43 protein-coding genes and 1 riboswitch are annotated in these 55,052 nt (G+C 67.0%); of the genes, 25 read left to right on the top strand and 18 right to left on the bottom strand.

What is annotated here, in order from left to right:
* Window positions 1–136: 136 nt before the first annotated feature.
* A complete protein-coding gene (locus VX037_RS21675) occupies window positions 137–4,006 on the bottom strand; it encodes a Pls/PosA family non-ribosomal peptide synthetase (protein ID WP_328715848.1) in 3,870 nt (1,289 codons plus the stop codon).
* A 260-nt stretch (window positions 4,007–4,266) separates the two neighbouring features.
* Between VX037_RS21675 and VX037_RS21680 the strand changes: the two genes are divergently transcribed.
* From VX037_RS21680 to VX037_RS21695, 4 genes are all read left to right on the top strand, one after another.
* On the top strand, window positions 4,267–5,241 hold the full coding sequence (locus tag VX037_RS21680; protein ID WP_235721829.1) for an alpha/beta hydrolase: 975 nt from the start codon (window positions 4,267–4,269) through the stop codon (window positions 5,239–5,241).
* Between the two features lie 43 nt (window positions 5,242–5,284).
* Window positions 5,285–5,617 (top strand): YidH family protein, encoded by a 333-nt coding sequence (locus tag VX037_RS21685; RefSeq protein WP_235721830.1) that lies wholly within the window; start codon window positions 5,285–5,287, stop codon window positions 5,615–5,617.
* A 15-nt stretch (window positions 5,618–5,632) separates the two neighbouring features.
* Window positions 5,633–5,893 (top strand): hypothetical protein, encoded by a 261-nt coding sequence (locus tag VX037_RS21690; RefSeq protein WP_235721831.1) that lies wholly within the window; start codon window positions 5,633–5,635, stop codon window positions 5,891–5,893.
* An 85-nt stretch (window positions 5,894–5,978) separates the two neighbouring features.
* The gene (locus VX037_RS21695) at window positions 5,979–6,392 is read left to right on the top strand and encodes a TIGR03668 family PPOX class F420-dependent oxidoreductase (protein WP_235721832.1); all 414 of its coding nucleotides are present in this window, start codon (window positions 5,979–5,981) and stop codon (window positions 6,390–6,392) included.
* 54 nt (window positions 6,393–6,446) lie between these two features.
* On the opposite strand, the gene VX037_RS21700 is transcribed toward VX037_RS21695, so the two are convergent.
* Window positions 6,447–8,345, bottom strand: coding sequence for an ABC transporter ATP-binding protein (locus VX037_RS21700; RefSeq protein WP_328715850.1), 1,899 nt, complete (start codon window positions 8,343–8,345; stop codon window positions 6,447–6,449).
* Between the two features lie 216 nt (window positions 8,346–8,561).
* On the opposite strand from VX037_RS21700, the gene fgd reads away from it, so the two are divergent.
* The 5 genes from fgd (at window position 8,562) to VX037_RS21725 (ending at window position 15,313) form a co-directional block, all read left to right on the top strand.
* The gene (gene fgd, locus VX037_RS21705) at window positions 8,562–9,578 is read left to right on the top strand and encodes a glucose-6-phosphate dehydrogenase (coenzyme-F420) (protein ID WP_235721834.1); all 1,017 of its coding nucleotides are present in this window, start codon (window positions 8,562–8,564) and stop codon (window positions 9,576–9,578) included.
* A 94-nt stretch (window positions 9,579–9,672) separates the two neighbouring features.
* Complete coding sequence (locus VX037_RS21710; RefSeq protein WP_235721835.1) at window positions 9,673–10,221, top strand: TetR/AcrR family transcriptional regulator; 549 nt, start codon at window positions 9,673–9,675, stop codon at window positions 10,219–10,221.
* Between the two features lie 60 nt (window positions 10,222–10,281).
* Complete coding sequence (locus VX037_RS21715) at window positions 10,282–11,904, top strand: FAD-binding oxidoreductase (RefSeq protein WP_235721836.1); 1,623 nt, start codon at window positions 10,282–10,284, stop codon at window positions 11,902–11,904.
* A gap of 92 nt (window positions 11,905–11,996) precedes the next feature.
* Window positions 11,997–14,105 carry a phosphate acetyltransferase gene (pta, locus tag VX037_RS21720; RefSeq protein ID WP_235721837.1) on the top strand — a complete coding sequence of 703 codons (2,109 nt, stop codon included), beginning with the start codon at window positions 11,997–11,999 and terminating at the stop codon, window positions 14,103–14,105.
* On the top strand, window positions 14,102–15,313 hold the full coding sequence (locus VX037_RS21725; protein WP_235721838.1) for an acetate kinase: 1,212 nt from the start codon (window positions 14,102–14,104) through the stop codon (window positions 15,311–15,313). The genes pta and VX037_RS21725 overlap by 4 nt, the downstream gene beginning before the upstream one ends.
* Before the next feature lie 352 nt (window positions 15,314–15,665).
* Here the strand turns inward: VX037_RS21725 and VX037_RS21730 are convergent, their stop codons facing one another.
* From VX037_RS21730 to VX037_RS21740, 3 genes are all read right to left on the bottom strand, one after another.
* Complete coding sequence (locus VX037_RS21730; protein WP_235721839.1) at window positions 15,666–18,239, bottom strand: serine/threonine-protein kinase; 2,574 nt, start codon at window positions 18,237–18,239, stop codon at window positions 15,666–15,668.
* 86 nt (window positions 18,240–18,325) lie between these two features.
* A complete protein-coding gene (locus VX037_RS21735; protein ID WP_235721840.1) occupies window positions 18,326–19,333 on the bottom strand; it encodes a transporter substrate-binding domain-containing protein in 1,008 nt (335 codons plus the stop codon).
* Entirely contained in the window at window positions 19,330–20,775 is a 1,446-nt protein-coding gene (locus tag VX037_RS21740; RefSeq protein ID WP_235721841.1) for a hypothetical protein, read from the bottom strand. Before VX037_RS21740 ends, VX037_RS21735 begins: the two co-directional genes overlap by 4 nt.
* A 423-nt stretch (window positions 20,776–21,198) precedes the next feature.
* Here VX037_RS21740 and VX037_RS21745 point away from each other — a divergent pair, with 423 nt between their 5' ends.
* Window positions 21,199–21,681, top strand: coding sequence for an NUDIX hydrolase (locus tag VX037_RS21745; protein ID WP_235721842.1), 483 nt, complete (start codon window positions 21,199–21,201; stop codon window positions 21,679–21,681).
* Between the two features lie 54 nt (window positions 21,682–21,735).
* On the opposite strand, the gene VX037_RS21750 is transcribed toward VX037_RS21745, so the two are convergent.
* Together VX037_RS21750 and thiE are read right to left on the bottom strand one after the other, a co-directional pair.
* Complete coding sequence (locus VX037_RS21750; protein WP_308191641.1) at window positions 21,736–22,206, bottom strand: hypothetical protein; 471 nt, start codon at window positions 22,204–22,206, stop codon at window positions 21,736–21,738.
* Between the two features lie 184 nt (window positions 22,207–22,390).
* Complete coding sequence (thiE, locus tag VX037_RS21755; protein ID WP_235721843.1) at window positions 22,391–23,074, bottom strand: thiamine phosphate synthase; 684 nt, start codon at window positions 23,072–23,074, stop codon at window positions 22,391–22,393.
* An 81-nt stretch (window positions 23,075–23,155) separates the two neighbouring features.
* A riboswitch (TPP riboswitch) is annotated at window positions 23,156–23,270 on the top strand.
* Between thiE and thiO the strand changes: the two genes are divergently transcribed.
* The 3 genes from thiO (at window position 23,268) to VX037_RS21770 (ending at window position 25,397) form a co-directional block, all read left to right on the top strand.
* Window positions 23,268–24,377 carry a glycine oxidase ThiO gene (gene thiO, locus VX037_RS21760; protein WP_235722008.1) on the top strand — a complete coding sequence of 370 codons (1,110 nt, stop codon included), beginning with the start codon at window positions 23,268–23,270 and terminating at the stop codon, window positions 24,375–24,377. It overlaps the preceding riboswitch by 3 nt.
* Window positions 24,377–24,574, top strand: a complete 198-nt coding sequence (thiS, locus tag VX037_RS21765; protein ID WP_235722009.1) for a sulfur carrier protein ThiS — start codon at window positions 24,377–24,379, stop codon at window positions 24,572–24,574. The genes thiO and thiS overlap by 1 nt, the downstream gene beginning before the upstream one ends.
* 4 nt (window positions 24,575–24,578) lie before the next feature.
* On the top strand, window positions 24,579–25,397 hold the full coding sequence (locus tag VX037_RS21770) for a thiazole synthase (RefSeq protein ID WP_268899811.1): 819 nt from the start codon (window positions 24,579–24,581) through the stop codon (window positions 25,395–25,397).
* A 314-nt stretch (window positions 25,398–25,711) separates the two neighbouring features.
* Here the strand turns inward: VX037_RS21770 and VX037_RS21775 are convergent, their stop codons facing one another.
* Window positions 25,712–26,959 carry an HNH endonuclease gene (locus VX037_RS21775; RefSeq protein WP_328715851.1) on the bottom strand — a complete coding sequence of 416 codons (1,248 nt, stop codon included), beginning with the start codon at window positions 26,957–26,959 and terminating at the stop codon, window positions 25,712–25,714.
* A gap of 315 nt (window positions 26,960–27,274) precedes the next feature.
* Window positions 27,275–28,459, bottom strand: coding sequence for an oxygenase MpaB family protein (locus VX037_RS21780; RefSeq protein WP_235721845.1), 1,185 nt, complete (start codon window positions 28,457–28,459; stop codon window positions 27,275–27,277).
* Window positions 28,460–28,575: 116 nt separating this feature from the next.
* Between VX037_RS21780 and VX037_RS21785 the strand changes: the two genes are divergently transcribed.
* On the top strand, window positions 28,576–29,160 hold the full coding sequence (locus VX037_RS21785) for a TetR/AcrR family transcriptional regulator (RefSeq protein ID WP_235721846.1): 585 nt from the start codon (window positions 28,576–28,578) through the stop codon (window positions 29,158–29,160).
* Here VX037_RS21785 and VX037_RS21790 read toward each other — a convergent pair.
* On the bottom strand, window positions 29,150–29,437 hold the full coding sequence (locus VX037_RS21790; RefSeq protein WP_235721847.1) for a DUF1330 domain-containing protein: 288 nt from the start codon (window positions 29,435–29,437) through the stop codon (window positions 29,150–29,152). The genes VX037_RS21785 and VX037_RS21790 overlap by 11 nt on opposite strands.
* Window positions 29,438–29,486: 49 nt before the next feature.
* Between VX037_RS21790 and VX037_RS21795 the strand changes: the two genes are divergently transcribed.
* The 6 genes from VX037_RS21795 (at window position 29,487) to VX037_RS21820 (ending at window position 39,178) form a co-directional block, all read left to right on the top strand.
* Window positions 29,487–30,434: an ABC transporter ATP-binding protein gene (locus VX037_RS21795; protein ID WP_235721848.1), complete on the top strand. Its 948-nt coding sequence runs from the start codon at window positions 29,487–29,489 to the stop codon at window positions 30,432–30,434.
* On the top strand, window positions 30,431–31,183 hold the full coding sequence (locus VX037_RS21800) for an ABC transporter permease (RefSeq protein WP_235721849.1): 753 nt from the start codon (window positions 30,431–30,433) through the stop codon (window positions 31,181–31,183). Before VX037_RS21795 ends, VX037_RS21800 begins: the two co-directional genes overlap by 4 nt.
* Before the next feature lie 84 nt (window positions 31,184–31,267).
* Window positions 31,268–33,883, top strand: a complete 2,616-nt coding sequence (locus VX037_RS21805; RefSeq protein WP_235721850.1) for a helix-turn-helix transcriptional regulator — start codon at window positions 31,268–31,270, stop codon at window positions 33,881–33,883.
* Between the two features lie 119 nt (window positions 33,884–34,002).
* On the top strand, window positions 34,003–36,261 hold the full coding sequence (locus tag VX037_RS21810) for a glycerol-3-phosphate 1-O-acyltransferase (protein ID WP_235721851.1): 2,259 nt from the start codon (window positions 34,003–34,005) through the stop codon (window positions 36,259–36,261).
* On the top strand, window positions 36,258–37,742 hold the full coding sequence (locus VX037_RS21815) for an HAD-IB family hydrolase (protein WP_235721852.1): 1,485 nt from the start codon (window positions 36,258–36,260) through the stop codon (window positions 37,740–37,742). Before VX037_RS21810 ends, VX037_RS21815 begins: the two co-directional genes overlap by 4 nt.
* Window positions 37,739–39,178 carry a wax ester/triacylglycerol synthase domain-containing protein gene (locus tag VX037_RS21820; protein WP_235721853.1) on the top strand — a complete coding sequence of 480 codons (1,440 nt, stop codon included), beginning with the start codon at window positions 37,739–37,741 and terminating at the stop codon, window positions 39,176–39,178. Before VX037_RS21815 ends, VX037_RS21820 begins: the two co-directional genes overlap by 4 nt.
* A gap of 4 nt (window positions 39,179–39,182) precedes the next feature.
* Here the strand turns inward: VX037_RS21820 and VX037_RS21825 are convergent, their stop codons facing one another.
* Window positions 39,183–39,845: a phosphoribosyltransferase gene (locus tag VX037_RS21825; protein ID WP_235721854.1), complete on the bottom strand. Its 663-nt coding sequence runs from the start codon at window positions 39,843–39,845 to the stop codon at window positions 39,183–39,185.
* Window positions 39,846–39,849: 4 nt separating this feature from the next.
* Window positions 39,850–40,299 carry a nuclear transport factor 2 family protein gene (locus tag VX037_RS21830; protein ID WP_235721855.1) on the bottom strand — a complete coding sequence of 150 codons (450 nt, stop codon included), beginning with the start codon at window positions 40,297–40,299 and terminating at the stop codon, window positions 39,850–39,852.
* A 112-nt stretch (window positions 40,300–40,411) separates the two neighbouring features.
* On the opposite strand from VX037_RS21830, the gene VX037_RS21835 reads away from it, so the two are divergent.
* Complete coding sequence (locus VX037_RS21835; protein ID WP_235721856.1) at window positions 40,412–41,296, top strand: SCO6745 family protein; 885 nt, start codon at window positions 40,412–40,414, stop codon at window positions 41,294–41,296.
* 79 nt (window positions 41,297–41,375) lie between these two features.
* Here the strand turns inward: VX037_RS21835 and VX037_RS21840 are convergent, their stop codons facing one another.
* Window positions 41,376–42,377, bottom strand: a complete 1,002-nt coding sequence (locus VX037_RS21840) for an EamA/RhaT family transporter (RefSeq protein WP_235721857.1) — start codon at window positions 42,375–42,377, stop codon at window positions 41,376–41,378.
* 234 nt (window positions 42,378–42,611) lie between these two features.
* Here VX037_RS21840 and VX037_RS21845 point away from each other — a divergent pair, with 234 nt between their 5' ends.
* Window positions 42,612–43,709: an ATP-grasp domain-containing protein gene (locus VX037_RS21845; RefSeq protein WP_235722011.1), complete on the top strand. Its 1,098-nt coding sequence runs from the start codon at window positions 42,612–42,614 to the stop codon at window positions 43,707–43,709.
* 39 nt (window positions 43,710–43,748) lie between these two features.
* Here VX037_RS21845 and VX037_RS21850 read toward each other — a convergent pair whose 3' ends face one another.
* Window positions 43,749–45,158, bottom strand: coding sequence for an amidohydrolase family protein (locus tag VX037_RS21850; protein WP_235721858.1), 1,410 nt, complete (start codon window positions 45,156–45,158; stop codon window positions 43,749–43,751).
* 105 nt (window positions 45,159–45,263) lie between these two features.
* Complete coding sequence (locus VX037_RS21855) at window positions 45,264–45,449, bottom strand: hypothetical protein (protein ID WP_235721859.1); 186 nt, start codon at window positions 45,447–45,449, stop codon at window positions 45,264–45,266.
* A 30-nt stretch (window positions 45,450–45,479) separates the two neighbouring features.
* Between VX037_RS21855 and VX037_RS21860 the strand changes: the two genes are divergently transcribed.
* On the top strand, window positions 45,480–46,130 hold the full coding sequence (locus VX037_RS21860; RefSeq protein WP_235721860.1) for a GAP family protein: 651 nt from the start codon (window positions 45,480–45,482) through the stop codon (window positions 46,128–46,130).
* 104 nt (window positions 46,131–46,234) lie between these two features.
* On the opposite strand, the gene VX037_RS21865 is transcribed toward VX037_RS21860, so the two are convergent.
* From VX037_RS21865 to VX037_RS21875, 3 genes are all read right to left on the bottom strand, one after another.
* Window positions 46,235–48,154 (bottom strand): HNH endonuclease signature motif containing protein, encoded by a 1,920-nt coding sequence (locus VX037_RS21865; RefSeq protein WP_235721861.1) that lies wholly within the window; start codon window positions 48,152–48,154, stop codon window positions 46,235–46,237.
* Window positions 48,155–48,477: 323 nt separating this feature from the next.
* Entirely contained in the window at window positions 48,478–50,376 is a 1,899-nt protein-coding gene (locus VX037_RS21870) for an alkyl/aryl-sulfatase (protein ID WP_235721862.1), read from the bottom strand.
* 121 nt (window positions 50,377–50,497) lie between these two features.
* Window positions 50,498–51,496, bottom strand: coding sequence for a DUF389 domain-containing protein (locus VX037_RS21875; protein ID WP_235721863.1), 999 nt, complete (start codon window positions 51,494–51,496; stop codon window positions 50,498–50,500).
* Window positions 51,497–51,677: 181 nt separating this feature from the next.
* Between VX037_RS21875 and VX037_RS21880 the strand changes: the two genes are divergently transcribed.
* Both VX037_RS21880 and VX037_RS21885 read left to right on the top strand, forming a co-directional pair.
* On the top strand, window positions 51,678–53,267 hold the full coding sequence (locus VX037_RS21880) for an MFS transporter (RefSeq protein ID WP_235721864.1): 1,590 nt from the start codon (window positions 51,678–51,680) through the stop codon (window positions 53,265–53,267).
* Window positions 53,268–53,586: 319 nt separating this feature from the next.
* Window positions 53,587–54,849, top strand: a complete 1,263-nt coding sequence (locus VX037_RS21885; RefSeq protein ID WP_235721865.1) for an ABC transporter substrate-binding protein — start codon at window positions 53,587–53,589, stop codon at window positions 54,847–54,849.
* Window positions 54,850–55,052: the final 203 nt, after the last annotated feature.

Raw genomic sequence — 55,052 nt, forward strand, 5'->3', positions numbered from 1 at the left:
ACCAGTATCGCCCGTCCACCCGACTCAACCACGGCAAACCTTCGCATCTCCGCGTCACCGGCGAAGCCGGCCCCATAGCTCGATACGCTCGCTCGCCTGGCGGCTCGCGGGCTACTCGATCATCGGTGGGGCGCGGTCACTTCCGCCACGGGGCGATGGGGTTGCCCTGCCAGCGGGTGTGAGCGGGGACGACGTCGCCGCGCATCACCAACGACGCGGGCCCGACGGTCGCGCTCTCGCCCAGGCCTGACGCGGGCAGCGCCACACAGTGCGGACCCAGCGTGGAACCGGCCTCCAGGGTGACCCGATCGATTGCCATCACCCGGTCGTGGAACAGATGCGTCTGCACCACACACCCGCGCTGGACCGTGGCGCCGTCGCCGAGGGTCACCAGATCGGCCTCCGGCAGCCAATAGGTCTCGCACCACACACCGCGGCCGATCCGGGCACCCAGCATGCGTAGCCAGAGGTTCAGGATCGGTGTGCCGGTGGCCGCATTGGCGAACCACGGGGCCGCGACGGTCTCCACGAACGCGTCAGACAACTCGTTGCGCCACACGAACGAACTCCACAGCGGATGCTCCGACACCCGGATCCGACCCACCACCAACCATTTCGCCGCCGCCGCGATACAGCATGCGGCCGCGCCGGCCACCAACAGGAGCACACCGCTGAGCAGGGCCGCCGCCCACCAGGACACATGCTGACCGATGTACTGCAGCCCCAACAGCATGAACAGGCCGAGTCCGAACGACACCATCACCGGGATGATGCGCAGGGTCTCCACCACGGCGCGGGCCACCTTCAAACGCACCGGGGGATCGAACGTGCGTGACGTGTCGGTCTCGGCGGTGGTGCGCCGCAATCGGACGGGGGGACTGCCCAGCCAGCTCGACCCCGACTTGGCGCGATCCGGCGTCGCCGACAACACCGCGACCAAGCCGTTCTTCGGCACCTTACGTCCCGGTCCGGTCATCCCGGAGTTGCCCAGGAACGACCGCTTGCCGATCTTGGCCTCGTCGATGTGCAGCCATCCGCCGCCGAGTTCGTAGGACGCCACCATCGTGTCGTCGGCGAGAAACGCTCCGTCGCCGACCGTGGTGAACTTCGGCAACACCAGCGCGGTGGAGATCTCGGTGCCCGCACCCACCTTGACCCCGAGTAACCGGAACCACCACGGCGTCAACAGGCTCGCGTACAGCGGGAACAGGTAGGTGCGAGACGCGTCCATCAAGCGTTCGGTCATCCACACCTGCCAGCCGACGCGTGATCGCACCGGGTGATAGCCCTTGGTGAGCCCAATCGACAGCAGCCGCACCAAGATCGCGGTGATCAACGCGAACACGAGCAGGCTGGTCACGGTGGCGGCCGGCAGCAGGACCAGGCAGCGCAGGGCGACGCTGCGTAGCCGATCGGCATGGATGGCCCACGAGCCCATCACCGCGAGTCCGGCGGCCAGCGCGATCAGCGGGATCGCGGCCAGCACCATCGACGACAGTCCGAAGATCGGCACCCACATCGAACCGCGCGGTGGTCGGTGTTCGGGCCACGGGTGATCGGCCTTGCCGACCTTCACCGCCGGTGAGCCCGCCCAGTGCTGGCGTGCCTTGACCCGACCACGAACTGCCGACCCGGCAGCCACCTCGGCGTCGCGTCCGATCACTGCACCCGGAAGCAACGTCGATCGCGCCCCGATGGAGGCGCCGCGTTTGATGACGATCTCACCGATGTGGACGGTGTCGCCGTCGATCCACCATCCGGCGATGTCCACCTCGGGTTCCACCGACGCACCCTCGCCGATGGTGAGGAAGCCGGTCACCGGCGGAATGGTGTGCAGGTCGACGCCCCGGCCGACGGTGGCGCCGAGGGCGCGGGCCAGATAGATCATCCACGGTGCACCGGACAGGTTGGCCGCACCGCTCGCGTCGAGCAGGCGTTCGGCCACCCACAACCGCAGATGGGTGCTTCCGCCGCGCGGGTAGCTGCCGGGAGTCACCCCGGCCAGGAGCAGACGCGCGCCGGCCGCGGCGATCACCATCCGGCCGGGTGGGGTGATGAACAGCAGGAACGCCACGAGCAGTACCCACCAGTTCACCGGAACCAGCCACGGCACATCCCGGTCGGCGCGCGCCACCACCTCCACCGCGATGTTGTTGACCACGCCCAGCCAGGTCGCCCACTGCAGACCGGTGAGGGTGGTGAGCGGCACCGACAGCAGGATCTGTGCCCAGCCGGTGCTGCGCGGGGTCGGCGTGATGTCACGTTCCTGCACGACCGTCACCGGGGTGCGACCGTCGAGCAGTTCGGCCAGCGAACCCAGACGAGGATGGTCGTAGAGGTCGGCGACGGTGATATCGGGATAGCGTTCCCGCAGTGCGGTTACCAGCTGCGCGGCGGCCAGGGAGCCGCCACCTTCGGCGAAGAAGTCGGCCTTCGCGTCGTCGACGGTGACGCCGAGGACGTCGGTCCATCGTTGGGCCATCCAGGCCTCGGTGTCGGTGAGATCGTCACCGTCATGGTCTTTTTTTGCCGCACCAGAGCTCCCCGGGAGCGGCCAGGGCAGCGCATTGCGGTCCACCTTGCCCGACGTTCGTGTCGGGAGTTCATCCACCAGCGCCAGCCGAGGAACCATGGGCGCCGGCAGCTGTTCGGTGAGCAGTCGATGTGCGGCGGCGACGTCGAAGTTGGGGTGCGGCGACACCAGATAGCCCACCAACAGACTGTTGCCGGCGGCCGACTTGCGGACCGCCGCGGCCGCGCCACTGACGCCCGGAAGCTGTTGGAGCGCATTGTCGATCTCGCCGAGCTCGATGCGCCGCCCACCGACCTTCACCTGGTCGTCGGCGCGACCCTGGAACAGCAGACCGGCCGGATCGAGCCGCACGAGGTCGCCGCTGCGATAGGCCCGTTCCCAACCCAGGGTCGGCATCGGTGCGTACTTCTCGGCGTCCTTGGCCGGGTCCAGATAACGTGCCAGGCCGACGCCACCGATGACGAGTTCACCGACCTCGCCCTCGCCCACCGGCTGGCCATCGGCTCCCACCACGGCCAGATCCCAACCCGGCAGTGGCAATCCGATACGCACCGGGCCGCGGCCATCGAGCGGTGCCGCGCACGCCACCACGGTGGCCTCGGTGGGACCGTAGGTGTTCCACACCTCGCGGCCCTCGACGGCCAGCCGCTCGGCCAGTTCCGGCGGGCAGGCCTCGCCGCCGAAGATCAGCAGCCGCACGGCCTCGAGCGCTTCCGGCGGCCACAGCGATGCCAGTGTGGGCACCGTCGACACCACCGTGACGTCGCGCTGCACCAACCATGGTCCGAGATCCATGCCGCTGCGCACCAGCGATCGGGGTGCAGGCACCAGACAGGCCCCGTAACGCCAGGCCAGCCACATCTCCTCGCAGGAGGCGTCGAAGGCCACCGACAGTCCAGCCAGTACCCGGTCCTCGGGCCCCAGCGGGTCGTCGACGAGGAACGTGCGGGCCTCGGCGTCGACGAACGCGGCCGCATTGCGGTGGGTGACGGCCACACCCTTCGGGGTACCGGTGGAACCCGAGGTGAAGATGATCCACGCGTCGTCATCGACCGTCGGGCGCTGCGCCGGGACCGGCGTGCGTCCTTCGGTCGGGTGCACACCCTCGGCGTCGATGATGGCGTCCACGCCCGCCTCACCGAAGACGAGCTCCGCACGTTCGGCGGGGTCGTCGGCGTCGACGGGAACGTAGGCGGCCCCGGCGTAGAGCGTGGACAGGATCGCCACGTACAGATCGCGGCTGCCCGAGGGCATCCGGATGCCGACACGCCCGCCGCGGCCGACTCCCGCGTCACCGAGGTTCTCGGCGCCGCGGCGTACCAAAGCGAGCAACTCGGAGTAGGTGAGAGTCAGGTCACCATCGTCGATGGCCGGTGAATCCGGGTACGACCGAGCGGTGTCATCGAGGACGTCGCACAGGGTTCGCGGTGCGCTGGCCTGCGACGACAACAGGAACTGGGCCGGAATGACCACGTATCACCACCATCGATTCGGCATGGAACGGAGAATATAACCGAGAGCTCCCAGCAGTGTCTGTGACGCAGGTGAACGGGGCGTGGCGCACGCACCGCGACGTTTGCGCCCATCGATGGTGTGGTAAACGGTCTACGAAACCGAGATCGGAACGCCCGATCCGTGTAGTTTTCGCACTGACGCCATCTCAGCATGTGAGCAACGGACGTGCTGCGTCGGCAATGCGTACCGCCGATCGCCAGACGACGAGGATGTGAGCCATGCCGATCGTGCATCACCGCGCCCCGAGTCTGCTGTCCTATGCCATGTGGGTCGGCAGCCGCGGTCTGCTGCGCCCCACACTCTCGCTGTGGCCGCTGAACAGGCCGGGGATGGCGGGTCTGTTCCTGATAGACCGGGCGCTCGCGGTCGGGCCGCGCCCGGCCGGCGTGGTGCGTGAGCGGATGACGCTGGCGGGTCGTCCGGTCGAACTCATCCTGCCCGCGGGACCATCGCGGCGCGATGCGGAGACGGCCATCCTCTATCTGCACGGCGGCGCGTTCGTGGTCTGCGGACTGGGCTCGCACCGCTCGATCGCGAGTCGGCTGTCGCGATCCTGCGAGCTGCCGGTGTTCTCGGTGGAGTATCGCCAGCTGCCCGCGGCCGGGGTCGGTACCTCGGTGGCCGACGCCGCCGGCGCCTACCGAGAACTGGTGTCGGAACGGGGCTACCGGCGCGTCATCGTCGCGGGTGACTCCGCGGGCGGCTTCCTGGCCGGCAAGGTGATCGAGGCCGCCATCGACGAGGGACTGCCGATGCCCACCGCCTTCGTGGGGATTTCGCCGTTGCTCGACCTCGACGTCGGCACCCACCCGGATCGGTCCAGCCGCTCCGACGCCTACATCCCGCGCAGCAAGATGGCCGAGCTCGCACCGCTGTTCGCGCGTGGTCCGGTGGTCTTCAACGGGGTGCGCCGCATCACCGACCTCGCCGATGCGGCGTTCCCGCCGACGGTGATGGTCACCGCCGAGGGGGAGATGCTCGAAGCCGACGTCATCGAGCTCGTCGAGACGCTCGATGATGCGGGTGTCGACACCGTGGCCCACAGCTACGCTTGGCAGGTGCACGCGTTCCCGGTGCTTTCCACCCGGCACCCGGAGAGCATGCACGCCATCGACGTGATCGCGGCGTTTGCCGCCGACGCCATCCGAAAGGCCAAGGACACTGAGCACCGAGAGGGCCAACGGGCCGGCTGAGTCTCAGACCGCCCCGAAGACCACCGGCGCGAGCGCCCCGACGGTGCCCGGCGCCATCGATGCGCGTTTCACGCTGGCCGCCGAACGCACGGTGCTCGCCTGGGTGCGCACCGCGTTGGGGTTCATGGCGGCCGGGGTTGCCGTGGTCTATGTCGCCGCCGACATCGAACATCCCGTGCTGGAGACTGCGCTGGGGCTGGTGATGGTCGGATTGGGTTGTGCCATCGCCCTGCTCGGTGCGTGGCGGTGGCGACGCACGATGAACGCCCTGCGCGACGGTGGCGAGATGCCCGGCCCCTCGCATGTCACGTTCCTGATCGTTGGGATAGTGGTGGTGGCCGTCGCGATCGCGGTGGTGATCGTAGTCAACACCTGAGATGAGCATTTTTCGATGATCAACAACGACTTCGCACGCGGAGCGCAGACCTTTTCCCGCGGGATGACCATCGTCGGGTCGGCGATCTTGCTGGTCTGCGTGGCCTTGTTGACGGTCAATTGGTGGCAGGAAGGACGATGGGTCTGGGTGGGTCTGGGAATCGCCATCGTGGTGGTCAACATCGGGCTGATCGTGTTGCAGTTCCGGCGGCCGCGCCCGCCGAGCCGGCAGCCGCGCACCGACGACACCCGCCCCGGCGACACCCCGCCCGAATGACCCTCCCGTCGCCGACAGAACCCGAAATGTCACCGACAGAACCCGCGCTCGTGCCGCGAGCGTCGTCGGCGGGCAACTCCCGGTGATGTCCGCGCGAGACCGGTTCGCCTCGGCTCGAGTGGCGCGGCTGGCCACGGTGGGTGCCGATGCCCGCCCGCACCTCGTTCCGGTGGTCTTCGCGCTGTTCGACGACATCGTGGTGTCGTGCGTCGATCACAAACCCAAACGCACACAGCAGCTCCGGCGCCTTGCCAACATCGCGGCGAATCCGGCCGTATCACTACTCGCCGACCACTACACCGAGGAGTGGTCGGGCCTCTGGTGGGTTCGTGTGGACGGCCGCGCCGATGTGGCCGACGCCGAGAGTGAACTCGGCACACGTGCGATCGACCGCCTGGCCGCGAAGTACTCCCACTACCGCACCGACCGACCCGATGGTCCGGTGATCGTGGTGCGCGAACTCACTTTTCACGGTTGGGCGGCGACTCCGGAGCAGTGACCGGCGAGCGTGGGCCGGAGTCGCTCGGCGAGATGTGGGGCTCTCTCGGCAGGCTCAGGCGGTCAGTTCGTGCTCATCGCCGTCGGCGTCGTCGGCGAACTGGGTGCGGTACAGCTCGGCGTAGCGGCCGTTGCGGGCCAGCAGCGTCGCGTGATCGCCACGTTCGACGATCCGCCCACCCTCCAGAACCGCGATCTCGTCGGCGGCCCGGATCGTCGAGAGTCGGTGGGCGATCACGATCGACGTCCGACCGACCAGGGCCTCGGCCAGCGCCTCCTGCACCGCCGCCTCCGACGTCGAGTCCAGATGTGCGGTGGCCTCGTCGAGGATCACCAGCGACGGTTGGGCCAGCAGCAGCCGCGCGATGGTCAGCCGCTGGCGTTCGCCGCCGGACAGGCGGTAGCCGCGCTCGCCGACGACGGTGTCGAGGCCATCGGGCAGGGCCGACACGAGTGCATCGAGGCGCGCGCGACGCAACGCATCCCAGATCTGCGCCTCGGACACGGCCGGATTCGCCAGCGCCAGGTTGGCTCGAACCGTGTCGTGGAACAGGTGACCGTCCTGCGTCACCAAACCGACGGTGCGGTGGACCGAGGCGCTGCGCAGATCGCGCAGATCGACCCCGTTGAGAGTGATCGAACCGGAATCGACGTCGTAGAGCCTGGTCGCGAGATTGGCGATGGTCGACTTGCCGGCGCCTGAACTGCCCACGAGCGCGGTCATGGTGCCCTCCGGCACGTCGAGGTCGATGTTGTGCAGGACCGTCGAACCACCGCGGTTGTCCAGTTGGGCAACCTCTTCCAGCGACGCCAGCGACACCTTGTCGGCCGACGGGTAGGCGAAGGACACGTCGTCGAAGCGCACCGACACCGGGCCTGCCGGCACCGTGCGGGCGTCGGGTTTGTCGGCGATCAACGGCGTCAGGTCCAGCACCTCGAAGACACGCTCGAAGCTGACCAACGCGCTCATGATCTCCACCCGCGCATTCGCCAGCGCGGTCAGCGGCGCATACATCCGGGTCAGCAGCAGCGCCAGCGACACCACGGCGCCCGCGGACAGGTGCCCGCCGACCGCCAGCCAGCCGCCCAGCCCGTAGACCAGTGCCAAGGCGAGCGCGGACACCAGTGTCAGTGCCGTCATGAAGTAGTTCTGCAGCATCGCGCGCCGTACGCCGATGTCGCGCACCCGGTCGGCGCGATCGGCGAACTCCGCCGACTCCACCTCGGGACGTCCGAATAGCTTGACCAACGTCGCACCAGGAGCTGAGAACCGCTCGGTCATCTGCGTCGACATGCGCGCGTTGTGCTCGGCGGCCTCGCGGGACAGGGCCGCCATCCGTTTGCCCATGCGCCGCGCCGGCACCACGAAGATAGGCAACAGCACCAGTGCGAGCAGAGTGATCTGCCAGCTGATCGCGATCATCACGCCCAGCGTGAGCACCAGCGTCACCGCGTTGGACACCACCCCCGACAGCGTGTCGCTGAACGCACGTTGTGCGCCGATGACATCGTTGTTGAGTCGGCTGACCAACGCGCCGGTCCGCGTGCGGGTGAAAAAGGCGACCGGCATCTTCTGCACGTGGTCGAACACCGCACGGCGCAGATCCAGGATGAGTCCTTCACCGATATTGGACGACAACCACCGCAGCGCGATCCCCGATCCGGCCTCGACGAGCGCGATACCCGCGATCAGCACCGCCAGTCCGGCGATGGCACCGCCGCTGCCACCACCGGTGATCAGATTGACCACCCGCCCGGCCAGCAGCGGTGTCGCCACCGTCAACAAGGCGGTGAACACCGACAACCCGAGGAACAGGACGATGCGCCGACGATGCGGTTTTGCGAAGCCGCCGATCCGACGCATGGTGGCGCGCCGTTCACCGCGCAGCGTGCGTCCCTGCGGCGCGTTCATCGTTTTGTACATGGTGTCCCATGCGACCGACTGCATGCTCATCCCACTACGGTAGAACCTCAAGTCAACTTGAGGTCCACCGGCGCAAACGGTGCGTCCGCCGACACCTGTTCGTTGTCCTTCTGCCGTTGTCCTTCTGCCACCGCCGGAGGAAGCGGTACCCGGGGGACGAACCGCGTGCGCTGAGCCTGAGTAGGTTGGATACGGAGTGATCGATCGGGGACGAACGAACGTGATGGACGAAAACGAGGTAACAGCGTGGCAGCAGAACTCAAACTCGGTCTCAAGGCGTCGGCGGAGCAGTTCGATCCGCGGGAACTCGTGGAGATCGCCGTGTTGGCCGAGGAGCACGGGCTCGATTCGGTGACGGTAAGCGATCACTTTCAGCCGTGGCGGCACAACGGTGGTCATGCCCCGTTCTCGTTGGCGTGGATGGCGGCGGTCGGCGAGCGCACCGAGCGGGTGCAGATCGGGACGTCGGTCATGACGCCCACGTTCCGCTACAACCCGGCCGTGATCGCCCAGGCGTTCGCGTCGATGGGCTGCATGTATCCGGGTCGGATCATGCTCGGTGTGGGTACCGGTGAAGCGCTCAACGAGTACGCGACCGGATTTCAGGGTGAGTGGCCGGAGTTCAAGGAGCGTTTCGCCCGGCTGCGTGAGTCGATCAGGCTGATGCGTGAGTTGTGGACTGGCGAGGAGGTGAACTTCGACGGTGAGTACTACAAGACGCAGGGCGCCTACATGTACGACGTGCCCGAGCAGCCGATCCCGGTGTACGTGGCCGCGGGTGGCCCGGTGGTCGCCCGCTATGCCGGTCGGGCAGGTGACGGGTTCATCTGCACGTCGGGCAAGGGTGCCGAGCTGTATCAGGAGAAGCTGATCCCGGCGGTCAAGGAAGGCGCGGAGAAGGCCGAACGCGATTTCGAGCAGATCGACCGGATGATCGAGATCAAGATGTCCTACGATCCGGACCCGGAATTGGCGCTGGAGAACACCCGGTTCTGGGCGCCACTGTCGTTGACCGCCGAGCAGAAGCACAGCGTGAACAGCTCGACGGAGATGGAGCGGTTGGCCGACGAGTTGCCCATCGAGCAGGTCGCCAAGCGGTGGATCGTGGCGTCCGACCCGGACGAGGCGGTGGAAAAGGTCAAGTTCTACACCGACTCGGGGCTCAATCACCTCGTGTTCCACGCGCCCGGGCACGACCAGCGTCGTTTCCTGGAGAACTTCGAAAAGGACCTGGCACCCCGGCTGCGCAAGCTCTCGGTGTGACGGGCGCTCGAGCGTAATCGGCCTCGGGGGGCGCTTGACGGTGCCGGTCGCGGTGGCCGCGGACCGCGCGATTCGTCCGATACCGTGATTGCCCATGGAACGGGACCGCATGGTGGACGTCGGCGTGGCGCTGGTGTCGCGATTCGGGGCGAAGGCGCTGAGCCTGACCTCGGTCGCGCGGCAGGCCGGGGTTGCGCGGGCGACGGCGTACCGGATGTTCGGTGGCAAGGATGCGCTGATCGCCGCGATCGTCGAGCGTGAGGTCGTGACCTTGCGGGTCAAACTGCGCGAGTGGGCCGACGCCGAGCCCGATGCGGCCGGCAAGGTGCGTGCGCAGGTGCGCAACGTGCTGCCCTACATCCGTGAGCACGAGGCCCTGCAGTACGTGCTGCGCAACGAACCCGAAGAGGTGGTGCGGGCGCTCGTGGCCACCGAAGCTGCGGCGGGCCCGACACTGATCCACCAGATCGTGGAGCAGACCCTGCCCGATCTGCAGCCCGAGATCGCCGCGCAACTCCGGCCCGACCCGCGCGGGGCCGCCGAGTTCCTGGTCCGCACGATCTACTCGTTGATGCTCATCCCGGACAGTGCGCTCTCCGACGATGACGTCGCCGACCTGGTGGTGCGCGCCATCGTGAGGTGACCGACGCCGCCACCTGAGTGACAGTTACGCTGAATGTGTAACGCACGAGGAGGTGGGCCGATGTCCGACGAACCGAGCTTGTCGAACACATCCGACGACGAGACCGCGCTGCGGGCCGTGACGATGCACCGCCCCCGGTGGGGTGATCCGACCACCCCGGCCGACCTTCCGGCCGCGGCCGCTGCGCTCGCCGGTGCCGATGCGGTCGCCGATACCGGTGTCGACCCCGACGCGGTCGTGCTCGCCGAACCCGTGGTGCCCGAGGCGGTCCGCACCGCGCTGGTGAAACTGCTCGGAGCGTCGAATGTCAGCGCAGACCACCGTGATCGCATCGATCACACCCGTGGATACTCGACAACCGATCTGCTCACGCTGCGCGGCGGTGACGGCAGCGACGCCCCCGATCTGGTCGTCGCACCCGCAAACCACGACGACGTGGTGCGGCTGCTCGAGTTGTGCGCCCACCACCGGGTCGCGGTGGTGCCGTTCACCGGGGGCACCTCGGTGGTGGGCGGTCTCACGCCGCAGCGTGCCGGGTTCGCCGGGGTCGTGTCGGTGGACCTGCACCGGCTCGACCAGCTCGTGGAGGTCGACGAGATCTCCCGCACCGCGACACTGCAGGCCGGCCTGCGTGGCGTGCGCGCCGAAGAATTGCTGCGCGCCAACGGGTTCACCCTCGGGCATTTCCCGCAGTCCTACGCGGGCGCCGGCATCGGCGGGTACGCGGCCACCCGATCGGCCGGTCAGTCGTCGGCCGGCTACGGTCGCTTCGACGAGATGGTGGAGCATCTGGTGCTCGCCACCCCGCGTGGCACCGTCGAGTTCGGCACGGCACCCCGGTCGGCGGCCGGCCCGGACCTGCGCCACCTCGTCCTCGGATCGGAAGGGGCGTTCGGGATCATCACCGAGGTCACCGTCCGCATCCACCCGACACCCACCCGTCGGGTATTCGAGGGCTGGCGCTTCGCCGACTTCGACGCCGGCGCAGCCGCTCTGCGGCGCCTCGCCCAGGACGGGCCGATGCCCACCGTGCTGCGGCTGTCCGACGAGGTGGAGACCGCCATCAACCTCGCCGACCCCGACGACCTCGGCGGCGATACCGGCGGATGTCTGGCGGTCGTCGGCTATGAGGGTGCGGCGGCCGAGGTGGACCGGCGCCGTGACGCGACCACCGAGGTGTTGGGTCAGGCCGGTGGCACCTACGCCGGAACAGAGCCGGGGCAGGCGTGGCGGGCCGGTCGGTTCCGCGCACCGTATCTGCGTGACCCGCTGCTCGACGCCGGCGTGCTGGTGGAGACCCTGGAGACCGTCACCTACTGGTCCCGATTGGCGGAGGTCAAAGCCGCGGTCACCGATGCGGTGACCACCACCCTCGCCGACCTGGGAACCGAGCCGCTGGTGATGTGTCACATCAGCCATGTGTATGCGGCCGGCGCCTCGCTCTACTTCACCGTCGTCTGCCCACAGACAGCGAACCCGATCGAGCAATGGGCAGCGGCGAAAGCGGCTGCCAACACCGCGATCCGCGCTTCCGGTGCCAGCATCACCCATCATCACGGTGTCGGCCGCGACCACCGCGACACCTACCACGACGAGATCGGCACACTCGCGGTCGAGGCGCTGCGCGCGGTCAAACGCACCTTGGACCCCGACGGCGTCTGCAACCCCGGCATCCTGCTCTGACCTGCGAATGCCGACCTCGTGCGTGATCGATCCAACTCGAATTCACCAGCGAGCACTCCCTGTGGTCGCCGGATCGTCGATAGGCTGAGTCCATGGGTGCAGACACCGTCGAGTCGCGCAGCATCTACCTCGCCTCGGCCGAAGGGGACACCGGCAAGTCGACCATCGCGCTCGGGTTGCTGGCGCTGTTGTCGGCGCGTGGCGGGCGGGTCGGTGTGTTCCGTCCCATCTCCCGGGCCAGCGGCGGCGAACGAGACTACATCCTCGATCTGCTGATGGATCGGGACTCGGTGGATCTGCCCTACGAAGACCGTATCGGCGTCACCTACGAGCAGGTGCACGACGACCCGGAAGCGGCGATCGGGGAGATCGTGGCCCGCTTCCACGCCGTCGAGGCGTCCTGCGACACCGTCCTGATCGTCGGGTCCGACTACACCGACGTCGGCAACCCGTCGGAGCTGAGCTACAACGCGCGGATCGCGGCAAACCTCTCGGCGCCGATCATCCTGGCGGTCAAGGCGTCTGGGCGCAGTGCCGTGGAGATGCACGGTCTGGCCGAGCTGCTGCTCACCGAGATCTCCGCCGCGCATGCGACCACGGCGGCGATCGTGGTGAACCGTTGCGAACCGGAGCTGCTCGACGTCACCAATCGTGAGGTCGCCAAGACCGGGGTGCCGACCTGGTGTCTGCCGGAGAACCCGGTGTTGTTCGCCCCCACGATCGGTGAACTCAAAACCGCGCTCGGTGCGCACATGTACAGCGGCGACGAGGCCCTGCTCGACCGGGAGGCCCTCAACGTGATGGCCGGTGGCATGACCGTCGAACACATCCTGGAGCGGCTGACCGACGGGATGGTGGTGATCACGCCCGCCGACCGTTCCGACGTCCTGCTGGCGCTCGTCAACGCCAATACCGCGCAAAGCTTCCCGAGACTGTCGGGAATCATCCTCAACGGCGGTCTGCGGCCGCATCCGATGATCGAGGCGCTCGTGAAAGGCCTCAAACCGACGCTGCCGATCATCGCGTGCGGACATGGCACCTACGAGACGGCGCGCACCGCCGCGCACACCCGGGGGCGGCTCGGTCGAGATTCGGTGCGCAAGATAGATGCGGCCCTGGGGTTGATGGAACGCAACATCGACCCGGAGGCGTTGCTGAAGGTGCTCGACGTGCGGGCGCCATCGGTGGTCACCCCACAGATGTTCGAGTACGGCCTCATCGCCCGCGCGCGGGCGAACCCCAAGCACATCGTGTTGCCCGAGGGTGAAGAGGACCGGATTCTGCGCGCAGCCGGACACCTGTTGCGACGTAGCGTCGCCCGCCTCACCCTGCTCGGCCCACCGGACCGGATACAGACGCGCGCACAGGAACTCGGTGTCGACCTCGACGGTGTGGACGTGATCGATCCCGGATCGTCGGACCTGCTGGATGATTTCGCCGCCCAGTACACCGAGATTCGCAAGCACCGCGGGATGGACGTGGAGCGAGCAGCCGAGATGATGCACGACGTCTCGTATTTCGGCACGATGATGGTACACACCGGAATCGCCGACGGTATGGTGTCCGGGGCGGTGCACACCACCGCACACACGATCCGGCCGGCCTTTGAGATCATCAAGACCAAGCCCGGCGTCAACACGGTCTCCAGCGTGTTCTTCATGTGTCTGGCCGACAAGGTGCTCGCCTACGGCGACTGCGCGGTGGTGCCCGACCCGACGGATCAACAACTCGCCGACATCGCCATCTCGTCGGCGCAGACGGCCGCGCAGTTCGGGATCGAACCCAAGGTGGCGATGCTCTCGTATTCCACCGGTGAGTCCGGCTCCGGCGCCGACGTCGACAAGGTGCGGGTGGCGACCGATCTCGTACGAGAACGAGCGCCGGAGGTCCTGGTGGAAGGTCCCATCCAGTACGACGCCGCGGTGGAACCGAGCGTGGCGGCGACCAAGATGCCGCAGTCGCCGGTGGCCGGGCAGGCCACGGTCCTAGTCTTCCCGGATCTCAACACCGGCAACAACACCTATAAGGCGGTACAACGCAGTGCGGGTGCGGTCGCCATCGGCCCGGTGCTCCAGGGCCTCAACAAACCGATCAACGATCTGTCCCGCGGCGCGCTGGTCTCCGACATCGTGAACACGGTGGCGATCACCGCCATCCAGGCCCAGGGTGAACCCGGGACCGTGACGGAGGGGCCGGCATGAACGCGGGGGCCGCCGGTGCGGTGCTGGTTCTCAACGCCGGTTCGTCGTCGCTGAAATACCAACTGGTGCATCCCGATAGCCAGCAGGTGGTGGCTGACGGCATCGCCGAACGGATCGGTGATAGCGGGTCTTCGATCACCCATGAACAAAACGGTGACGTCGAGACCGTGTCGGCGGAGCTGCCCGACCACCATGCGGCCATCGAGCGGGCGATGCGGTTCTTCACCGATCACGGCACGGATCTACGCAGCGCCGGGTTGCAGGCGGTGGGCCATCGAGTGGTGCACGGGGGACGCACCTTCTTCCGCCCGACCCTGATCGACAACGAGGTGATCGGGGAGATATCGCGAATCTCCAGCCTTGCGCCGCTGCATAATCCAGCCAACCTGATCGGCATCGAGGCAGCTCGGACTTTGTTGCCGGAGGTGCCATCGGTGGCGGTTTTCGACACCGCTTTCTTCCACGACATGCCCGACGCTGCCGCGACCTACGCCATCGACCGCGGCGTTGCGAGCATGCACGCCATTCGTCGTTACGGATTTCACGGCACCAGCCACGAGTACGTCTCGGAGCAGGTGGCCGGGTTCCTCGAACGCCCACTCGAGTCGATCAATCAGATCGTCCTGCATCTGGGCAACGGGGCGTCGGCGTCGGCGATCGCCGGTGGTCGGCCGATGGACACATCGATGGGGATGACCCCGCTCGAGGGATTGGTGATGGGCACCCGCAGCGGTGACGTCGATCCGGGCATCGTGCTGCACCTGCACCGTGTCGCGAAGCTCCGGGTCGATCAGATCGACACGCTGCTCAACAAGCAGTCCGGGCTGAAGGGTTTGTGCGGCGAAAACGACTTCCGGACCATCACCGAGAAGATGGCGCAGGGCGACGAGGCGGCACGACGCGCCTACGATGTCTACATCCATCGCCTGCGCCGCTACATCGGCGCGTACATGATCGAGTTGGGGAAGGTGGACGCAATCACGTTCACGGCCGGTGTCGGTGAGAACGCGGCGAGTGTGCGCGCCGATGCGCTTGCGGGCCTGGAGAACTACGGGATCGTCGTCGACCGCGATCGTAATGCCCTGCGCAGCAAAGATGCCCGGCGGATTTCGCCGGACGATGCCGACGTGTCGGTGCTCGTGGTCCCCACCAACGAGGAACTGGCCATCGCGCGACAGTCCGCGGAAGTCGTCAGCACCCCGCGTTGAGTGGGCGCCCTTTCCCGTCGAGTGGGCACTCCTCCGCATCGAGTGGGCGCGGTATCTCATTCATTGGGCGCTGTATATCGTTGACTGGGCGTTGTTTTGGGTCGAGTGGGTGCGTTGTCTGATCTCGATACGCCCTCGGCTAGCGCCTCGGGCTCCTCGATCAGCGAGGCGGGGGCTTCACGCTACTCGATGAGCGGGGCGGGGGCTTCACGCTACTCGATGAGCGGGGCGGGGGCTTCGGGCTACTCGAGGAGCGGGGCGGGGGCTTCGGGCTACTCGAGGAGCGGCGGCTTCGGGCTGCTGGATCAGCGGGGCGGGCTTTGGGTTGTTCTATCAGCGAGGGGTGGCGTGTTCAGAAGAGCGTGTCCGGCCGCACGTAGTTCGCGAGGTCGACGAGCATGAACCGGTGATCTCGGTTGGACCGGGTCTGTCGGGCCAGTGCTCGCAGACTGCGTTCGGTGCCGGCCCGCAGGCCCTGCTCGGTGAACGGATATCCCAGCAGCGTGGTCGGTTGAAGGGTGGGATCGGTGTCGGGATTCTCGTGCACCCAGCCCAGGGCGGTGCCGAGCACGATGAGCAGCAGACGCTGCTTGCGGGGTTCGCCCTCGGGCATCACGCCCACTCGTCGCGCGGCTTCGACGACCTGCTGGCGGGTGATCTCGCCGGTGGGTCTGCCGTGCACCAGTGCGATCACCGCCGTCGCGCGTGCGGTGTTGAAATGTCTGCTGGTGGGCGGCACTTCGTCCAGCGGTGCGATGGCCGACGCGACGTCACCGGCGGCCACCGCCAGCCGTGCCAGCCCGAAGGCCGCGGTCACGATCCCGTGGTCGGTGAGCCACAGATCGTGATAGTGGTGGGCGGCGACATCGAATAGTTCGGCTATGCGTGCGTCGTGACTCTCCGACGGCAAACCCTCATCCGACAGCCACCGGCCGATGAGTTCGGCCGTACCGGCCACCGCCAACTTCGGTGCCACCTCGCCGGGCATCGCCTGCAGCACATCGCTGAACCGCTCATAGGCCAGCTCTGGCTCGTCGTTCATCAGCGCGCAGATGGCCAGATACCATTGCACGCGCCACGAATCACCGTGGTGCACCGAGACATCCCGCAACAGAGCGAGGGCGGTGTCGACGTCGTCGAGTTCCAGATGCGCGCGCACCTCGGCGAGATCGATCTCCAGGGACGGGTGTTTGCGCTTGTCGGTGCGGCCGAGCAGTGACGAGAAGCCGTCGGCGCGGGCCGCATGGATGGAGTCCAGGGTCTGGCGCGGATCGGAGAACGCGGCCGAGGTGAGCATGCTCGACGCGGGATCGGCGGGATTGACCAGCGGCAGCGGCAACGCCCGGGCGATGTCGACAGGATCGTAGAACGCGGCCTGTTCGGGATCGAAGAAACCGTCGACCGGTGCCAACATCAGATCGGTACCGAACGTCGAGCGTTGCGGGGTGAACACCGTGGACAGCGATGGGCGCGGCACGCCCGTGTGCACGGCGACGATCTCGCGCAGCACATTGAGGACCTGGGTCGTCATCTCGTCGGTGGAGGCGAACCGGTCGGCAGGGTCTTCGGCCGTAGCTCGTTGCAGCAGAAGGTAATACGACGGATTATCTCGGAACACCGGGGTGTCTTCAGTGGAGGGCAGGCCGTCGAGGTAGCGGCCGTTGCGTTTGGGCATGTCCACGGTGAGCGCCGCGAGGGTGCGACCGATGCTGTAGATGTCGGAGGCCACCTGCGGGCCGGTCCGGACGATCTCGGGGGCCTGGAAACCCGGTGTGCCGTACAGGTGTCCGTACCCGTTGATCGCCGACACCGCACCGAGGTCGATCAGCTTCACCTCGTCGCTGCCGACCATGATGTTCTCGGGTTTGACGTCGTTGTAGACCAGGCCGACGGAGTGCAGGTAACCGACGGCGGGCAGTACCTCCAGCATGTAGGCCATCGCGTGCTCGACGGGCAGCAACCCGGTGCCGCCTTCGTCCTCGGCAGTGATCTGTTTGAGGGTCTGCCCGCCGATGTACTCCATCACGATGTAGCCGAAACGGTCACCGAATTCGTTGACGTGCTCCACGAAGTTGTAGATCTTGACGATGCCGGGGTGGTTCACCGACGCGAGGAACTGTCGTTCGGCGACAGCCACTGCCTGCGCCTCGGAGTCCGACGAATTGAGCAGACCCTTGAGCACGACGGGGCGGTCGGAGACGTTGCGGTCGATGGCCAGATAGATCCAGCCGAGGCCGCCATGTGCGATGGCACCGGCGATCTCGTACTGGTCGGCAACCAGTGTGCCCTGCTCGAGGCCGGGCACGAACGAATACCGCACCCCGCAGTGCGGGCACTCGCCGGTGAGATCGCCCTGACCGGGACCGGAGGTGCGTCCGACCGGTTTTCCACATCGCCAGCACGTGCGTTTGCTCTCCGCGATGACCGGGTGGGTCAGCACCGCATCTGCGGGCTCGATGTCGGTGATCTTGGGCAACTCGACGAGTCCACTGCCCAGACGACGATCGTGCACCATCGATCGGTTGCGCGGCACCAGTCGCCGACCTGAGCCGAGGGCGGAGATAACGTCGGTCGGGATCGTCGGTCCGGACCGTCCCGACACCCGGTCGGTGGGTCCGTCTTCCTGGTCATCTGCGTTCCCAACGTCGGCGTACTGGGTTCCGACGTCGAGATCGCCGAGGGTGGCCTGCTGGGTGCCGACATCGAGATCGTCAACCGACGCCTGCTGGGTGCCGACATCGAGATCGTCAACCGACGCCTGCTGGGTGCCGACGTCGAGATCGGCGGCCGACGCCGCCTGGGTACCCACGTCGGCGGGCTCGTCGTCGCAGAGCTCATCGCGGCTCACCGCCTGCGTGCCCACCTCGGCCCCGCCCGCGTCCGCTGTGGACGCCGGCGCCTGCGGGCGATACTCCTCGTCTGTCATCTCAGCCTGTCATCTCAGCACGTCACCTCGATCGGCCAGTGCCGCTCGGTCGGATGCTCCCCGTCGTCTCCTCATCGGTCATGCCGTCAGTCTCTGTACACCGGTTGTGGCGGTCCGTTACTCGGCCCCAGGATCGACAACCAGCGGTCGTACATCTCTTGCCACTGTCCTGAGCTGCGGAGCTGTTCGAGGACTCCGTTCACGAAACGCACCATGTCGTCTTGGCCCTTCGGGATTCCGACACCGTAGTACTCCACGCCGAGACTAGGCCCCACGAGTTGCACCCACGGGTCCTGTTCGGCGAGGCCGGCGAGGATGGCGTCGTCGGTGCTGACCGCGTCGGCCTGACCCTGTTGCATCATCACCAGGCAATCGGCCCACGTGGTGGTGGTGACCATTCTGACGCGCGGCACGATGGCCTGTATTCGGCCGATGGAGGTGGCGCCCCGGGCGGCGCACACGCGTTTGCCGACGAGTTGCCGAGGTTCGGTGACACCGGAGTTGCGGGTCGACAGAATGCGTTGGTAGGCAACGTAGTAAGGGGTTGAGAACGACACATCCTGCAGCCGGTCACACGTGATGCTCATCGTCTTCACCACCACGTCGACGGAGTGGTCGGCGAGCGCCTGGGTGCGGTCGGCGGAACTGAGCACCCGGAACTCGATGGTGGCTTCGTCGCCGAAGATGGCTTGCGAGATCGCGCGCGCGATGTCGACGTCGAATCCCTGGATGTCGCCGCTGATCGGGTCGCGGAAACTGAACAGATTGCTGCCGATGTCGAGTCCGACGATGAGCCGCCCGCTCTCCAGGATCTCCGCCATCGTGCTGCCCCGCGGCATCTGGCCGGGGGGTGGCATCGCACCGGGGCGCAGGCTCACCGTCGCGTCGCAGTTCTGCGAGGTCGGCACCGGCTCGCGCGGCACATCGGTCTGCGCACCGGGAGGCAGCGGACGTGCTCCGAACGCGACCGGTGGCGGCGATTCCGGTGCGGGGAACCGGGCGCAGCCGGTGGCGGCGGCACCCACCGCCAGGACCAGTACCGCCGACGTCGTCAGCTTCTTGATGCGTACCCGAACCTCGAACCGGTCGATCATCGGTACTCCCGGATACGCGGGATCAGTCCGATCACCACCGCGGCGCCGGCGAACAAGGTCAGTCCGAGGATGCCGGAGCCAGTGAAGCCGAGGACACGTTGGGCGGTGTTGATGTCGTCGCGGAAGGCCTGGCGGGTGGTGGTGATGCTGTCGACGAGCGCGCGGTCGAGGTCGCGGTAGGCCTGCGCGGTGGTGTTGCGCCCGTCGCCCATCGTCATCGTGCGGGCCTGTGCGAAGTCACCTGCCGACATCTGTGCGCGGACCTGCGCATCGAGTTCACGCCAGCGGTCGAGCACATAGTTGGCGTTGTAGATCTGCGCGTCGGTGACGACGCTGGAGTCACCGCGCTCGCGCTCCACCCGGTCGATCAGCCGCTCGATGGCGGCGGTGGTGTCGGTGAATGTGCGGTCCTGATCTTCTTGGTCACCGCGGCGCACCAATGACAGCGTCTCCGCCGACCGCGCCTGCTGGGTGAGAATGCGTGCCGAGGTGAGTTCGCGCAGTGGGGCCGCCCCGTCCACGCGCGCGTTGTTGGTGGCGGCCACCGACATCAAACCGGAGGTCAGCAGCCACACCGTCCCCACGACGACTGCGATCAAGGCCGACAACACACCGACGTTGAATCGACGTCGAGTGCGCCTGACCAGATAGCGGCTGGTGGCCAAGAGCCCGACGACCAAGGCGACCAACGCGATGTACACACCCCACGGTGGCTTCGTCAGCGCACTCTGCGGATCGGCGATTGCCATCGACCGACGCTGGTACAGGCGCTGGGCGGCCGGCAGGATCTTCTCCTGCATCATGTTCGACGCCTCGCCGAGGTACGCCGAGCCGACCGGGTTGCCGAGACGGTTGTTGGTCCGGGCGACTTCCACGAGGCCGCTGTATACCGGGATGCTGATGGCCAGGGTGTTGAGGTCCGAGTCGATCTCGCGAGAGGCGGCCGCGCTGGTGGCTCGCTCGACCTCTTCGGAGGACCCGGCCGCGATGATCAGCGACGACGACGCGGTGGCGAGCGCGTCGGCGTATCGCGTCCGCAACTCCGGCGATTCCAGGCCGCCGGAGATGAACGCCGAGTTGGCCGAGGCATCGGCGATCGACAGTGAACTGTAGAGAACCTGGGAGGCTTCGGCGAGCGGCTCGGTGCGATCGATCATCAGCCGAAGTGTCTGGGTGCGGTCTTCCAACGTTGTCGAGGCGTACAGACCGGTGGCCACACACGAGATCGCGAGCACCACAAGGATCAGGATGAGTTTTCCCGGACTGGTGACCGAGTAGTGGCGCAGCGTCGTCAGCGGCGACTGTGCCCGCTGGCGTGTCGAGGTGACGAGATTGCGGCGGTCGGAGAGCACCTGTCGGATCGGAGGCGCCGTGGGACTGGGCCGGATGGTCCGGCCCGCACGCGTGAGCGCGGTCCTCATGGGCGAGACGTCGCCGGTCACGTCAGGTTCCTTCCGAACTCTCCATATTTCCGGCGTCACTTTCCGATCGTGCCGGTCGCGCCGGCGTCGGGTTCACGGTCTCCACCTTGTCTGTCGCCGCGTGCAGTCCATATGTTTCGTCTCTCGGCAAGAGGCGAAACGCGATGTCCGGCGTTGCGTCGAAAGCTCGAGGACACGGTTCGGACATCTGCCTCAACCCTAGTCCTCGGGTGCGCGCCCGGCTCGACGTGCGGTGCCGTGTCCCCGCACTTCTCGGATTGCGGGCGGATCGGGTCGGCGGGGGAGTCGACCAGAGGCGGATCGGGTCGGCGGAGTGAATTCCACGTTCGCACTCTGGCCAGTACCGGCCGCCTCACATACGGTGGACGACGTCCGGGCCGCACGGTTGGAGAGTCGGGGCGACGACGAGCAGCAGGAGGCAGAGTGCGCGGAGACGGCGACGGTTGGGTGGTCGATCCGGACGGTTCGCGCTACTGGGGCCGCAATGGTGCGGCAGGACTGCTGCTGCGCGCGCCGCTGTCCGACGGGTCCACCGGGATCCTGCTCCAGCACCGGGCGGTGTGGTCGCACCAGGGCGGTACCTGGGGTTTGCCCGGAGGTGCCCGCGACTCTCATGAGAGTGCGATCGACACGGCGATCCGCGAGGCCGACGAGGAAGCCGGTATCGGGGACAGCGCGCTGCGGGTGGTTGCCGCGATCGTCACCCACCAGGCGCCCAGCGGGTGGACGTACACCACGGTGATCGCAGAGGTTGATCAACCGGTGGACACCGTGGCGAACTTCGAGTCCGCTGAGCTGCGCTGGGTGCGCGAGGACGACATCTCCGAGTTGCCGTTGCATCCGGGTTTCGAGAATGCTTGGCCGATGCTGCAGGAACGCATCAACGCTCTCGATCCGCGGAGCTGAGAATCGGGCCCAATTCTGCAGTCGGGCCCAGTTTTGGGATCGGGCCACCGCCGGTCACTGCGTCGGCCGGAGCCGGTTGGCCCCGGCGATGAGTGCGCGGACGTTGGCTTCGTCGGCGGTCTGGCCGGTGCCGTACGCCCAGCATCGGCGGTCGTCGTGTTCGCACAGCAGGAATGTGATGACGGTCCCGGCGACCTCGCGCTGATGGAGTCCGGCGATCTGGACCGGCGCCCCGATGTCGTGCAACATCGACGTCATTGCCCCGATCGGGCCGGCGGCGGTCGCCTGTAACGACATGATCTTGTCGGCGTGGGCGATGGTGGCCTGGCAGGTGACCAGGTCTTCTCGGTCCCGTCGGGTCGACCAGGTGCCCAGCCGGATCGCCCCGGTCGGGGCGTACTCGGCGAGGAAGCCTTCCCAGCTCAGGCCGGTCGCCTCCTCGCGCATGCCGCGTGGCAGCGACTGACCGAACCGAGCCGCGAACGGATCGGTGCGTGGATGTGTTGTGCGTCGGATGGTGTGCATGGAATTCGCCTGTCCGGTCGAGGAGCGACCGACGGGCAGATGCGCAACGACCCCGCAGCGGGGGGTCGGTCAGATTCAGACCCCGCTGCGGCGGGTTACGAGCGCGTTCTGCATGCACAACATGATGGCGACCACGATAGACCGCGCAGTTGCGACGCGGCAACTGCGTTGTCGGCGCAACGTCCTACAGCGCACCACGCAACTGCGTGGCGGCCGTGCGTGGATCGTCGGCGGCGGTGATCGCGCGGACCACCACTGCCCGGCGGGCTCCGGCATCGGTCACCGCAGTGAGCCGGTCGGCGTCGATGCCGCCGATGGCGAACCACGGCTTCTCGGTCGCGACCGCCGCTGCCTGACGGACGAGGCCCAGGCCGGGGGCGGACCGGCCGGGTTTGGTCGGCGTGGGCCAGCACGGCCCGACGCAGAAGTAGTCGACGTCGTCGTCGTCGACCGCTTCGCGTAACTGTGTTGCGTCGTGGGTGGAGATGCCGATCGCGATGTCGGCGCCGGCAATGTGGCGGGCCAGCTTGGCGGGCAGGTCGCCCTGTCCGACGTGCAGGACATCGGCGCGTGACAGTGCGGCGATGTCGGCGCGGTCGTTGACCGCGAGCATCGCGCCGTGCTGGTGGGCGATGGCGCGCATACGTGCCAGGATCTCGAGTTCCTCTCGGGCCTCGAGGGTGCCGAACTGCGCTTCGCCGGGCGAACCCTTGTCCCGTAACTGGACGATGTCGACACCGCCGGCGACTGCAGCGGACACGAAGTCGACGAGATCTCCGCGTTCCCGGCGGGCGTCGGTGCACAGGTAGAGGCGGGCGTCGGCGAGCCGCGCGGTCCGCGCGCTTCGGGTGTCGGTCACGGTGGCCACGCTAGCCGTGGGAGTCGAGACGACTGCGGCCCCGGGTCGCCACCGCCGTGCCAACGCCCAGAACGACGGCGGTAGCCTGGGGTGGAACGACACGGGAGCCCGGGGTGCGCCGGGCTGAGAGTGCGGATCGATCCTCCGCTGACCGTTTGACCTGATCCGGGTAATGCCGGCGAAGGAAGGATGATCGGACGTGATTGCTGACAATTCCGGCTCCGCCACCGGCCTGCTGGCGGTGATCGGTGGCGGTGTCATCGGCTTGACCTGTGCGTTGGCCGCTGCCGACGCCGGTTGGCGGGTTCGGGTGTTTGACGCCGGCGCCGAGCATCGGGCGGCATGGGTGGCGGCGGGCATGCTCGGGTCCCTGGGTGAAGGGCATCCCGGGGAGGACGAGCTGCTGGCATTGTCCACCGAGTCGGTGCGCCGCTGGCCGCAGTTGCTGTCCCGTCTGGGCGGCCACAGCGTTCTGGCAGCCGCCGACTCGCTGTTCGTCGCAGCGTCCTCCGCCGACGCCGAACATCTCGATACTCTCGCCGACTTCGTCTGGGCCCGCCGACCGCGCGCCCAGGACGACCTGCGCCGGGTGGGCCCGACTGAGATACGGCGACTCGAATCGGCCGTGAGCTCCCGGCTGCACAGCGGCTATCTGGCCATCGGTGAGGGCGCGGTGGACAACCGTCGATTGCTCGCCGCGTTGCGGGAGGCGCTTCTGGCGGCCGGTGGTGAGGTGATCGAGCGGCGGATCAGTGATCTCGCCGAGCTGGCCGACGCCGATGACATCCTCGTCGCCGCGGGATTGGGAACGTCCGCGCTGGTGCCGGAGGTGTCGTTGCATGCGGCCAAGGGAGAGATCCTTCGGCTCCGCCGGACCACGTGGTCGGTGCCACCGCCAACGCACGTGGTGCGAGCGCGGATGCACGGTCGGGCGGTGTATCTGGTCCCGCGGCAGGACGGCGTCGTTGTCGGCGCCACTCAGTACGAACCGTTCGACGAGACGGCCTTTGCCCCCGATGTCGGCGGCGTGACGGACCTGCTGTCCGACGCCGTCGACCTCATGCCCGGTCTGCGTACCTACGAGCTGGCCGAGGCCGGTGCCGGCATGCGTCCGTGTTCGGTCGACGGGCTCCCCATCATCCGTCGCATCGATGAGCGGGTGCTGGTTGCCACCGGTCACGGCCGCAACGGAATCCTGTTGGCGCCCTATACGGCTCATGTGGTCCTCGACGTACTCCGCGGCGCTGCAGGCCGGCGCACTGTCGGGGCCACGAACGCGAGCGACGCCATCAACCAAGGAGTGAACAGATGATGACGGTCACCGTCAACGGAGAGGATATGACCCTGCGGCCCGATGCCTCGGTGGCGGAACTGCTGAGGAGTATGGGTCTGCCGGACCGAGGTATCGCCGTCGCAGTCGACGGCGTGGTTGTTCCCCGGGGGAGCTGGAGCACGGCCCTGCATGCGGGTGCCGGTGTCGAAATCGTCACGGCGGTGCAGGGTGGGTAGCGCGATGCGGAATGATCCGACCACGGATACGAATGCCGAATCCGCGCTATACGGGAACGCGAAGGCCACTGACTGTCTGCGGATCGCGGACCGCGAGTTCGCTTCTCGGCTCATCATGGGCACCGGTGGGATCTCCAACCTGGCCGTTCTCGAGCGGGCACTGGTGGCGTCGGGCACCGAGCTGACCACCGTGGCCTTGCGGCGTGTGAGTCCGGACTCGCGTACCGGGATGATCGAGTTGCTGCGCCGCCTCGACATCGCGATCCTGCCCAACACTGCTGGTTGCCATACGACGGCCGAAGCAGTATTGACCGCACAGCTCGCCCGTGAGGCCGTCGAGACCCATTGGGTGAAACTCGAAGTGGTGTCCGATGAACGTACCCTGCTACCCGACCCGATCGAACTGATCGACGCGGCGAGGGCCTTGGTCGACGATGGCTTCGCCGTGTTGGCCTACACCAACGACGATCCGGTTCTTGCCGGGCGGCTGCAGGATCTCGGTGTCGCAGCCGTGATGCCACTCGGGTCACCGATCGGTACCGGATTGGGTATCGCGAATCCGCACAACATCGAGATGATCGTCGCAGATGCACAGGTGCCGGTGGTCCTCGACGCGGGTATCGGCACTGCGAGCGACGCCGCTCTCGCCATGGAAATCGGTTGCGATGCAGTCCTGCTCGCCTCCGCGGTCACGCGCGCTGATGACCCGGAGCGAATGGCCACGGCGATGAGGCACGCGGTGATCGCCGGGCGTCATGCCGCCGGCGCCGGCCGTATCCCGAAGCGCTTCTGGGCTCGGGCGTCCTCGCCGCAACGCGCCTGAATAATACCTCGCGATGTGACGATCATGGCGAAATACATTGGCGTGGAGCCGGTTTCGATACGCGGCGGGCTCGCAGGCTCGCTCGCCGCTACGCAACCAGCGGGTTGGGGCAAACTGCGGTTGGGCAGTGGGCCCGCATGCTGCTCGCCCGGCGTACGGTGTCGCGTATCGCGCACCACATGGGTTGCTGTGCAACCGATGTGGCCGTCGGGTACGCGACACCGTTGCGGCGCCGTTGGTTCACTCTATGGAGTTCTCAAGGGACGGTTGCGGTCCCGACCGGGGCCGGGTGCGTGGGAAGTGGTCAGCGTGGCTCAGGCGGCGGCGGGTAGGTTGTCGAGGTTCATCGTGCGTCGGTTGTAGGCCGGTATCGGCCGACGTGTCGGGTCAACAGCGGCGGGTGGGATGAGCCAGGGATGTCGGTCGTGACCCATGATCACCTCCCACCCGTTGTGGTGGATGTCGGCATGACACGACGGGCACAGCAAACATCCGTTGTCCAACACCGTGATTCCACCATCAGCCCAATGCACGAGGTGATGGCCTTGGCAGCGGGAGGCCGCCACACCGCATTTGATGCAACACTCGTCGCGTTTGTGCAACGCCTTACGGAGATGGGCTGGGAACAGGCGTTTGTCTTTACTCATCTCCATCGGCACCGCCTCACCGTCGACGATCGCGACCGTCGCGGTGGTGTCGCACGTCAACGTGCGCAGCATGGCTTCAGTGATCGACCCCAGGAACGGCAACTCGGCCAAATCAGGAGTATCAGCGGGCACCGACACCAGCAGTCGGTGACGCGGCGCGGACGCCACATCACCACTACGGGCAGCGATATCGAGTAATGCCTCCAACGCGTCGGCGTGGCGGCGCTCCGGGCCGCGGGCATCAGGCGACCCGTCGGGTTCGGGACGCGGTGCCGCCAACTCTTCCATCGCAGCCGAGAATTTTTCGCCGACCTCGGTGTTGAGGTCGGCGCGCACCTGCAGCCGTCCGTCACCATCGACATCGTGGGTGAGCGTGTTGAGGTTGCGGTCCTCGGATGCCGGTAGCCCACCGGTGTCGGCGGCGGCCTGGTTGCCCAGACGACGCGCACGTTTACCGATGTCGGCGGGGGTGGCGCCGGAAAAGAATTGGGCGAGAAGTTCGGTCACGATGTTTAGACGCGCCACATCGTCGAGCGGTTCCGCCGATCTTTTCCCGACATGATCGACCCCTTTACCCACCGCGTCGACATGCTCGGCGGAGATCGCCCCATCAGCGGCATGCGCGGCCAGGGTCGGCAGTTTCTCGCGTGCGGCGGCGATCCGGATCAGACGGGTCGCCACCGCCGGCGCGAGCCCCATCACGATCAACAACTCACTGAGTTTGCGGCCGTGATCGCGGGCCACACCCAGTCGATCCAGATGGCCGACCACCGTCGCAGCGTGATGGTCGATCAGATTACGCAGCACGACCAGAGCGGTCATCGCATCGAACGCGGCACGCCCCGACATATCGTCGCCCAAGTGCAGGTCACGAACAGAATCAGTGATGGTGGTGAGATCCCCCGAAGCTCCCATGACTCCACTATGGTCGAACACCAGTTCGACGTCAAGGAGTTTCTTAAAGATAGTGCAGAAGATTTTTGAGCGGGTGGGGTGGTTTCGATACGCGGCGGGCTCGCAGGCTCGCACGCCGCTACTCAACCAGCGGCATGGGCTCGCTCGTCGCTACTCGACATGCGACAGGGAGTGTTGCTGCGGGGCGGGGGTTTCGATACGCGGCAGGCTCGCTCGCCGCTACTCAACAAACGACGGGGGGCGGCGGTGCATGGGCAGCACGCCGCTACTCAACCAGTGGCGGGGGCGGCGGTGCATGGGTCGGCACGCCGCTGATCAACCAACGGGCTGGGGTGCGTTGTCCACCAGTTCGTGGGTGACGCCGTAGGCGGCGCGCATGCGAGTCATCTCGGCGTCTCGGACGCGGTAGCCCCGTTGCGAGATGCGTTGTGGACCACCGCCGATGCGCATTCGGATGTGACCGAATCCTGCCATCACGGGCGCGCCCGCGCGGATGACGTGCTTGAGTCGAGTGTCGGGGATCTGTAACGCATCGGCGTCGGAATCCCCCAGGAACACCCGCTGGAGCGCATGGACCAATCGGGTGGCCGCCGCGCGTCGGGCGGTGGTGGGGCCCGGCAGCGTATTGGCGATCTCTGGGATCAGGTAATCGTCGGTGAGTGCGACCACGAACTCGCGGTCGTGGTCGTCAGGTCCGGGCGAGGTGAGTCGGTAGAGTTCCTCGATCCGGATGTGATCGGACTCGTCGGCCGGATTCAGCTCTGGCTCCATGCCGATCACGTGTCCGACGTAGCGCCATAGGTGATAGACGGCATCGAGGTCGTCGTCGCTGAGCCGAACCCCGAGGCTGTGCATGGCCTCAAGCGCGATGTGGCCGAACTCGGCCATCGTGAACGCCATGTACGGCTGCGGGATCGGCACACCCCACGCCGGCTCGTCCCATTTCCCGGACCGGTACAGGCCGCGACGCACGTGCGCATGGATCATCCGAACCCGGACGGTGTAGGCGAAACCGCCGCCTTCACGACGCATCCCGCCCGGCGTCAGGATCTGACGCATCCACTCGCCGACCTCGACCGACCGGACGGCGGGCATCGACGCGTACCGGCCGGTCTGCACCAACGGCTTGCCTGCGATGCTGTTGCCGGCTCCGCGCAGCAACGACGCTGCGGCCAGTACCACCCCCAGCGCCGCGGTGTGCCGGATCAGTGCGTCGGCAGCGCGGTCGAGCCGGGTGTGATCGACCCAATCGGGCTCGTCGTCCAGGAATTCGAAGAGGTTCCGCAGCGAATCGGGGGCATCGTCGAGGGCGTCGATCCCGTGCTCGAGCGCAGTGCGCACCGCGTCGGTCGTCGACGATCCGGCGAAGTTGTCGTTCGCCACGGCGTCCGCGAGTGCATCGCCTTGCCACATCGCCGACACCCACCGTTCGCCCGCCGCGCCGTAGCGTGCGACGGCGAGGTCGGCGTTCACCAGTTCTCCGGGCGGGTGCAGTTCCACGGCTTCAGTGAAACACGAGGAATCCTCACTTACTATTCACTTTCATGGCCGGTGCCGCGCGACGCTCTCCACCGAGATCCCGACGTGCCCGTCCGCAGCAGAATCGCAGCGTTGAGATGCGCAGACGACTTCTCTCTGGCGCGGTGGAGCTTTTGGTCAGGCGGCCGGGCATCCGTCCCACCACGCAGCAACTCGCCGACCATGCTCACGTCAGTATCGGCACGGTCTACCGCTACTTCGCCGACATCGATGCACTCATCGAGGAGTTGCGTGCGGCCGCGATCCACGACATCACCACGTCGTTGGCCACCGGCGTTGGCCGCGCGATGGACGCGGAACCCATGACCGCGATGGTGACCATCGTCGAGACGTTGACCGCCGCGTTCGAGAAGCACGACCCGGTCCTGCGCGTGTCGTACTCGACCACCGAGGCGGAGTTCGGCGACGCATGGGCAGAGGTCGAAGAACCTCTGGTCCCGCTGGCCCGCATCCTCCCCGCCCGACTGCGACCGGACCTCGAGCCGCATGAACTCGACGATCTGGTGTTCCTCACCATGGGCGCAACCGCCAATCTGTGTCTGCGCATCGCGCTGTTGCGGCCCGACGGGGCCGACCGCGACGAGTTGGTCGCCACCGCGGCCCGGATGTTGCTCGCCGCGGTGCTGCCGCCGGACGCGCCGCCCCGACCAGTCACACGGTGACCGGCCACATCTGTGTCCGCGCCACACATGCCGCGCGGCGATCGGCCATCGACATCCGACGCGGATCGGCCAGGTATGCGTCGGACCCGGCCCGGTCGTCGAACTCGATGACCTGGGTCTCCAACGGATGTGACGGATCGTCGTCGGTGCGGCGGGCCCGCACCAGCACACGACCGCCGTGCGCAGACACCAGCCGCAGCACGTCGTCCTCATAGGCGTGGAGCGCGTCGTCGCAGCCATCGACGGACCACAGCAGGACGACCAACGTGACCGGCACGCCATCACGCTACGCCCGCAAACGCCACCAGATGTCTAAGGTCGAGAGCGTGCTCACAGTCGAGAACTTGACGAAGGTCTTCGGGCCGGTGCGTGCCGTCGACGACCTCACCTTCGAGGTTCGCCCCGGCCTGGTGACCGGTTTCCTGGGACCCAACGGGGCAGGCAAATCCACGACGATGCGGATGATGCTCGGTCTCGACCGCCCCACCGCCGGAACCGCGACCGTAGACGGCCGGCCCTATCGGGAGCTCGACGCCCCGCTGCGCCAGGTCGGCGCACTGCTCGACGCGAGCTGGATTCATCCCAACCGCAGCGCGCGTTCGCATCTGCGCTGGATGGCCGCGTCCAACGGCATCCCGCGGCGGCGGGTGGACGAGGTCCTCGACATGGTGGGCCTCGCGTCGGTGGCCGGCAAACGCGCCGGTGGGTTCTCGCTGGGTATGAAGCAACGCCTCGGCCTGGCGGGAGCGATGCTCGGCGACCCGCACACCCTGCTGTTCGACGAACCGGTCAACGGTCTCGATCCCGAGGGCATCGTCTGGATCCGCGGGTTCATGCGCAATCTGGCCGCACAGGGTCGCACCGTGCTGGTGTCGAGCCACCTACTCACCGAGATGTCCCTGACCGCCGACCACCTTGTGGTGATCGGACAGGGCAAATTGATCGCGGACTGTTCGGTCGCCGAGTTCACCAGCCGGGCATCGAGCAGTGTGCGGGTGCGCAGCCCACAGCTCGACGCCCTGCACCGGGTGTTGGCCGAGGCCGGATTGCGGGTCACCCCCGCCGTGGCTTCCGATGGCCGTCCGGTGCTCGACATCGCCGACGTGGTCACCGATCAGGTCGGCGACATCGCCGCGCATGCCGGAATCGTGCTGCACGAACTCACCGGAGCCACCGCGTCACTCGAAGAGGTGTTCATGACGATGACCGCCGGTGCGGTCCAATATCAGGGTGGCGGGCCGGCCGGCACCGCCGCGCAGGGAGGACCGCGATGATCACGGCGATGGATGCCGAGCGCATCAAACTCACCTCCACGCGCTCGCCCTACTGGTGTGTGGCGATCGTCGCGGTGCTGACCATCGGATTGGCTTTGGTGACCGGGGCCACCACCAGCGGTCCGCTCGCGTCGACACCTGGTGAGGCGGCGTGGACGGCCCTCATCGGCCTCAACTCGTTCGGTGTGTTGGTGTTGATGATCATGGCGGTGCTGGCTGTGACCAGCGAGTACCGGTTTGGCACCATTCGGACCACATTCCAGGCCGTGCCGCGTCGGCCGGTCGTGCTCATCGCCAAGGCCGCGGTTTTCGGTCTGCTGGCGTTACTCGTCAGCGTGCTGCTGGCCATCGTGGGTGTCGCGTTGGCGCGTGTCGTCGGTGGCACGACGGTCGGCATCGAGTTCGGCGACAGTGTGGTGATCCGGCAGATCTGGGGTACCGCCGTGCTCGCGGCGCTCTACGTGGTCATCGGCCTCGGTGTCGGCGCGATCGTCCGTCATACTGCGGGCGCGATCGTCATCGTCCTCATCTGGAACCTGGCGTTGGAATCTATCCTGACCATTCTGCCCAAGATCGGCGACCACATCGCCCCCTTCCTGCCGTTCGCCAACGGCAGCCGGTTCCTCAACGGCGACCTCGCCGGCACCGACTACCACTGGAACGTCTACGGGTCCCTGATCTACTTCGCGGTGTTCGCGGCAGTGATCTTCGCGCTCGGCATCGTCGTCACCGACCGCCGCGACGCCTGAACTGTGTCGTACATCGGTATGTACGCGTACCGTCACCCACCCTGACCTGTGTCCCGACCGAGGCCGTGAGACTAAACTCTCCCCATGTCCTCCGATTGGCCTCTGGTCGAGCGCGAGAAAGAGTTCCGCATCATCGAAGCCGCACTGCGCGGCGAGACGAATGCGTGTGGTGTTGTGCTGACCGGCGATTCGGGTGTCGGTAAGACCACGCTGGCCCGCCACGTCACCGCCGCCCTCGACGGTGGCGTGCGGTGGGTCGCCGGTACCGAATCCGCCCGCAGTATCCCGCTCGGCGTGTTCGCCCATCTCGTCGGCCCGGCGACGTCGAGCGACCCGGTGACCTACCTGGCCGCCGCCCGCGAATCGTTGCTGTCCGACGGCAACGTCGTGATCGGTGTCGACGACGCGCACCTGCTCGACGAACTGTCGGCGACCCTGTTGCATCAGCTCGCCATCGATCGTGCCGTGCACATCGTCGCCACGGTGCGGTCCGGGGAGAGCGTGCCCGACGCCGTCACCTCGCTGTGGAAGGACAATCACCTCACCCGAATCACGCTGTCACCGTTCAGCAAACAGCAGAGCGTCGAACTGATCGAATCGGTGCTGGGTGGTCAGCTCGAAGGTCTGTCGGCGGATCTGATGTGGGAGGCCTCCGGCGGTAACGCGCTGTTCCTGCGCCACCTCGTGGAAGGGGCGCGCCAAGCCGAGACGCTCCGTCAGGTGAATGGGATCTGGCAACTACGTGGACGCGCCGCGATCACCTCCGAGCTGGCGTCGTTGTTGGAAAGCCGGATCGAGCAGCTCGACGACTCGGTGCTCACGGTCCTCAAGTACCTTGCCCTGTGCGAGCCTCTCGACATCGACATCCTCGGTGACCTCGCCGGCGACGAGGCGGTCGAGGAAGCCGAGATCGCCGGACTGGTGCGGATCCTGCGTGACGGCCGCCGACTCAACGTGCAATACAACCATCCGTTGTTCGGTGAGGTCATCCGGCACCGACTGGGCCTGGCCTCGTCGCGTCGGTTGCGCGGCAAACTGGTCAAGGCGTTGCAGACCCGCGGAACCGACACCGCCGCCGAGCGGATCCGGCTGGCCGACCTCGCGCTGGAGAGCGACGTGGGTGTCGATTCCGGGCTCATGAGTGCGGCCGCCCGCGATGCGTTGGCCTTCGCCAACGCCCCGCTGGGTGAGCGTTTCGCCCGCGCGGCCGTCGCCGAGGGCAGCGGCTTCAGCGCCGCCGAGCCGTTGGCACGGTCGTTGATGTGGCAGGGGTATGCGTCCGAGGCCGACGCGGTGCTCGACAGGTTTCGGCCCGAGGACCTCAACGAGATCGAACTCATCTTCTGGGGTGGGCTGCGGTTCGCGACCATCTTCTGGGCCATCGGCGATGCCGATCGCGCCGACGAGGTCCTCGAGATGCTGCAGGACAAGGTCACCGACCCGAACTTGGCCCTGGTGGTCAGGGGTTTCATGTCCGCGTGCGCCGCCTTCGAGAACCGAATCGACGAGGCGATCGCGCTGTCGGAGGAGGTGCTCGACTCGGCGGACCCGTCCCCGTGGGCGGTGGAGTTCGCCGTGCTGGGCGGTGGACTGGCCCGAGCTGTTGCCGGACGCGGGGACGAGGTGGCTGCTCTGGCGGCGCGGGCGCGCGTGGCCGAGACCCAGACCGACGGTCTGCTGCGGTTTCCGGCCGGACTCGGCGAGATCCTCGCACTCACCCTGACCGGTCAACTGGATGAAGCGGCGACCCGCGCCGACCGGTACGTACGGTTCTCCAACATCGGCCAGTACGTGGGTTGGGCGTTGGCTGGAATCCTGGTATCGGTCGTCGAGCTGGCGCGCGGCGACAGCGCATCGGTCGGCCGCCGGATGGAACAGACGCTTGCCACCCTGGACAGTGGCAACGGGGTGGCCGAATCCTGGAACTATCCCGCAATGTTCTACGTGGTGCAGGCGTTCAGCGCGTGCGGGCGGACCGACGACGCCGAGCGTGCCCTGCGTCGGGCGCACACCAAGTACGGCCGCCACATCGCCGTGTTCGGTCCGATGTTGGCGGTCGCGGAGTCGTGGCAGCAGGCCTCGGCCGGTACGGTGTCGCTGGCCGTCGAGACCGCGGTCAAGGCCGCCGACGACGCCCGACGAACCGCGCAGTTCGCTATCGAGGCCGAGGCCTTGCACTCCGCGGCCCGGTTCGGTGATCCGTCCGGCGCGCAGCGACTCCGCGAACTCGCCGGGATGATCGATGGACCGCTCGCGGGACTCTACGCTCGTCACGCCAGCGCGCTGGAGTCGCGTGATGCCGTCGAACTCGACTTGTGTGCAACGGAATTCGAGCGTTTGGGATTTCGGTTGTCGGCGGCCGACGCGGCGGCGCAGGCCAGTGTGCTCCATGAGGCGGAGGGCAGCCGGGCCGCGACGGTGGCGTCGGCGGCGGTGGCCAACCGGTTGGCCGCCGAATGCGGCGGTTTGCGGACACCCGCGCTGGTGGAATCCGCACAACCGTTGCCACTGACCACCCGCGAACGCGAGATCGCCAACCTGGTGGCGGCCGGTCTGTCCAACAAGGAGATCGCGCAACGCCTGACGGTGTCGGTACGCACCGTGGAAGGCCACATCTACCGCGCCTGCACCAAACTCGACGTCGCCGACCGGTCCGAGATCGCCGCGCTGCTGCTCAAGGCGAGCTCCGGCAGCAACTGAGGTCGACTCTCACCGAAAGCGCCCGACCGACCCGGTCTGCGCGCGACAATGGCCATGCCGTGGCGCTCGCAAGTGCGAGTCGCGGCGACGTCGGGGCCTGGACGCGAGAGGCGGTTGGCGTGGGCGAATCGGTGGTGCTGGCCGAGGTGCGGACAGCGTGCGAGTTGCGGGCGGTCAGCGAGTGGGCGGAGGTTCAGCACCCGGGCGCGCCGGTGCGGTCGGTGCGCGAGGCCGACCTTGATTCACTCGCCGACGACACCCTGCTGATTCCGGCGAGGGTGGCCTGGCTGCCTCCGGTCCGCAAAGGTGAGCGGCGGGTCACGATGGCCGACGTGCTCGTGCTGTCGAATCCGCGCCGCCCGGTCGCGCTCACCCAACCGGTCATCAAACGTCGCAGACCCGATCGGCTGCGGGTGGTGCAGGGCGAACCGGCCACGATCGCAGACCTCCGCCAACGTCATGCCCAGAATCTGGCCGAAGGCGAGTCGTTTTCCGCCTACGTGACGGTGCAGGCGGCGCTGTCGGCCGAACGTGCCGAACGTCAGATCGTCGGAGACCGCTACAAGGTGCCCCGACTGGTCGCCGAGCAGATCGGTACATCGGCGCGGTTCCAGGCGGGTGCAGCAAAACTCGCTGCCGAACTCGGTCGACCTGCCGCAGTCGTGGTGCAGGAGGCGACCGACAAGATGTCGACCTTCGTCGCCACCCAGAGCCGACTGATGGACGACGTCTTCTCGTCGATCTTCAGCAACCTGCATGACCGCACCTGGACGGTGTCGGTGGATCTCGGCACCCTCAACCGGCTCCGTGAGCTCAACAAGTCCACCGGTCTGATCTTCTTGCCGTCGCACCGCTCCTACGTCGATCCGCTGGTGCTCTCGGAGGTCCTGCGCAGCCACGACTTTCCACCCAATCTCGTTCTCGGCGGAAACAATCTGGCGTTCTGGCCGGTCGGTCCCATTGCCCGCCGCGCAGGAATGATCTTCATCCGCCGCAAGTTCGGGGCCGATCCCGTCTACAAGTTCGCCATGCGCTCGTACCTGTCGTTCATCGTGGAGAAGCGCTTCAATCTGGAGTGGTACATCGAAGGCGGACGCAGCCGGACCGGCAAGCTGCGCAAGCCGATGCTGGGTCTGCTCGCCTACGTCGTCGACGCGGTGGAACAGCTCGACGACGCCGACGTGATGATCGTGCCCACCTCCATCGTCTACGACCAATTGCACGAGATCGGCGCGATGGCGAAGGAATCCGCGGGCGGAACCAAGAAGCCGGAGGGCGTGGGCTGGCTGCTCAAATACGCGAAAGCCCAACGGCAGTATCTCGGCGAGGCGAGAGTCCGTTTCGGCGAACCGTTTTCGCTACGACAAGCGCTCGCCGATGCGGGCGAGGGTCCGGCGAAACTCGATAAGGTCGCTTTCGCGGTGATGGACGAGATCAATGCCGCCACACCGATCTCAGCGACCTCGCTGGCCGGCTTCGCGCTGCTCGGCGCCCGCGACCGCGCCTACACCGCGGCGGAGATCGAGACGATCCTGGCACCGTTGCTCGACTACATCGACCGCCGGGATCTGCCCGGGCCCGATCCCGATCTGTGTCGGGGTATCGGCTTGCGCCGCACCCTGGGGGTGCTCCACGACGCCGGTGTGCTCACCAGGTTCGATGGGGGCCCCGAGACCGTGTGGTCGATCGCGCCCGACAGCCACGCGGTGGCGGCCTACTACCGCAACGGGGCGCTGCACCATTTCGTCGACCGCGCCATCGTCGAACTCGGCCTGCTGGCCGCCGCGGGTGGTGCGTTGGCCGAAGACGGCTCCGGTGAACTGCTGCCGTCTGCTCAGCACGAGGCCCTGCGTATTCGTGACCTGTTGAAGTTCGAGTTCTTCTTTCCCGCCAAGGAGGTGTTCCTGCATCGGCTGGGCGCCGAACTGGACCTGATGTCCCCGGAATGGCGGACAGTCAATCCCGACCAGGCATGGACCGATCGCATCCTGCGTGAGCACGGTGGTTCGCTGGTCGCGCGACGAACCCTGCAGCCGTTCTTCGACGCGCAGTTGGTCGTTGCCGAAAGCCTGGTCGCGGCCGGTACCGACACCCCGATCGACAAGGACACCACGCTCGACGAATGTCTCGGCCTCGGTATGCAACTCGCATTGCAGAGCGTGGTCAAGAGTCGTGACTCGGTGTCCAGAGAGTTGTACGACGCGGCCTACCAGCTCGCCGACAACCGCCACCTCATCACCAGCGATGGAATCGAGGATCTGGCCGCCGGGCGCCAGGCGTGGCTCGACGAGGTGAACGTGATGCGGGACCGGTTGACGCGGATCGCCGCGATCGAGGCGGAGCATTTCGGGGAGGCCCTGCGCGGAGTGGCACGATGAGCACCTTCGCCGACCGGCTGCGGGAGATCCGGGCGGCACCGAGCGGCAAGAAGGTCGGCGCGTTCTTCGACTACGACGGCACCTTGATCGAGGGGTTCTCGGCGAGCGCCATCACGCGGGCGCGGTTACGCAGCATGGATTTCGGACTCGGCGAACTGACCGGTGCGATTCTGATCGCGTTGCGAGGGGTGACATCCGAACAGGACTACGCCGAGGTCCTCGAACTCACCAAACCCGCATTCGCCGGCAAAACCTATGCCGAACTGCTCGCGTTCGGAGACGACCTGTTCACCCATGAGACCGCGTCCTTTCTGCGGCCGCAGATGTGGCAGATCATCCGAGCGCATCGCGAGCGCGGACACCGGATTGTGATCGCCTCCTCGGCCACCCGGTTCCAGATCGAGCCGATCGCCCGCGAGATCGGCGCCGACCATGCCCTGGCCACCGACGTCGAGGTGGTCGACGGCGTCGTGACCGGCCGGGTGCTCGGCCGCCCGCTGTGGGGGCCGGGAAAGGCCGCTGCGGTCCGCGCATTGGCCAAGGAGCACGAGGTCGATCTCGACGCCTCGTTTGCCTACAGCGACGGCAACGAGGACATCCCGTACCTGGAGTCGGTGGGTCATCCGGCGGCGGTGTCACCGCGCTATGGGCTGCGGGCCGAGGCGGAGGCGCGCGGGTGGCCCATCATCGACCTGCGCAACCCCCGTCACAACCGGATGGCGATGGCCGTGCGGACCGGTGCCTTCTACGGGTCGTTCATCGGTGCAGCGGTGCTCGGTGCCGCCGGCGGGTTGGTGCGACGCGACCCGAGCGTGCTGGTGGAGTCGGCCATCCCGACCGGCAACGACGTCGGGCTCGCGCTGGCCGGGATCGACGTGGCGGTCCTCGACGGCGCGCAGTACCTGACCTCGAATCGGCCGTGCGTGTTCGTGTTCAATCACCAGTCCAAACTCGATCTGCCGGTGCTGATCCACCTCATTCGGCGCGACGCGACCGGGGTGGCCAAGAAAGAGGTCAAGCGGGTTCCGGTGCTGGGGCAGATACTCGACGCGGCCGGGTTGGTGTTCATCGACCGAGGCGACCCAGGTCGTGCGATCGAGCAACTCAGACCCGCCATCGGAAAACTTCGCGACGAGGGGGTCTCGTTGGTGGTGGCCCCGGAGGGCACCCGGTCGTCGACACCGCGGATCGGGCCGTTCAAGAAGGGGCCGTTCCACATCGCGATGCAGGCCGGCGTCCCGGTGGTGCCCGTGGTGTTGCGCAACACCGGCGAATTGATGTGGCGGGGTGCGCAGTTGATCGCACCGGGGACAGTCGAGGTGAAGGTTCTGCCACCCGTCGACACCTCGCGCTGGCGGGCCGAGACCGTCGGCGACCATGCGGAGGAGGTGCGGCAGATGTTCATCACGACGCTGGCCGACTGGCCGGTGGAATCCTTTGAGGACGGCCGTATGACGCGATCGACAGGGGACAACCGATGAGCGAACCCGATCGGCCGCTGGACTGGGCCAACGAACCGCACATGAGTGCGGTCGATGCGCTGATGTGGCGTGGCGACACCGACCGTCGACTGCGTGGCACCATCTGCATGATCGAGATCTACGACTGTGCGCCCGAGTGGGATCGGCTGATCGAAGCCCATGACTGGGGTAGTCGCATGGCGCCTCGGTTCCGGCAACGGGTGATCGATTCGCCGTTCGGGACCGGCACCCCGAGTTGGGCAGTCGATCCCGACTTCGACCTGCATTACCACGTGCGTCGGATGCGGTTGTCCGGCGACGGTTCGATGCGCGAGCTCTTCGCCATCTGTGAGCAACTCGCGATGACCGCACTCGACCCCGGCCGACCGCCGTGGGAGGGCACGCTGATAGAGGGGCTCCCGGACGGCAGGGCGGCCTACTTCCTCAAGGCCCATCACGCGCTGACCGACGGGATGGGCGCGATACTCGGTTTGGCACAACTCCATTCGACCTCGCGTGAGCCGATCCCGGGCAAGCCGCAACCGCCGCGCCCGGAGCCGGTCACCGTCTCGGCGCTCGACGTACTCGGCCGTCAACTGGCCGAAGAGGTGCAGCGGCTACCGCATCGCGTCGACACCACCTGGCGAGGTGTGCGCGCTCTTGCCCATCCGCGGCGAGCGCTGAGCACCGCGCTGCGGTACAGCCGATCGGTACCCCGGGTGGCCGGGCTCGTCAGCCCACCAGGGTCGCCGCTGTTGGCGCAACGCAGCCTCTCGTGGCGGTTCAGCGCGTTCGAGGTGCCGTTCGACGACCTGAAAGCGGCCGGTAAGGCGGCGCGGGCGTCGGTGAACGACGCCTACCTGGCGGGGCTGATCGGTGGATTCCGGCTCTATCACGAGAAGATGGGGCGGCCCGTCGACGCGATCCCCGTTGCCATCCCGATCTCGGTGCGTCGCCCCGAGGACCCGGCCGGGGGCAACCGGATCGCGGTGGGCCGCATGGCCGGACCGGTGGGGATCGAGGATCCGTTCGAGCGACTACTCACCATTCGTGAACAGGTGCGCGCCGCGCGCACCGAACCCGCCGTCGACATCTTCAACACCCTCGGCTCGCTGCTGGCCTGGTTACCGGGACAGGTACTGGCCCAATTCAGCGGTGCGACAACGCAGAACGATCTGCAGGCCAGCAACGTGCCCGGAATCCCCTGGGACACCTACGTCGCCGGTGCGAAGGTGGAGCGGATGTTCCCGTTCGGGCCGCTGCCCGGCTGTGCGGTGATGGCCACGATGATCACCCACAACGGCGTCGCCTGCCTGGGCCTGAACTCCGATGCCGCGTCCATCACCGAACCAGAGCTCTTCGCCGACTGTCTCGTCGACGGCTTCAACGAGATCCTTGCCCTGGCCGCCGACGGTGACGACCCGCGTGCCGCCGGGACGATGCGGCGGGTGATCTGATCGGTCACGGCTGCTGCAGGCTGCGACGCACCTCGTCGTCATCGACCTGCCGGAAATCGTCGTAGGAGCCGCCGACGGCGTAGAACGGCTCCGGGATGCTGACGCAGAGCACCTTGTCGACCTCGTCCTCGGCGGCGAACCGGTCGAGCACATCGCGCGGACCGGTCGGCACGGCGACGATCACGGCGTCGGCGCCTGCAGCACGTACCGCCCGCAACGCCACCTCCATCGTGGACCCGGTCGCCAGGCCGTCATCCACCAGGATCACCGTGCGTCCACGCACAGATAGCGGTTCGCGACCCTGCCGGTAGCGGCGTTCCCGGTCGACCCGGATCCGGTCCTCGCGGTCGACGATCTGCCGGAACTGCTCCTCGGACACCCCCAACCGGCGCGGCACGTCGTCGTTGACGACGATCTCGCCGGCAGCGATGGCGCCCATCGCGAACTCGGGGTGATCCGGTGCGCCGAGTTTGCGTACCACCAGCACATCGAGCCGGGCACCGAGCGCCGAGGCCACCTCCCGGGCGACGGGCACTCCACCGCGCGCCAACCCGAGAACCACGGTGCGGTCGGCCGCGTCCATGAGCGCTGGATCGGCGCTCAACATCCTGCCGAGCGAGGCGCCGGCCTCGGTCCGGTTAGCGAAGACCTCACTGCGGCGCCACATCGCGTCACACCTTGATCGCGGGGCCGATGTCGACGGCGAAACTCGGCAGGTCGGCCAAGCTCATCTTGGCCTCGTAGGTGCGGTCGTAGCCGGTGGCGCAGATCCGCCATCCCTGATCGGTCCGGCGATAGCGATCGCGGTAGAACGCTGCGCCGATCAGCATGAACTGGAAGTCGGGCACGATGACCCGATCCTGCAGATACCAACGGCCGGTCGCGCAATCACCCTCGACGTCGATCTCCGGATGGGCGACGCGATGTTCGGTGATCACCGCGGGCCCCACCGAGGTGCGCATGTAGTCGACCAGTTCGGCGCGGTTGCCGAAGTTCAGACTCGAGCCGTATTCACCGGTGACGTCGTCGGTGAGGGTTTCGGCGAACACATCCCAGTCCTTGGTGTCCAAGGCGCGCAAGTACCGGTACTTGAGCTGTTTGATCGACTCGAGATCATCCATGCACTCAACATCTACCGGGTCGACCCGGTCCGCGGAAGGGATTGGGTGCACGTACCCAGCCGGGTGGGTGCGGTGGTTGACAGGTCGCGGCGCCGACGCGAATGTGGACGACATGACCTCATCCGTCGGTGAATCCGATCAGCAACGGGCGCGACGCGCCTACGAGACCATCGAGCCGTTCCATGTCCTCGCGTACTTCAATCGGGGCCTGCGCGAGGCCCAGCAGGACACCGGTCTCGACGGCCACGGGTTCTATGTCGGCGCGCGCGGTGCCCCGATGGGTGACTGCGATGCCGCGGTGGTGACCGCCGCGTTCTTCAACTTCTCTGCCGATGTCATCACGCCGGCCTGGCAAGCGGCCCGTGACGTGGGGCTCGATCGGGTCGCCGCACGCCGTGACCAGATGCTCGACGAGCAATTGGGTGCAGTCCTCGGCGACCTGGTCGAGGACCCGGAGATCCGCGATCTCGAGAAGCGTTATCGGGAGATCGCGGCCGATCTGCCGATGGGCGGGCGGCCTCTGGCTGCCGGCTGGAACGCCTCCCCAGTGCCCGATGTGCCGCACGTTGCGCTGTGGCAGGCGATTGCGATCATCCGGGAGTGGCGCGGTGACAACCACATCGCCGTCCTGGTCAACCATCAGTTCGGCGGGCTCGACGCGGTCGTCTTCCACGAGGCTCAACTGCCCGACCCCACGATTCGTCGGCGGGTGCTGGGCCGCAAGCTGGTGCAGCTGACCCGTGGATGGTCCGACGAGGCGTGGGAGGGTTCGGTGGACCGGCTCGTCGCCCGCGGTCTGGCGACCCGCACCGACGACGGCCATCAGCTCTCGGATGCCGGGGTCTCGCTCTATCAGGCCATGGAGGCCGAGACCGACGCGCTTACCGCACCCGCCTGGTCGGGTAGCGGCGTCGACGATCTTCTCGAACGCACCCGCCCATATGTGAAGGCGGTCATCGACGCCGGAGTCCTGCCCGGCACCCGCAAGAAGGACTGATATCTCTGGCTGCAGTTCCGGGTTCCGGCTTGGGACCGGACCTGCGGCCACACCCGGCAGGCACGGCCAGAACTTCTGGTCACGAGGTGCTGCCAGGCGGCGGTGCGTCGATATCGTCGTCGTACGGCTCCGCGATGGGTTCGGGTTCGGATTCACGGCCGCGTCGCCAGCCACCCTTCTGCGGCGGGGCCTCGCCGAAGTGGTCGGGGTCCCCCGAGCCGTACCAGGCGACCAGTACCGCACCCACCACGGCGCCGACGAAGCCGACGATCGCCAGCCAGCCGAGCCCGGCTTTGGCGTTGTCGTTGAGGAACAGCACGCCGACCAGGCTGGGGCCGGCCGTCTCGCCGACCACCAGTACCGCGGTGACCCCGTTGACCGCACCGACCTGCAGTGCGACGGTCTGCACGAAGAATCCGACCGCGCCCGCGACCGCGATCGTCCAGGCGGCCGGATCGGTGATCAGCGCGATTGGGTCGAAGGGGTCCACGCCGTCGAGGACACGCACGGCGATCGCGATGACACCGAACAACAGGCCGGCGGTCGCGCCGCCGACGATTGCCGCATGCCTGCCGAGCCGGTAGACGCCGAACAGGGCGATGGCGCACAGGCCGAGCGTGGCGACGAACAACTCCCAGTGGAAGACGGCGCTTTCGCCGCCACCGGTGTGGTGTTCGGCCGACAGTCCGAGTAGACACAGCGACAGCACGACCAGCCAGATCGCGATCCAATCGCGGGTGTGCAGTGCGATGTTGAGCATGATCGTGCCCAGCAGGGCAGTCACCACGAGGTTGGCCGACACAATGGTCTGGGACAGGAAGAGCGGCAGGAAGCGTGCGGCGAGTGCGCCACCTGCGAAGCCGACGACGACCATCATGGTGCCGAGGATGAAGGCCGGATCGAGGAACGTGGAGGTGGTGGACCGCAGCGACGGACCGCCGGCGGCGTTGGTGTACGACGCCTCGGTGCCTTCCGCACGAGCAGTCATCGCCACTCGCCGCGCGCCCAGTGCACGCAGCACCGTGGACATGCCGTAGGCGATCGCAGCGAGACAGGCGGCGATGACGCCGATCACGAACATCCCACACCCTCCCCACACCTGGTCACAGCCGTTTCCCGAGTCACATCAGGATTGTGCAACGTTCTGGGCGGCCCGACTATTCCTTTTCTGCCGTTGTTTTCCGCGGCGTCGGCCGACTCCGGTGAGAGAGCCTAATGGGCCTCTCCTACACTCACGACGGTGGGCACTACCGGTAGCAAACGCGTCCTGATCACATTCGGGCGATCATTTCTCACCCTGGAACTGGCCCGGCTGATGTCGGCGGCCGGTCATCGCGTGACCATCGTGGACAGCATTCCCATCGGTGTCACCCGGTTCTCCCACGCCACGACGTCGTTTCATCGGGTCCCGGCACCGAAGTTCGAACCGCGGGCGTATTGCCATGCCTTGGCGAAGATCGTCACCGATGAACACATCGACATGGTCATCCCGATTCATGAGGAAACCGACATCCTGTCGATGATGGTGGATCTCTTCCCACCCGAGTGTGAACTGTTCCTGTCCGACTTCGATACCGAGAATCGGCTGCACAACAAGTTCGAATTCCAGCATCTGCTCGCCGACAAACAATTCCAGACGATGAAGTTCGCGCAGGTGCGCGGACCGCAGGATGTGGCCGGACTGGATTTTGACGCGCCGTTCGCACTCAAGGAGTGCTATTCGCGCGGATCACAGCAGGTGCACAAGGTGATGCCGGGGGATTCGCTGGACTGGCTCGAGTTCGATCCGCTCAACCCGTGGTTGGCGCAGGAGTGGGTCTCGGGCAAGCAGTACTGCACATATTCGATCGTCCGTGAGGGGCACATCCACGCTCACGCGACCTATCCGGTCGACTATGCGATCGGCGGAAGTTCGTGCCTCAACTTCCGGTCGGTTCGCCACGACGGCATCTTCGACTGGATCTCGGAGTTCGTGCGGGACATGAACTTCACTGGGCAGGTGGGTTTCGACTTCATCGAGCATCCCGGGCGCGGGCTGTACTGCATCGAATGCAATCCCCGGGCCACCAGCGGGATCATGATGTTCGCTCCGGCTGACGGCGTCGATCGGGCCTTCTTCGGTGAGAACGATGACGTCATCACCCCGGACCCCAACGTGGACAAGATGATCGGGTTGGGCATGCTGCTCTACGGCTGGCGCAAGGATTCCCGCGGCGACCGCAGCCTCCGAGAGTTCGTACGGGACTTCCGGGGCGCTAGCGATGTGATCGGTTCGCCCGGCGACAACCGTCCCGCCGTGCTACTACCGGTCGCTTACCTCGGAATCCTGCGCAGCTGCCTGAAGTATCGCGTCGGTCTCGCCGAGGGTTTGATGCACGATCACGAGTGGGACGGCCTCCGCATCTCCGAGTGACTCCTGCTCCCTGCGTAGAGGACCGTCGCGAAGGGCGCCTCACGCTGTGGTCGACACCTGCACCCGTCGACCACGCACATACACCTCGGCGATGGCCGGCTCCCGCAGACCCATCAGCAGCGCGAACAACGTCTGGTCGCGCGCGGTGCGGTCGTCGTCGGCGCGAATCCCTTGCGTCAGAATCGCTTCCAGTGGTGGCCAACGATCGGGTTCGATGACGAGGAAGTCCGCTTCCTTGCCGTCGTCGAAGTTCCCGAAGCGGTCCTCCATATCGAGCGCGCGGGCACCGGCGAGGGTGCCGGTGAACAACATCTCGGCCGGGTGGATCGCCACACCGGCATCGCCGGGCTCGCTCAGATGCACCTTGAAGGCGTCGGACAGCACCCGGGAGATCAACCATTCGTCGCCGGCGCCAACGTCGCTGCCGGCCGCGACCGTGATCCCGGCGGCGAGCGTACGCTGCCACGGCATGGTTCCGGAGCCCAGGAACAGTTGGGACACCGGGCAATGCGCGATCGACGTGCCGGTCTCGGCCATCCGGGCGAGTTCGGTGTCGGTGCAGTGCACCGCGTGCGCCATGATCGTGCGCCGACCCAGCAGGCCGGCACCGCCGACGCGGCTGCCCGGAAGGAACCGGCCGTCGTAGGTGTCGAGGTAGGACTCGACCCCGAAGAGTTTTCTGACGGTGTCGATCTCGCCGTCGCCGGGCCGGTTGTTCTCGTTGAGGTGGGTGTGCACGTAGACCCCGCGGTCGCGGACGTCGGCGTAGAGCTCGCCCAGGTTGGCCAGGGTCTCGGTGGTCACCGACAGGGCGAACCGGGGCACGATGGCTGAGTGCAGCAGTGCGGTGTCAGGAGCGCCGGTGTCCGCTGCGTGCCACTTCTCGATCTCGGCTGCGGTGAGCTCGATGGCTTCGCGCTCGGAGGTGAGCAGCGGCTCGGCCGACGGGCCGCCCACCGTTTGGATACCCCGCCCGCTGACCAGTCGCAGCCCCGCACGTCGGGTCTCGGTGAACAGGGCGTCCTGAGCGTGCGGAAAGGCGGAGCCGAACACCATCGCGGCGGTGGTACCGACCGCGACCCGACGGGCGCAGAAGTCGCGAGCGATCCGGGTGGCGAAGTCCGGATCGGCCAGCCGGGCCTCGGCCGGGAAGATGCACGAGTCGAGCCACTCCAGCAGTTGTCCGCCACCGTAGGCGTCGACCGAATAGGTCTGCGGAAAGTGGATGTGGGTGTCGACGAAACCGGGGATGAGGTAGGCGTCGCCGTGGTCGCGGATCGTCTCGGTGGCGTCGGCCGGTCGGGCATCGCGCGGCCCGCAATAGGTGATGATTCCGTCGTCATCGACGACCAGTGCGCCGTCGGGGAACCAGACCAGCGCGTCGTCGGCGGCGGATGCCCGGGGACGTCCGGCGATATGGAAGATCTGGCCGAGGTGGGTGATGCTCACCCGGCAACGAAAGCACAGGATCGGCTGTTCGGCCGGATGAGCGTGAGGGCTCGTGCAGGTAAGATTCGCTACACCGCGGCCAGACGGATCGCCGGTGACGCCACCTCAGGGGGTATTCATGAAGCGCAGGATGAGCACGGCCTTGGGGGTCACCGCGGCGGTGTTGGGCCTTGGTCTGCTGTGTGCTCCGGCAGCGAGCGCCGCCACCGTCGAGCCACACCAGGCTGCCAGTCCCTTCGGTTCGGCGAGTATCTGTGTCACCATTCCGATCGGGCCGGCGACAGTGAACATCTGCGTCTGACACCGGACGGAGAGCATCGGATGGGATCTGTGATCGGCGAGTTGGTGCCGCTCGCGGTCGGCGTGGCGATCTCTCCCATCCCGATCATCGGTGTCATCGCGATGATGCTCGGACAGCACGCGCGCACCACCAGTGTCGGCTTCGTGCTGGGTTGGCTGGTCGGGATCGTGGCGGCCACGACGATCTTCCTGGTCGTCGGTGGGGCGCTCGATGAAAGATCATCGTCGAGCGGATGGGTGAAACTCGTCCTCGGGGTCATCCTGCTGCTGTACGGGTTTCGGACCTGGCGCAGCCGCGACGCCGAGAGCTCGCAGCCGCGGTGGATGTCTGCGATCGACAAGATGCGCGCTCCGGCGGCCACCGGTCTCGGAGTGGCGCTGGCGGCGGTCAACCCGAAGAACCTGGTGCTGTGTGCATCGGCGGGTGTCACGATTGGCTCCGCGTCACTGGCGTGGGGAGCCGATGCGGCGCTCGTGGCGATCTTCACGGTGCTGGCCGCGACGACGGTGGTGGTTCCCGTCGTCGCGTACCAGTTCGCCGCTGATCACCTGCGCGACCCGATGGACCGGCTCAAGGTGTGGTTGGAGGCCAACAATGCGACGGTCATGGGCGTGCTGATCCTGGTGATGGGTGCAGTGCTGATCGGCAAGGGGATCTCGGGACTCGGCTGATATTTGTGGCCCTGCGGGTTCTCGGGTTCAGGACCGTAAGGACGGTGGTTGTCACTGCTCAGGCGGACGCAGGGAAGACGACGCGGACAGTTTCGCGCCGCCGATCACCTGGGGTAGGTGACGATGGTCTGTCCGGTGCGGGCGTTGCGCCAGGTGATGGTGCGGTCGGTGTGCATGGTCGGTATCCACGGCCCGTCATGTTTGCGGTCGTGGTCGGGGCGGCACAGGGGTGCGAGGTTGAAGGCCACGGTCCAGCCGCCGGCCAACGGGTCGGCATGGCAGAACTTGTGTAGGTGGTCGAGTTCGCACTCTTCGGATGGTCGCCCGCAGTAGGGATAACGGCAGCGCCGGTCGAGTTGAATGATCTCCGCCCGCAATGCCGCTGACGGTTTATAGGTCAGTGCCCCCGGTGGTGGGGTGGCGAATCCGCCGTGCCCGGTGGGGTCGATCGGTGGGGCCGGTGTGCGGTTGCCGAAGATGATCAACCCGCTGGCGGTACGGGTTTCACTCGGTCGGGCGGTGATGGTGCTGGCGTGTGGTGCGATCCGAGCGGCATGGGCCGGATCAATCGCCCCGTAGCCCATCAGGCGGGCCGGGTCGAGACCGGTCGGGTCGCGCAGCAGGGTCAGGCCGGGGACGACGAGGTCGGAATCGGAATCGGTGTCGGAATCGGTGTGAGCATCGGCCACGGCGGCGTCGTGCTCGGCAGGTGGTGCGGTGATGAAGTCTCGTCGCGGTTCCGGGAAGGGCGCGACATGATCGGCTTCGGCGTGATCGCTTCCGGTGTCGGACTGTTCGCTCTCGCCCTCGATGTCACGGTCGGCGTCGATGTCGGCGAGGGTGATCGGCTGTTCTTCTGCCGCATCAGGCCCACCCATGGCGGGTTCGTCGGCGCTCTGGCCAGATGCGCTGGCGTCGTCAGCCGTGCTGGAGTCGACCGACGACTCGCGCACACTGTCGGTGACCGAACCCGGGGTGGTGGCGGGTGCCGGGTTGTTGGTGCGGGTCTGGCGGGCGGGGCAGGTGTCGTCGCCGCAGTGGCAGCGCAGCTTGGCGCCGGGGGCTTTGATGATTTCGGCGAACGCGGCGACGCGTTGGGCTTTGATGCTGCGCCCATCACGGCGACACACCCGTCGGCTGATCAAGGCGCTGATGCGGTCACGCAGGTGCACGCCGTGTTCGGCGGGGATGCAGGCGTCGACGGTCATGTGACCGAACGCTTCGGCACCGATCGTCACATCCCCGAACAGATCGGTGATGTCCTCGCGGGTCTCGGCGGCTCGATCGGGGTCGAGGCTGATGATGATGGCGTCGAGATCATCTCGCAGAGCGGTGTCGGTGGTGGGTCGGCTGGCCAGATCGAGCACCACATCATCGAAATCCCACGGCTCATCCTCGTCGGCGGGATTGTCGGTAACAGGATCGGGGTCGGTGTCGGCCGCAGCATCACCAGCCTCGTCGGAGCCGACGTCGTCAGTGCTGTCACCGTCGGTGTCGGGATCGAGGTCGGCTGCGGGGTCGTCGAGGTCGAGGGTGAGTTCCTCCTCGACATCCTTGCTCTCGGTGTCGGGTTTGTCGGTGGTTTCGGCGTTGCCGGCGAGTTCGCCCAGTCGTGCTCGCAGGTCGCCGGTGGGGCCGGTGGCGGCGCCGCGGATGGCCACACCCAGCCGGTGGGGCCTCAGGTCGCCGGCACGGAAGGCATCACGAATCTTGGGGTGCTCGTCGAGCAGTTCGTCAAGACCAACCCATTCGCTGGCTTGACGTCGCGAAATACCCAACTGCAGCGAGATTTCGCCTTTCGCGGCCTTATCGGCGGCATTGCGGATGCGGTTCGGAACGTAATCGTTGTAGCCGGTGATGCGCTCGTTGTAAGTGGATTGACCGATCTGACGGGCGATCTGCATCGCCAGAGCCTGGGCTTGATTACTCAACCGCAACAAATCGCGACCGTACTGCGCCAACTCATCGAGACTGCTCGAGGCCAGCAGAGCGTCGTCGGCAGCACGGTCGGTGAAAGTGAACACGAAACACTCCTTTCCGGCGGCAACAGCGAGATCGGGTTCGGGATCAGTTGGTGGGGAATCGAACTGCTATCAGACTATCGGGAGGGTCTGACAACTTTGGTGCGCTGCGGGACGGCTGGGGATGGACTTGATCGGTAGGTGTTGGGTTCAGGATAGCGGCGGGGTCCGACAACTCTTGGTGCGTGAGTGTGGTTGCGGTGGTGGGCTCTTCGTGACACGGCCTCGCAAGCTCGGTCGCTCCCCAGGGGGCAGGAGCAGCGCCCGTTCCTCGGGCACTCCTCGGCGGCAGGAATCAGGTGAACACGATCAATCTCGAATCTCGATCACGGGGTGACGATGGTGAAATCCGGGTCCGGCGCGTCGAGGTAGCCGACCAGTTCGCGGAACCTGTCGATGTCACCCTCCACGGTGGCCGACCGGACCTTGACCGCGTCGTCGAGGTCGACTCCACCGAGCAGTATCCCCATCAGCGTCGACTTGCTCAGCGTGAATGTCACATCAGTGGCGTCGGCGGAATCGAGGGGGACGTCGAAGTGCACGAGCAGACCGTTGCGCAGTTCGGTGCGATGGCGACGATCGAGGCCCGTCAGCACCCAGTCGACGACGATGTGGGCGTCCCAACACGCCGGGCCGTCAACGCGGAGACTCACCGCATCGAACAACTGGTCCACCGACATCGCGCCCGCGATGTCCGCCGACGCGGTGGTGGTGGGCGTGCCGACGGGGCCGTTGCGCAATTCGTGGGCACCCATGAGATAGAAATTGCGCCAGGTGCCGTTCTCCGCGCCGTAGCCGAGCTGCTCGAAGGTGTCGGCCTGCAACTGTTTCGCTTCGTCGTTGGTCGGGTCAGCGAAGATGACATAATTCAACACGGTTGCCGTCCAACGGAAGTCGCCGTCGTCGAACGTAGCGCGCGCCTTGGTGATGACCTCGTCCGCTCCGCCCATGAACTCCACATGACGGCGAGCCGACTCCTCGGGCGGATGCTCCCAGAGGTGCGCTGGGTTGCCGTCGAACCAGCCCATGTAGCGCTGATAGATGGCCTTCACGTTGTGACTCACCGAACCGTAATACCCGTGGGTGTGCCAGGCGTTCTCGAGTGCGGGCGGTAGCACGATGTCCTCGGCGATCTCCAACCCGGTTCTGCCCTGGTTCAACTGCCGCAGTGTCTGATCGTGCAGATAGCCGTACAGGTCTCGTTGCAGCGACAGGAATTCGGTGAGTTGCTCGGTGCCCCAGGTCGGCCAATGATGGGAGGCGAACAGCACATCGGATCGGGCGGCGAACATGGTGATGGCCTCGGTCAGGTACTTCGACCAGACGTGCGGATCGCGCACGAGGGCGCCGCGCAGCGTCAGGAGGTTGTGCAGGGTGTGGGTGGCGTTCTCCGCCATGCACAGTGCCCGCATCTGCGGGAAGTGGAAATTCATCTCCGCGGGCGCCTCGGTGCCCGGTGTCATCTGGAACTCGATGGTCACACCGTCGACGGTCTCGGTCTGCCCGGTGGTGGTGATGTTGAGCGTCGGCAGGATCAGGGTTGCCGTTCCGGTGGACGTCGATTGCCCGAGGCCGGCACCCACGGCGCCCTGCGGCCCACGCGGCAATGCGGCTCCGTACATGTACGCGGCGCGGCGTCCCATTGCCGTTCCGGCATAGACGTTTTCTGCGACCGCGTGCTCGACCATGCCGACCGGCGCGATGATCGCGCACTCCCCGGCATCGACGGCCTCCTGGCTGATCACACCCTTCACGCCGCCGAAATGGTCGATGTGCGAATGGGTGTAGATGACCGCCTTCACCGGACGTGCGCCCCGATGCTCCCGGTACAGTCGCAATCCCGCTGCGGCGGTCTCGGCCGAGATCAACGGATCGATGATGATCACGCCCTCGTCGCCCTCGATCACCGTCATATTCGACAGGTCGAGACCACGCAGCTGATAGATTCGATCGGCGACCTCGAAGAGTCCTTGTTGTGCCACCAGACCCGACTGACGCCACAGACTGGGATTGGCCGTGGGCGGGCAGTCCTCGGCAAGGAAGCCGAATTCGTCGCAATCCCAGGCCGTTGCACCGTCGGCCCGCGAGATCACGGCAGGGTCGAGCTTCGCGATGAGGCCGCGGGCCGCATCGTCGACATCATGCGTGTCGTCGAAGGGCAACGTCGCGTGCGCGTCCGAGTTCGCTGCCGCCACTGCTTGACTGGCTTCACGGGGACTCCCCACGGAGATCACCTCTTCTGTGTTGTCATCGACATACGGGTTCACACCGCGCCTGGTGTAGCTCGCATCTCTACCATCGCAGAGCAGACGCCACGTCGTCGGCAAAGTGGCCGACAGGTGAAGATCAGTCGGCCTGCGTCCGTCCCCCGACGGTGTGCACCACGACGACCTGCGGGTCCCACGGCACCAGGTCGTCGACGGTGTGCTGGAGGTCGTCCACCGGTGGCAGTTGCTGTGGCGCCAGCACGCTGATCGTCACCGCATTTCCGCTCCACGACACATCGGTCACTTCCGCGGTGTCGTATCCGGCGTCAGACAGCCACTGGTCGGTCGCAGTGGCAATCTGGCGGGACCAGAGCGACGACAAGGAGTTGGCGACCATCGGGATCGCCACCACGACGAGCGCGACGGTCAGCACCACATACGCGCGTACACGCGGCCGCTGCGGACCCGCGCCGGCCTGCACGGCGAGTTCGGCGGCCTCGCGACCGTATCGTCCGATGGTCAGGATGATCGTGGCAGTGATGATCATGGCGATCACATTCGACGCGAACAGCACGAACGCGCCCAGCGCCAACGACGGCGCTCCCGAACCGAGACAGACCCCGACCACCCCGAGCGGCGGCACCAACGAGATGGCGATGGCGACGCCGGGCAGGACGTCGCCGACGTCGCGCCGGGTGATTGCGATGGCGCCGACCAGGCCGGTCGCGATGGCCGCCAAGAGGTCCACCAGGGTGGGGGAGGTGCGCCCGAGGACCTGCGAATTGGCCAGCACGTTGGTCGGGTTGGGCAACAGCTGCGCCATGACCGCGCCCAATGCGGTCACCAGCACCACCCCGATGACGATGTAGCCGACACTCGACAAGATCAGTCGTCCACGCGCGGTCACGATCCCGAGCCCGACGCCCAGGATCGGGGTGGACAGCGGTGCGACGATCATCGCGCCGATGACGGTGGCGGTGCTGTCGGCGACCACGCCGGCAACCGCGATGATCCCCGAGAGCGTGAGCATGATCCAGAATGCGGACTGCTTCGAGAGTCGTTCGCCGACCGAAAAATCGAGCCGTTCGGCCAGCTCATCGAGGGTGCGGCGTTGGGAGTCGGGGATGAGTGTGAGCACCGTTGTGGCGCCTTTCTTCTCGACGACACCACCGGGCCTGGTGTGTCTTTCGTCGGTGATCTTAGGCCGCAATCGCCGACAGGCCCCATCAGGCGGCGGAATGTCGCCCGAACGTGACTCCGGCAGTTCGAATTCCCTGGCGTGCGCATCCTCGGCGCTCGGATCGTCGTACTCTTGACGCGTGACGGCGCCCGTATCGAAGCCCGACGACGACGGTGTCGCGCCCGCGCGCGCGGGCCGAGTCCTGACCGCGCTGATCCTCGTGGCGGGGGTCGCCAACATCAATCTCGCGGTCGCCAACGTCGCTTTGCCCGACATCGGCGAGGCACTCGACGCCAGCTCCACGCAACTGAACCTCATCGCGGTCGGCTATTCACTCGGGCTGGCCGCCTCGGTGCTCTACTTCGGTGCCCTCGGCGACAGGTACGGCCGCAAACGCATGCTCGTGTTCGGTATGTCGCTGTCGATCCCGGCCTCGCTGGTGGCCGGATTCGCGCCGTCGTTCGAGGTGTTGTTCGGGGCCCGGGTGGTGGGCGGTATCTCAGCGGGCCTGGCGTTTCCCACCACTCTGGCGGTGATCACCGCCCTGTGGTCGGGCGCTCGGCGCACCAAGGCGATCGCGGCCTGGTCGGCTCTGGGCGCGGCCATCTCGGCGTCCGGCCCGGTGCTGTCGGGGGGACTGCTCGAAGTGTTCAAGTGGAACGCGGTATTCCTCGTCACCCTTCCGTTGGCCGTGATCGCCCTGATCGGCGCCTGGTTCCTCGTTCCCTCCGACAGCGGAGACACCGCCGCCACCGTCGACAACCTCGGCGGTGTCCTGTCGATCGTGCTCGTGGGCGCGACGGTGCTCGCGCTCAACTTCGCCCCGTTGGGTGACAAGGGCACCGCGGTAGTGATCCTCACCGCCATCGCACTCGTCGCTGCGCTGGGCTTCGTGGTGCGCCAACTCCGAGTCCGGGTACCGCTGTTCGACCTGCGGATCGCGCGTCGCCGAACCTTCTGGGTGGCGGCCGTCGGCGGCATCATCATTTTCGGCACCTTGATGGGTGCGATGTTCATCGGGCAGCAGTTCCTGCAGAACGTGTTGGGCTACTCCACGCTGGAGGCGGGCGCGATGATCCTGCCCGCGGCTCTGGCGATGGTGGTGGTGGCCCCACAGTCGGCCAAGCTCGTCGAGGCCCTGGGCTCCCGGTTCACCCTCCTGCTCGGCTACGCGTTCATCGTCGCCGGGTTGGTGGTCGCCTACCTCACCTGGGACGAGGGTGCGTCGGTGTGGGTCGTCATTGCCGCCTACTTCTTGATCGGTGTCGGTGTGGGCTTCGCCGGCACGCCCGCATCGCACTCGTTGACCGGGTCGGTGCCCGTGCAGCGCGCCGGCATGGCATCGAGTATGTCCGACCTCCAGCGTGACCTCGGTGGCGCCATCATGCAGTCGCTGCTCGGGGCCATCCTCACCGCGGGCTACGCGAAGTCGCTGTCGGCCTCGATTGCCGCGTCGCCGCAAGCCGACGAGATCACCGCGCAGAGCGAGGCCGCGCTCACCAAATCCTTCTCCAGCGCCGAGGTATTGGCGTCACGCTACCCGCAATATGCCGACCAGATCATCGCCGCTGCGCGAAATGCCTTCGTGGACGGCGATACTCGTGCCTACGGGGCGGCGATTGCGGTGGTGGTGCTCGGTGCCCTGATCGTTCTGTTCGGCTACCCCGGGCACGCCCGCGAGCGCGAGGCGATGGCGCGCTACGCCGCACAGCAGCGCCTGACGGACTGACCGGCCGCACCGCTTCGGGACCTCCTCTGGGCAGTGTCCGAAATGTGACGATAAGCATTGTCGCGATCGCACAGATCCGCACTTTCTGGGTCACTTGTCCCATCACTACCTGCGGGGTCACACTCGCGCACAGTGAATTTCACTTCGTGAAACAGCTTGACACCGGTGTAAGGCAGACGCTACTTTCCGAGTGGCCCAGATCACATCAGGCGGATCGGGCCACCGAACCGCCGCCGGTGGTCCGGTGCTCAAATCTGGAACTCGAAGCCCTACCGGGTCGAACAGTCGTGCCCGGAACCGGCGGGAAAGGCATGTGAGTATGCGTAGGAGAACTGGCCGCGTCTTCGCGGCCGCCGTGGCAGCGGCGTGTGTATTCTCCGTTGTCTCGTGCAGCAGCGACGATGACAGCGGTTCCGGCAGCACCGGGGTGGCCGAGGGGAGCGGAACCGCGGCCGCCGGTGACCCGATCCGGGTCGGCCTGTTCAATCCCTCGCAGGGGCCCGGCACCCAACCGGGTGTGACCACCGGCAAGGACGCCGCCGTCGAGTACATCAACAACCAGATCGGTGGGATCAACGGTCGGCCCATCGAGGTCATCGACTGCGGGATCGACCAGACCGCGCCGGAGTCCACGATCTCGTGCGCGAACCAGTTCGTCCAAGCAGGTGTCGTCGCCGCGATCGACGGATACAACTCCGAATCCCAGGCAGCGATGCCGATTCTCACCTCGGCCGGCATCCCGATGGTCGGCCAGATCCCGTTCAACACGGCGACCGGCGCCGAGGCGGCCAACCGGGTGTACTTCGGCCCGCCCGCGGCCGCGTTCCTCGTCGGATTCATGCAGTCCCTGAAGGCGGCCGAGAAGGAGTCCCTGACCCTCGCGAATGCCGATCTGCCGCAGGCGCATCAGGTGTTCGACACCCTCATGGTGCCGCTGGGCCAGCAACTCCAGATCGACGTCAAGGGGGTGTACTACCCGCCGGCCGGACCCAACTACACCGCGCTGGCCACCACTCTCGCCGACGGTGACCCCGCGGCTGCCGGCCTGATGACGTCGGCGAACGAGAACAACTGCACCAAGCTGTCGCAGTCGCTGCGGTCGGTCGGCTACCAGGGCACTATGTTCATGGCTGCGTGCACCGAGTTCATCGACACCATGGGTGCCCAGGCCGTGGGCGCGCAAACGTACTCGCCGATCTGGCAGCCGCCGGCGCTCGAGTCGGCGCCTGAAGAGGTCAAGGAGAACGTGCAGATCTCTGAGCAGTACGTCGACGAGGCCGGAGGCAGCGGCGGCTTCTACGCCTACGGGATGTTCGCAACGCTCGTTGACTTCGTGAACGGACTGAACACGGCCGGCGTCACCGACTTCACCGGGCCGGGCGTGCTGGCCGGGCTGAAGGGGCTCACCGACTTCCAGAGCTTCGCCGGTCCGACCCTCACCTGCGGCAAGGAGACGACCCCGAACTGCACCACCGAGATGCTGCTGTTCGAGGTCACCGGTGACAACAAGACCGAACCGGTCGGCGGTGGCTACATCACGCCGAACCCGGAGGTCCTCAAGATGATCCCGGGCGCCATCTGAGTCCTCTCACACCGGGTCGGGGGGGGGGGGGGGGGGGGCGCCCCCCCCCGCGGGGGGGGGGGGGGGGGGGGGGGGGGGGGGGGGGGGGGGGGGGAGGGGGGGGGGGGGGGGGGGGGGGGGGGGGGGGGGGGGGGGGGGGGGGGGGGGGACCGGGGGGGGTCGCGGGGGCGGCGATGGAGGGCAGGCGAGGGCGGCGGAGTGTG

The sequence above is a fragment of the Gordonia sp. Z-3 genome (genome assembly GCF_036233855.1).
Classification (GTDB): domain Bacteria; phylum Actinomycetota; class Actinomycetes; order Mycobacteriales; family Mycobacteriaceae; genus Gordonia; species Gordonia tangerina.

Bases quoted from the DNA above. Each gene is read 5' to 3' on its own strand.
- pta (WP_235721837.1), top strand. From the start codon at position 11,997: ATGGGTGCAGACACCGTCGAGTCGCGCAGCATCTACCTCGCCTCGGCC.
- VX037_RS21825 (WP_235721854.1), bottom strand. From the start codon at position 39,845: ATGTGGCGCCGCAGTGAGGTCTTCGCTAACCGGACCGAGGCCGGCGCC.
- VX037_RS21725 (WP_235721838.1), top strand. From the start codon at position 14,102: ATGAACGCGGGGGCCGCCGGTGCGGTGCTGGTTCTCAACGCCGGTTCG.
- VX037_RS21840 (WP_235721857.1), bottom strand. From the start codon at position 42,377: ATGTTCGTGATCGGCGTCATCGCCGCCTGTCTCGCTGCGATCGCCTAC.
- VX037_RS21695 (WP_235721832.1), top strand. From the start codon at position 5,979: ATGTCCGCGCGAGACCGGTTCGCCTCGGCTCGAGTGGCGCGGCTGGCC.
- VX037_RS21805 (WP_235721850.1), top strand. From the start codon at position 31,268: ATGTCCTCCGATTGGCCTCTGGTCGAGCGCGAGAAAGAGTTCCGCATC.
- VX037_RS21830 (WP_235721855.1), bottom strand. From the start codon at position 40,299: ATGGATGATCTCGAGTCGATCAAACAGCTCAAGTACCGGTACTTGCGC.
- VX037_RS21775 (WP_328715851.1), bottom strand. From the start codon at position 26,959: ATGGGAGCTTCGGGGGATCTCACCACCATCACTGATTCTGTTCGTGAC.
- thiS (WP_235722009.1), top strand. From the start codon at position 24,377: ATGACGGTCACCGTCAACGGAGAGGATATGACCCTGCGGCCCGATGCC.
- VX037_RS21770 (WP_268899811.1), top strand. From the start codon at position 24,579: ATGCGGAATGATCCGACCACGGATACGAATGCCGAATCCGCGCTATAC.
- VX037_RS21845 (WP_235722011.1), top strand. From the start codon at position 42,612: ATGTCGGCGGCCGGTCATCGCGTGACCATCGTGGACAGCATTCCCATC.
- VX037_RS21800 (WP_235721849.1), top strand. From the start codon at position 30,431: ATGATCACGGCGATGGATGCCGAGCGCATCAAACTCACCTCCACGCGC.
- VX037_RS21690 (WP_235721831.1), top strand. From the start codon at position 5,633: ATGATCAACAACGACTTCGCACGCGGAGCGCAGACCTTTTCCCGCGGG.
- VX037_RS21835 (WP_235721856.1), top strand. From the start codon at position 40,412: ATGACCTCATCCGTCGGTGAATCCGATCAGCAACGGGCGCGACGCGCC.
- VX037_RS21730 (WP_235721839.1), bottom strand. From the start codon at position 18,239: ATGACAGACGAGGAGTATCGCCCGCAGGCGCCGGCGTCCACAGCGGAC.
- VX037_RS21885 (WP_235721865.1), top strand. From the start codon at position 53,587: ATGCGTAGGAGAACTGGCCGCGTCTTCGCGGCCGCCGTGGCAGCGGCG.
- VX037_RS21785 (WP_235721846.1), top strand. From the start codon at position 28,576: ATGCGCAGACGACTTCTCTCTGGCGCGGTGGAGCTTTTGGTCAGGCGG.
- VX037_RS21855 (WP_235721859.1), bottom strand. From the start codon at position 45,449: ATGTTCACTGTCGCCGGCCCGATCGGAATGGTGACACAGATACTCGCC.
- VX037_RS21815 (WP_235721852.1), top strand. From the start codon at position 36,258: ATGAGCACCTTCGCCGACCGGCTGCGGGAGATCCGGGCGGCACCGAGC.
- VX037_RS21735 (WP_235721840.1), bottom strand. From the start codon at position 19,333: ATGATCGACCGGTTCGAGGTTCGGGTACGCATCAAGAAGCTGACGACG.
- VX037_RS21715 (WP_235721836.1), top strand. From the start codon at position 10,282: ATGTCCGACGAACCGAGCTTGTCGAACACATCCGACGACGAGACCGCG.
- VX037_RS21700 (WP_328715850.1), bottom strand. From the start codon at position 8,345: ATGAGCATGCAGTCGGTCGCATGGGACACCATGTACAAAACGATGAAC.
- VX037_RS21680 (WP_235721829.1), top strand. From the start codon at position 4,267: ATGCCGATCGTGCATCACCGCGCCCCGAGTCTGCTGTCCTATGCCATG.
- VX037_RS21820 (WP_235721853.1), top strand. From the start codon at position 37,739: ATGAGCGAACCCGATCGGCCGCTGGACTGGGCCAACGAACCGCACATG.
- VX037_RS21860 (WP_235721860.1), top strand. From the start codon at position 45,480: ATGGGATCTGTGATCGGCGAGTTGGTGCCGCTCGCGGTCGGCGTGGCG.
- VX037_RS21710 (WP_235721835.1), top strand. From the start codon at position 9,673: ATGGAACGGGACCGCATGGTGGACGTCGGCGTGGCGCTGGTGTCGCGA.
- VX037_RS21750 (WP_308191641.1), bottom strand. From the start codon at position 22,206: ATGCACACCATCCGACGCACAACACATCCACGCACCGATCCGTTCGCG.